At 72.8% G+C, this 55,922-nt stretch carries 51 protein-coding genes (2 of these 51 cut by a window edge); 27 read left to right on the top strand and 24 right to left on the bottom strand.

What is annotated here, in order from left to right; translation table 11 throughout:
- The 3 genes from ACSYGO_RS24900 to ACSYGO_RS24890 all read right to left on the bottom strand — a co-directional run.
- On the bottom strand, positions 1 to 26 hold the 5' portion of the coding sequence (locus tag ACSYGO_RS24900) for a SigE family RNA polymerase sigma factor (RefSeq protein WP_426676966.1). Its footprint begins 481 nt before the window's first position; 26 of the gene's 507 nt are visible here — the first part of the coding sequence; the start codon lies at positions 24 to 26; its stop codon lies off the left edge, out of view.
- 278 nt (positions 27 to 304) lie between these two features.
- On the bottom strand, positions 305 to 760 hold the full coding sequence (locus ACSYGO_RS24895; RefSeq protein ID WP_426676967.1) for a (2Fe-2S)-binding protein: 456 nt from the start codon (positions 758 to 760) through the stop codon (positions 305 to 307).
- A 10-nt stretch (positions 761 to 770) separates the two neighbouring features.
- Positions 771 to 2,888 (bottom strand): xanthine dehydrogenase family protein molybdopterin-binding subunit, encoded by a 2,118-nt coding sequence (locus ACSYGO_RS24890; RefSeq protein WP_460389758.1) that lies wholly within the window; start codon positions 2,886 to 2,888, stop codon positions 771 to 773.
- Positions 2,889 to 3,103: 215 nt separating this feature from the next.
- On the opposite strand from ACSYGO_RS24890, the gene ACSYGO_RS24885 reads away from it, so the two are divergent.
- Entirely contained in the window at positions 3,104 to 3,499 is a 396-nt protein-coding gene (locus ACSYGO_RS24885) for a TOBE domain-containing protein (RefSeq protein WP_345639938.1), read from the top strand.
- Between the two features lie 43 nt (positions 3,500 to 3,542).
- On the opposite strand, the gene ACSYGO_RS24880 is transcribed toward ACSYGO_RS24885, so the two are convergent.
- On the bottom strand, positions 3,543 to 4,019 hold the full coding sequence (locus tag ACSYGO_RS24880) for a molybdopterin-dependent oxidoreductase (protein ID WP_432172915.1): 477 nt from the start codon (positions 4,017 to 4,019) through the stop codon (positions 3,543 to 3,545).
- 170 nt (positions 4,020 to 4,189) lie between these two features.
- Between ACSYGO_RS24880 and modA the strand changes: the two genes are divergently transcribed.
- Genes modA through ACSYGO_RS24865 form a run of 3 tightly spaced genes read left to right on the top strand, consistent with a single transcriptional unit; the run spans position 4,190 to position 7,136 of the window.
- The gene (modA, locus tag ACSYGO_RS24875) at positions 4,190 to 5,026 is read left to right on the top strand and encodes a molybdate ABC transporter substrate-binding protein (RefSeq protein WP_432186295.1); all 837 of its coding nucleotides are present in this window, start codon (positions 4,190 to 4,192) and stop codon (positions 5,024 to 5,026) included.
- Positions 5,023 to 5,901, top strand: a complete 879-nt coding sequence (locus ACSYGO_RS24870) for an ABC transporter permease (protein ID WP_432172914.1) — start codon at positions 5,023 to 5,025, stop codon at positions 5,899 to 5,901. Before modA ends, ACSYGO_RS24870 begins: the two co-directional genes overlap by 4 nt.
- Before the next feature lie 26 nt (positions 5,902 to 5,927).
- Complete coding sequence (locus ACSYGO_RS24865; RefSeq protein ID WP_460387687.1) at positions 5,928 to 7,136, top strand: ABC transporter ATP-binding protein; 1,209 nt, start codon at positions 5,928 to 5,930, stop codon at positions 7,134 to 7,136.
- A gap of 83 nt (positions 7,137 to 7,219) precedes the next feature.
- Here ACSYGO_RS24865 and ACSYGO_RS24860 read toward each other — a convergent pair whose 3' ends face one another.
- The gene (locus ACSYGO_RS24860) at positions 7,220 to 8,155 is read right to left on the bottom strand and encodes an FkbM family methyltransferase (RefSeq protein WP_432172912.1); all 936 of its coding nucleotides are present in this window, start codon (positions 8,153 to 8,155) and stop codon (positions 7,220 to 7,222) included.
- A 214-nt stretch (positions 8,156 to 8,369) separates the two neighbouring features.
- Here ACSYGO_RS24860 and ACSYGO_RS24855 point away from each other — a divergent pair, with 214 nt between their 5' ends.
- Both ACSYGO_RS24855 and ACSYGO_RS24850 read left to right on the top strand, forming a co-directional pair.
- Complete coding sequence (locus tag ACSYGO_RS24855; protein ID WP_426676973.1) at positions 8,370 to 8,789, top strand: ATP-binding protein; 420 nt, start codon at positions 8,370 to 8,372, stop codon at positions 8,787 to 8,789.
- Between the two features lie 109 nt (positions 8,790 to 8,898).
- Positions 8,899 to 9,729, top strand: a complete 831-nt coding sequence (locus tag ACSYGO_RS24850; protein ID WP_426676974.1) for a hypothetical protein — start codon at positions 8,899 to 8,901, stop codon at positions 9,727 to 9,729.
- A gap of 235 nt (positions 9,730 to 9,964) precedes the next feature.
- Here the strand turns inward: ACSYGO_RS24850 and ACSYGO_RS24845 are convergent, their stop codons facing one another.
- From ACSYGO_RS24845 to ACSYGO_RS24820, 6 genes are all read right to left on the bottom strand, one after another.
- Positions 9,965 to 11,803: an alkyl/aryl-sulfatase gene (locus ACSYGO_RS24845; RefSeq protein WP_426676975.1), complete on the bottom strand. Its 1,839-nt coding sequence runs from the start codon at positions 11,801 to 11,803 to the stop codon at positions 9,965 to 9,967.
- A gap of 61 nt (positions 11,804 to 11,864) precedes the next feature.
- Positions 11,865 to 12,086: a hypothetical protein gene (locus tag ACSYGO_RS24840; protein ID WP_095935547.1), complete on the bottom strand. Its 222-nt coding sequence runs from the start codon at positions 12,084 to 12,086 to the stop codon at positions 11,865 to 11,867.
- Positions 12,087 to 12,455: 369 nt separating this feature from the next.
- Positions 12,456 to 13,202 carry a hypothetical protein gene (locus ACSYGO_RS24835; protein WP_432186290.1) on the bottom strand — a complete coding sequence of 249 codons (747 nt, stop codon included), beginning with the start codon at positions 13,200 to 13,202 and terminating at the stop codon, positions 12,456 to 12,458.
- A complete protein-coding gene (locus ACSYGO_RS24830) occupies positions 13,199 to 13,750 on the bottom strand; it encodes a SigE family RNA polymerase sigma factor (RefSeq protein WP_359489193.1) in 552 nt (183 codons plus the stop codon). The genes ACSYGO_RS24835 and ACSYGO_RS24830 overlap by 4 nt, the downstream gene beginning before the upstream one ends.
- A 92-nt stretch (positions 13,751 to 13,842) precedes the next feature.
- Positions 13,843 to 14,451 carry a hypothetical protein gene (locus ACSYGO_RS24825; protein ID WP_460387683.1) on the bottom strand — a complete coding sequence of 203 codons (609 nt, stop codon included), beginning with the start codon at positions 14,449 to 14,451 and terminating at the stop codon, positions 13,843 to 13,845.
- A gap of 128 nt (positions 14,452 to 14,579) precedes the next feature.
- On the bottom strand, positions 14,580 to 15,530 hold the full coding sequence (locus ACSYGO_RS24820; RefSeq protein ID WP_432186289.1) for a L,D-transpeptidase: 951 nt from the start codon (positions 15,528 to 15,530) through the stop codon (positions 14,580 to 14,582).
- 111 nt (positions 15,531 to 15,641) lie between these two features.
- On the opposite strand from ACSYGO_RS24820, the gene ACSYGO_RS24815 reads away from it, so the two are divergent.
- Positions 15,642 to 16,154: a SigE family RNA polymerase sigma factor gene (locus tag ACSYGO_RS24815; protein WP_028799287.1), complete on the top strand. Its 513-nt coding sequence runs from the start codon at positions 15,642 to 15,644 to the stop codon at positions 16,152 to 16,154.
- The gene (locus ACSYGO_RS24810) at positions 16,144 to 16,851 is read left to right on the top strand and encodes a L,D-transpeptidase (RefSeq protein ID WP_460387681.1); all 708 of its coding nucleotides are present in this window, start codon (positions 16,144 to 16,146) and stop codon (positions 16,849 to 16,851) included. Before ACSYGO_RS24815 ends, ACSYGO_RS24810 begins: the two co-directional genes overlap by 11 nt.
- 132 nt (positions 16,852 to 16,983) lie before the next feature.
- Here ACSYGO_RS24810 and ACSYGO_RS24805 read toward each other — a convergent pair whose 3' ends face one another.
- Positions 16,984 to 17,802 (bottom strand): alpha/beta fold hydrolase, encoded by an 819-nt coding sequence (locus ACSYGO_RS24805; protein WP_460387679.1) that lies wholly within the window; start codon positions 17,800 to 17,802, stop codon positions 16,984 to 16,986.
- 340 nt (positions 17,803 to 18,142) lie between these two features.
- Here ACSYGO_RS24805 and ACSYGO_RS24800 point away from each other — a divergent pair, with 340 nt between their 5' ends.
- The gene (locus tag ACSYGO_RS24800) at positions 18,143 to 18,544 is read left to right on the top strand and encodes a MarR family winged helix-turn-helix transcriptional regulator (protein ID WP_426677216.1); all 402 of its coding nucleotides are present in this window, start codon (positions 18,143 to 18,145) and stop codon (positions 18,542 to 18,544) included.
- A gap of 11 nt (positions 18,545 to 18,555) precedes the next feature.
- Entirely contained in the window at positions 18,556 to 18,834 is a 279-nt protein-coding gene (locus ACSYGO_RS24795) for a ribosomal protein L7/L12 (protein WP_359489181.1), read from the top strand.
- 126 nt (positions 18,835 to 18,960) lie between these two features.
- On the opposite strand, the gene ACSYGO_RS24790 is transcribed toward ACSYGO_RS24795, so the two are convergent.
- Positions 18,961 to 20,304 carry a helix-turn-helix domain-containing protein gene (locus ACSYGO_RS24790; protein WP_426676981.1) on the bottom strand — a complete coding sequence of 448 codons (1,344 nt, stop codon included), beginning with the start codon at positions 20,302 to 20,304 and terminating at the stop codon, positions 18,961 to 18,963.
- A gap of 151 nt (positions 20,305 to 20,455) precedes the next feature.
- Between ACSYGO_RS24790 and ACSYGO_RS24785 the strand changes: the two genes are divergently transcribed.
- Complete coding sequence (locus tag ACSYGO_RS24785) at positions 20,456 to 20,617, top strand: hypothetical protein (protein WP_460387677.1); 162 nt, start codon at positions 20,456 to 20,458, stop codon at positions 20,615 to 20,617.
- Positions 20,618 to 20,861: 244 nt separating this feature from the next.
- A complete protein-coding gene (locus ACSYGO_RS24780; RefSeq protein WP_460387676.1) occupies positions 20,862 to 22,106 on the top strand; it encodes an amidohydrolase in 1,245 nt (414 codons plus the stop codon).
- Positions 22,107 to 22,114: 8 nt separating this feature from the next.
- Here ACSYGO_RS24780 and ACSYGO_RS24775 read toward each other — a convergent pair whose 3' ends face one another.
- From ACSYGO_RS24775 to ACSYGO_RS24765, 3 genes are all read right to left on the bottom strand, one after another.
- The gene (locus ACSYGO_RS24775) at positions 22,115 to 23,353 is read right to left on the bottom strand and encodes a hypothetical protein (RefSeq protein ID WP_426676984.1); all 1,239 of its coding nucleotides are present in this window, start codon (positions 23,351 to 23,353) and stop codon (positions 22,115 to 22,117) included.
- A 128-nt stretch (positions 23,354 to 23,481) separates the two neighbouring features.
- Entirely contained in the window at positions 23,482 to 24,558 is a 1,077-nt protein-coding gene (locus ACSYGO_RS24770) for a PP2C family protein-serine/threonine phosphatase (RefSeq protein WP_426677217.1), read from the bottom strand.
- 85 nt (positions 24,559 to 24,643) lie between these two features.
- Positions 24,644 to 25,285 (bottom strand): NAD(P)-dependent oxidoreductase, encoded by a 642-nt coding sequence (locus tag ACSYGO_RS24765; protein ID WP_426676985.1) that lies wholly within the window; start codon positions 25,283 to 25,285, stop codon positions 24,644 to 24,646.
- A 138-nt stretch (positions 25,286 to 25,423) separates the two neighbouring features.
- On the opposite strand from ACSYGO_RS24765, the gene ACSYGO_RS24760 reads away from it, so the two are divergent.
- Positions 25,424 to 25,861 (top strand): hypothetical protein, encoded by a 438-nt coding sequence (locus ACSYGO_RS24760; RefSeq protein WP_426676986.1) that lies wholly within the window; start codon positions 25,424 to 25,426, stop codon positions 25,859 to 25,861.
- Positions 25,862 to 26,406: 545 nt separating this feature from the next.
- The gene (locus ACSYGO_RS24755) at positions 26,407 to 27,306 is read left to right on the top strand and encodes a hypothetical protein (RefSeq protein WP_426676987.1); all 900 of its coding nucleotides are present in this window, start codon (positions 26,407 to 26,409) and stop codon (positions 27,304 to 27,306) included.
- On the opposite strand, the gene ACSYGO_RS24750 is transcribed toward ACSYGO_RS24755, so the two are convergent.
- Entirely contained in the window at positions 27,221 to 28,552 is a 1,332-nt protein-coding gene (locus ACSYGO_RS24750; RefSeq protein ID WP_460387673.1) for an aminotransferase-like domain-containing protein, read from the bottom strand. The two genes, ACSYGO_RS24755 and ACSYGO_RS24750, sit on opposite strands and share 86 nt — an antisense overlap.
- 74 nt (positions 28,553 to 28,626) lie before the next feature.
- Between ACSYGO_RS24750 and ACSYGO_RS24745 the strand changes: the two genes are divergently transcribed.
- The 4 genes from ACSYGO_RS24745 (at position 28,627) to ACSYGO_RS24730 (ending at position 33,208) form a co-directional block, all read left to right on the top strand.
- Positions 28,627 to 29,424 carry an alpha/beta fold hydrolase gene (locus tag ACSYGO_RS24745; protein WP_426676989.1) on the top strand — a complete coding sequence of 266 codons (798 nt, stop codon included), beginning with the start codon at positions 28,627 to 28,629 and terminating at the stop codon, positions 29,422 to 29,424.
- Positions 29,425 to 29,638: 214 nt separating this feature from the next.
- Positions 29,639 to 30,088: a DUF7144 family membrane protein gene (locus tag ACSYGO_RS24740; protein ID WP_460387671.1), complete on the top strand. Its 450-nt coding sequence runs from the start codon at positions 29,639 to 29,641 to the stop codon at positions 30,086 to 30,088.
- An 86-nt stretch (positions 30,089 to 30,174) separates the two neighbouring features.
- A complete protein-coding gene (locus ACSYGO_RS24735; RefSeq protein ID WP_426676991.1) occupies positions 30,175 to 31,182 on the top strand; it encodes an endonuclease/exonuclease/phosphatase family protein in 1,008 nt (335 codons plus the stop codon).
- Positions 31,183 to 31,273: 91 nt separating this feature from the next.
- The gene (locus tag ACSYGO_RS24730) at positions 31,274 to 33,208 is read left to right on the top strand and encodes an FUSC family protein (protein ID WP_460387669.1); all 1,935 of its coding nucleotides are present in this window, start codon (positions 31,274 to 31,276) and stop codon (positions 33,206 to 33,208) included.
- A gap of 122 nt (positions 33,209 to 33,330) precedes the next feature.
- Here the strand turns inward: ACSYGO_RS24730 and snpA are convergent, their stop codons facing one another.
- Positions 33,331 to 34,017, bottom strand: a complete 687-nt coding sequence (gene snpA / locus ACSYGO_RS24725; RefSeq protein ID WP_426676993.1) for a snapalysin — start codon at positions 34,015 to 34,017, stop codon at positions 33,331 to 33,333.
- 186 nt (positions 34,018 to 34,203) lie between these two features.
- Here snpA and ACSYGO_RS24720 point away from each other — a divergent pair, with 186 nt between their 5' ends.
- Positions 34,204 to 35,142, top strand: a complete 939-nt coding sequence (locus tag ACSYGO_RS24720; protein ID WP_426676994.1) for a LysR family transcriptional regulator — start codon at positions 34,204 to 34,206, stop codon at positions 35,140 to 35,142.
- A 160-nt stretch (positions 35,143 to 35,302) separates the two neighbouring features.
- On the opposite strand, the gene ACSYGO_RS24715 is transcribed toward ACSYGO_RS24720, so the two are convergent.
- Entirely contained in the window at positions 35,303 to 37,366 is a 2,064-nt protein-coding gene (locus tag ACSYGO_RS24715; protein ID WP_432186276.1) for a PhoX family protein, read from the bottom strand.
- A 231-nt stretch (positions 37,367 to 37,597) separates the two neighbouring features.
- On the opposite strand from ACSYGO_RS24715, the gene ACSYGO_RS24710 reads away from it, so the two are divergent.
- The 5 genes from ACSYGO_RS24710 (at position 37,598) to ACSYGO_RS24690 (ending at position 45,650) form a co-directional block, all read left to right on the top strand.
- Complete coding sequence (locus tag ACSYGO_RS24710) at positions 37,598 to 39,172, top strand: VWA domain-containing protein (RefSeq protein WP_460387666.1); 1,575 nt, start codon at positions 37,598 to 37,600, stop codon at positions 39,170 to 39,172.
- Positions 39,173 to 39,343: 171 nt separating this feature from the next.
- Positions 39,344 to 41,059, top strand: a complete 1,716-nt coding sequence (gene metG, locus ACSYGO_RS24705) for a methionine--tRNA ligase (RefSeq protein WP_426676997.1) — start codon at positions 39,344 to 39,346, stop codon at positions 41,057 to 41,059.
- Between the two features lie 199 nt (positions 41,060 to 41,258).
- Positions 41,259 to 41,624: a PH domain-containing protein gene (locus ACSYGO_RS24700; RefSeq protein ID WP_426676998.1), complete on the top strand. Its 366-nt coding sequence runs from the start codon at positions 41,259 to 41,261 to the stop codon at positions 41,622 to 41,624.
- A gap of 134 nt (positions 41,625 to 41,758) precedes the next feature.
- Positions 41,759 to 44,971 (top strand): FG-GAP repeat domain-containing protein, encoded by a 3,213-nt coding sequence (locus ACSYGO_RS24695; protein WP_460387664.1) that lies wholly within the window; start codon positions 41,759 to 41,761, stop codon positions 44,969 to 44,971.
- 202 nt (positions 44,972 to 45,173) lie between these two features.
- Positions 45,174 to 45,650 carry a hypothetical protein gene (locus ACSYGO_RS24690; RefSeq protein ID WP_426677000.1) on the top strand — a complete coding sequence of 159 codons (477 nt, stop codon included), beginning with the start codon at positions 45,174 to 45,176 and terminating at the stop codon, positions 45,648 to 45,650.
- A 67-nt stretch (positions 45,651 to 45,717) separates the two neighbouring features.
- Here the strand turns inward: ACSYGO_RS24690 and ACSYGO_RS24685 are convergent, their stop codons facing one another.
- Both ACSYGO_RS24685 and aspS read right to left on the bottom strand, forming a co-directional pair.
- Positions 45,718 to 46,671: an intradiol ring-cleavage dioxygenase gene (locus ACSYGO_RS24685; RefSeq protein ID WP_435228747.1), complete on the bottom strand. Its 954-nt coding sequence runs from the start codon at positions 46,669 to 46,671 to the stop codon at positions 45,718 to 45,720.
- A gap of 115 nt (positions 46,672 to 46,786) precedes the next feature.
- The gene (gene aspS / locus ACSYGO_RS24680) at positions 46,787 to 48,550 is read right to left on the bottom strand and encodes an aspartate--tRNA ligase (RefSeq protein WP_432172894.1); all 1,764 of its coding nucleotides are present in this window, start codon (positions 48,548 to 48,550) and stop codon (positions 46,787 to 46,789) included.
- 154 nt (positions 48,551 to 48,704) lie between these two features.
- Between aspS and ACSYGO_RS24675 the strand changes: the two genes are divergently transcribed.
- Positions 48,705 to 50,894: a SpoIIE family protein phosphatase gene (locus ACSYGO_RS24675; protein WP_426677003.1), complete on the top strand. Its 2,190-nt coding sequence runs from the start codon at positions 48,705 to 48,707 to the stop codon at positions 50,892 to 50,894.
- Between the two features lie 19 nt (positions 50,895 to 50,913).
- On the opposite strand, the gene ACSYGO_RS24670 is transcribed toward ACSYGO_RS24675, so the two are convergent.
- The 3 genes from ACSYGO_RS24670 to ACSYGO_RS24660 form a co-directional block, all read right to left on the bottom strand.
- On the bottom strand, positions 50,914 to 51,969 hold the full coding sequence (locus ACSYGO_RS24670) for an AI-2E family transporter (RefSeq protein ID WP_426677004.1): 1,056 nt from the start codon (positions 51,967 to 51,969) through the stop codon (positions 50,914 to 50,916).
- 167 nt (positions 51,970 to 52,136) lie between these two features.
- Positions 52,137 to 53,105 carry a pirin family protein gene (locus ACSYGO_RS24665; protein ID WP_345640026.1) on the bottom strand — a complete coding sequence of 323 codons (969 nt, stop codon included), beginning with the start codon at positions 53,103 to 53,105 and terminating at the stop codon, positions 52,137 to 52,139.
- A 134-nt stretch (positions 53,106 to 53,239) separates the two neighbouring features.
- Positions 53,240 to 53,731, bottom strand: a complete 492-nt coding sequence (locus ACSYGO_RS24660) for an SseB family protein (protein WP_028799312.1) — start codon at positions 53,729 to 53,731, stop codon at positions 53,240 to 53,242.
- A 142-nt stretch (positions 53,732 to 53,873) separates the two neighbouring features.
- Between ACSYGO_RS24660 and ACSYGO_RS24655 the strand changes: the two genes are divergently transcribed.
- Both ACSYGO_RS24655 and ACSYGO_RS24650 read left to right on the top strand, forming a co-directional pair.
- Positions 53,874 to 55,700, top strand: a complete 1,827-nt coding sequence (locus tag ACSYGO_RS24655) for an acyl-CoA dehydrogenase (protein WP_426677005.1) — start codon at positions 53,874 to 53,876, stop codon at positions 55,698 to 55,700.
- Positions 55,701 to 55,834: 134 nt separating this feature from the next.
- Positions 55,835 to 55,922: the 5' end (the start) of a M18 family aminopeptidase gene (locus tag ACSYGO_RS24650; protein ID WP_426677006.1), read on the top strand. It continues 1,208 nt past the right edge of the window; the window shows 88 of its 1,296 coding nt (coding positions 1-88); the start codon lies at positions 55,835 to 55,837; its stop codon lies off the right edge, out of view.

Below are 55,922 nucleotides of genomic sequence, written 5' to 3'. Positions count from 1 at the left end.
AACCCGTCGGCCCGGGCCTGCTCCATCCGCATCGTCCCCCGCTCTCGCCAGCTCCCCCGCCAGGGATCCAGCTCCCTGCACCAGGGATAAAGACACTGGCCCCCGCCCCGCGATGCACTCCTTCGCTGTGATCCGGGTCACGCGGGTGACGGGGCGGGCGGGGCGCCGGGGCCCGGCGCACCTCAATGGGGGTGCGGGCACGGCGTGTCGGGGTGCGCGCGGGCCACCGAGCGGCGGCGCGCGGGCCGCGGAACAGGAGTGCGCGGGCCGCGATCCAGGGGTGTGCGGGCCGCGAACCCGGACGCTAGGAAGCCGGGCCGACGCTCTTGATCGCCTCGCGGATCCGGCAGTACGTGCCGCAGCGGCAGACGTTCTCGATCCGGTCGATGTCGGCGTCCGTCGGGCTGGACGTCCGCTTCAGCAGGGCCACCGCGGCCATGATCTGCCCGGGCTGGCAGAAGCCGCACTGCGCGACGTCGTGGTCGATCCAGGCCTGCTGGACCGGGTGGAGCGTCTCGCCGTCGGCCAGCCCCTCGATCGTGGTGACCTCGCGGCCCCGGCAGTCCGCGACCGGGACGACACAGGGCTGGATCTCCGCGCCGTCGAGGTGGCTGGTGCAGGCGCGGCAGACCCCGACCCCGCAGCCGTACTTGGGCCCGGTGACGTGCAGCAGGTCGCGCAGGACCCACAGCAGCGGCATGTCGGCCGGCGCGTCGACGGTGACCGGCTTCCCGTTGAGGACGAAGGAGTAGGAGGGCATCGGCACCGTCTCAGAAGGTGAGGGGGAAGCGGCGGGGGCGGGTGCCCGTCGCGCGGGCGTAGGCGTTGGCCACGGCACCCGCCGCGGCCGGGACGCCCAGTTCACCGGCGCCGCCGGGGGCGCCGGTGGAGGGCATGATGTGCGCCTCGAAGCGCAGCGGGGCGTGCCGCTGGCGGGCGTAGTGGAAGTCGGCGAAGCTGCCCTCGCGGACGGCGCCCCGGTCGATGTGCAGTCCGGCCCGCAGCACCGTGGAGATCCCGTCGACGGCGGTGCCCATGAGCTGGGCCTCGAGTCCGCGCGGGTTGACGGCCGTTCCGACGTCGGCGGCCATCACCACGTGGGTCACCCGCGGTTCGTCCGGGTCGGTGGCGTCGATCTCCACCAGGCAGGCCACGCAGGAGCCGTACTCCTCGTGCACGGCCACGCCCTGGGCCCTGCCCCGGGGCAGGGCGCGGCCCCAGTGGCCGGCGCTCGCGACCTTGTCGAGGACGGCCCGGACCGCCTTGTTCCGCAGCGTCGTGCGCCGGAACGCGACCGCGTCCTCGCCCAGGCTCGCGGCGATCTCGTCGACGACGATCTCCTCCGCGGTGCGCATCGTCCCGGAGTCCACCGACCGCCAGGCGCCCAGCGGCATCGCGAGTTCGACGGAGCCGGATTCCCCTTTGACGCGGCCGAAGTTGTACAGGCCGCTGTCGCTGGGCAGCGGGCCGGCCTCCGGCGTCCGCCCGCGGGAGGCGGCGCGCACCGCGCCGGACCGCCCGGCCCGCACCGCGAAGCCGGACTCCTCGAACACCTCGCTCACCGACGCCGTCATGTGGGTGAACGCGACCACCCGGCCGCCGGCGTGACTGGCCCGGATGCGGTGGTGGCTGGCCGGGCGCATCCGGCCGTGCCGGATGTCGTCGTTGCGGCTCCACATCAGCTTCACCGGCCGGCCGGCGGCCTTGGAGACGAGGGCCGCCTCCACGGCGGCGTCGTAGTTCAGGCGCCGTCCGAACGAGCCGCCGCCCCGCATCACATGGACCCTGACCTTCGGTCCCGGAAGCCCGAGCGCGGAGGCGATCGTGTCGCGCGCGTCCGTCGGCGTCTGCGAGGAGAACCAGATCTCGGCGCGGTCCGCGCGCACGTCCGCGACCGCGGTCAGCACCTCCATCGGGGCGTGGGAGACGAAGGCGAACTCGAACTCGCCCGTCACCTGGCGGGTGCCGAGCAGTGGCGTGCCGAGCGGGGGGACGGCCGCGCGGAGCCGGGCGCGGACGGCGTCGTCGGACAGGGCGGCGAGCGGGCCCGGCGCCCAGGTGATGCGCAGTGCGTCCCTGGCCCGGAACGCGTGGTGGAAGGTGTCGGCCACGACGGCGACACCGCCCGCGGCCCGGACGACCGCGTGGACGCCCGGCATCGCGCGGGCCGCCCGGCTGTCGACGGAGACGAGCTTCCCGCCGAGGGTCGGCGGCCGGGCCACCACGGTCGGCTTCGCCCCGGCCACCGTGAGGTCCCCGGCGTACGTCGCCTTCCCGGTGACGATGTCCCGCGCGTCGACACGGGTGGTCGGCCGCCCGATCACCCGGTGCCGGGACGCCGGTTTCGGCTCGGCGGGCACGGCGGGCCGGTGGATCGCCGCGGCGGCCGCCGTCAGGGACCCGAAGGTGGCGGTGCGTCCGTCGGGGGCGACGACCATGGTGTCCCGGGTGCGCAGCAGGCGCGGCGCGAGGTGCCACCGCCGGGCGGCGGCCGTCACCAGCTTGGCGCGGGCGGTGGCGGCCAGGGCGCGGGCGGGGTCGTACAGCGACGAGACGGAGTTCGAGCCGCCGGTGTACTGGTTGCCTTCCTTGCGGGCGTCGGCGAGCGGGATGTCGACGTCGGCGAGCCGGGCGTCCAGCTCCTCGGCGATCATCATGGCGACGGCGGTGGTGATGCCCTGGCCGACCTCGACGCGCGGCAGCCGTACGACGACCCTGTTGGCCGCGGTGACCTCCAGGACGAGCATCTCCTCGTCGGTGCCGGTCACCAGCACGTCGGACGGGCCGCCCGTGCCCGCTCCGGAGGGTTCGGCGCCCTCCGCCGAGGACGCGTCGCAGCCGAGCGGCGCCGCGACGGTCAAGGTGGACGCCGCCAGCGAGTAGACCATGAACTTCCGGCGGGACAGCGGACGGGCCAACTGACGCTCCTTCTGAGGGCATCCGGTTCCGCGCGACGCAAGGTCCACGACCGGGATGCGCACGACGGGCACGCGTACGACTGGTAGGAGGCGCGAGCCGGGCCAGAGGTTGCGTCCGGCGGCCACCGGGTCGGACGGGGCCCGGTGCGCGTCCGACCGTGGGAGCGGCGGATATGTTGGCGCGCATGCAGTCCTACACCATCGGCCAGGCAGCCCGGCTCCTCGGCGTCAGCCCCGACACCGCCCGGCGATGGGCGGACGCCGGGCGCGTGCCCACGCACCGGGACGAGGGCGGGCGGCGGCTCATCGACGGGCGCGACCTGGCGGCCTTCTCGGTCGAACTCGCGCAGACCGGCGGGGAGGACGGGACCGCCTCCCACACCTCGGTCCGCAACGCCTTCCCGGGGATCGTCACCGCCGTCAAACTCGGCGACGTCGCGGCCCAGGTCGAGATCCAGGCGGGCCCGCACCGGCTGGTCTCCCTGCTGACCCGGGAGGCCGTGGAGGAACTCGGCCTGGAGGTCGGCGTGGAGGCCACCGCGCGGGTCAAGTCGACCAACGTGCACATCGACCGCACCTGAGGTGCCGCCGTCCCCCGCAGCGACGGGGGACGGGAGCCGGGCGCTACGCCCAGGACGGGTAACGCCCGTCCACACGGATCGCGTTGATGCCGCTGATGTGCCGCGCGCCGCAGCGGTCCTGGGGCAGCACCAGCTGCGGACCGGCCCGGTCGAGCGGGGTGTCGTCGATGCCGACCGCGAGCAGCACGGGGGCGTGCGCGAAGTCGGGGTCTATCTCGGCCCACGTGAGCAGGGCGTGATGGCCGTCCGTCCCGGTCACCGCGATGAGGAAGCGCAGCCGGTCCTTGCGGCGGGCCGGGTCGAAGCCGGGCCCGGCGTCCCGCAGCACGTCATGCAGCAGCGGGCCCGCGAAACGGTGGTGCTGCACACCGCTGGTGGCGCACTCGAAGCTGACGCCGACCCGGTGCTGCGGCCAGGCCAGCAGGTCGGGCACCGTCAGCCGGACGGGCCGGGCGAGATCTCCGGTCAGCGAGAGCTCCGCCAGTGGGGGAGCGGGTGGCTGGGTCGCGGACTGGCTCACGGGCACCACCTCCCGGAGGACCGTACCCGGCAGGAGGACCCGTACAAACGCACATGCGTACATCCCATCGCCGATCACATTGCTCATGCGATGCGACAGGAGACTTCCGACTGGTATCTGCGTAAGTATGATCTGCGTATGCCTGCCTGAAGCCACGAGGGAGTAGAACCGTGACGACCCGATCCGCGCGCCGGACCCACCGCACCCGACCCCTGCAGGTCGCAGCCGCCGGTGCCGCCGCGCTGCTGGCCCTGAGCGCCTGCTCCTCCTCCGACGACTCCGGCTCGGACTCCACGAAGTCCGGCTCGTCCGCGTCGTCCTCCCCGAAGCTCTCCGGCACGGTCACCGTCTTCGCCGCCGCCTCCCTCAAGGAGAGCTTCACGACCCTCGGCAAGGAGTTCGAGAAGGAGCACCCGGGCACGAAGGTGACCTTCAGCTTCGGCGGCAGCGACACGCTCGCCGCGAGCATCACGGGCGGCGCCCCGGCGGACGTCTTCGCCGCCGCGAGCCCGAAGACCATGGCGATCGTGACGGACAAGGGCGACGCGGTCGGCACCCCGTCCACCTTCGTGCGCAACCAGCTGGAGATCGCCACCCTGCCCGGCAACCCGGACAAGGTCGCCTCCCTGAAGGACCTCACCAAGTCCGGCCTCAAGGTGGTCCTGTGCGACAAGACGGTGCCGTGCGGCGCCGCCGCGCAGAAGGCGCTGGACGCCAGCAGCCTCGAGCTCACCCCGGTCTCGTACGAGCAGGACGTCAAGAGCGCCCTGACGAAGGTCGAGCTGAAGGAGGCCGACGCGGCCGTCGTCTACAAGACCGATGTGAAGGCGGCGGGTGACAAGGTGGAGGGCGTGGAGTTCCCCGAGTCGGCCAAGGCCATCAACGACTACCCGATCACCCTGCTCAAGGACGCGCCCAACGCGGCCGCGGCCAAGGCGTTCATCGAGCTCGTGCAGTCCGCCGAGGGCCAGAAGGTGCTGACCGCCGCCGGGTTCCTCCAGCCGTGACGCAGCTGGGCAAGGCCGATGCCGCGGCCGACGTGCTCGCGGGTGGCGGCACCCGCGGGGACGGGCCGCGGCGGCGCGCCGGGACCGGCCCGCGGCGCGGTGCCCCGCTCCCCCTGCTGCTGCCCGCCCTCGTCGGCCTCGCCTTCCTGCTGCTCCCGCTGGTCGCCCTGCTCGTCAGGGCGCCCTGGGGCAGCCTGCCGGAGCAGCTGACCAGTCCGGAGGTCTGGCAGGCGCTCCAGCTGTCGCTGATCACCGCCACCGCGGCCACCGCGGTGAGCCTGGTCCTCGGGGTGCCGCTGGCCTGGCTGCTGGCCCGCACGGACTTCCCGGGGCGCGGGTTCGTCCGGGCGCTGGTGACCCTGCCGCTCGTGCTGCCCCCCGTGGTGGGCGGTGTGGCCCTGTTGCTGGCCCTCGGACGCAACGGCGTCGTCGGGCAGTGGCTGGAGTCGGCCTTCGGCATCACGCTGCCCTTCACCACGGCCGGTGTGGTCGTCGCGGAGGCGTTCGTGGCGATGCCGTTCCTCGTCATCAGCGTGGAGGGCACGCTGCGGGCGGCCGATCCCCGTTACGAGGAGGCCGCCATGACGCTGGGGGCCTCCCGTTTCACGGCCTTCCGCCGGGTCACGCTGCCGCTGATCGCGCCCGGGATCGCGGCGGGCTCCGTACTGGCCTGGGCCCGCGCACTCGGCGAGTTCGGCGCGACGATCACCTTCGCGGGCAACTTCCCCGGCCGTACGCAGACCATGCCGCTGGCCGTGTACCTGGCGCTGCAGAGCGATCCGGCCGCCGCGATCGCGCTGAGCCTGGTCCTGCTCGCGGTGTCCATCGCGGTCCTCGCCGGACTCCGGGACCGCTGGATGACGGCGGCGTCATGACGGACCGTACGACGGATGATGGCGCCATGACGGACACACCGCCTGCCGCGGACGACGAGGGCACCGGCCCCGGCAAGGGGTACGACGCCGGCACCGGCAAGGGGTACGGCACCGGCTCCGGCAAGGCGTACGCCCCGGGCTCCGGCTCCGGCTCCGGCTCCGGCTCCGGCCCGGAGTACGCCCCCGGCACCGGCAAGGGCCTCGACGCCCGGCTCGTCGTGCACCGCGGGTCCTTCCACCTCGACGTGGCGCTCACCGCCGCCCCCGGCGACGTCGTCGCGCTCCTCGGGCCGAACGGCGCCGGCAAGACCACGGCACTGCGCGCGCTGGCCGGACTCACCCCGCTGTCCGACGGGGGACGACTGCGGCTCGACGGTGCCGCGCTGGACCGTACGCCGACCGAATCGCGCCCGGTGGGCGTCGTCTTCCAGGACTACCTGCTCTTCCCGCACCTGTCCGCGCTCGACAACGTGGCCTTCGGGCCCCGCTGTCAGGGCGTGCCGAAGGCGGAGGCGCGGGCCCAGGCCGCCGCCTGGCTGGACCGCATGGGCCTGGCCGACCACGCCGGCGCCAAGCCGCGCCGCCTGTCCGGCGGTCAGGCCCAGCGCGTCGCCCTGGCCCGCGCGCTGGCCACCCGCCCACGGCTGCTCCTGCTGGACGAGCCGCTCGCCGCGCTCGACGCCCGTACGCGGCTGGAGGTGCGCGCCCAGCTCCGGCGCCACCTGGCCGACTTCGAGGCCGTCGCCGTCCTGGTCACCCACGACCCGCTGGACGCGATGGTGCTGGCCGACCGGCTCGTCGTCGTCGAGCACGGCCGGGTGGTCCAGGAGGGGACACCGTCCGACATCGCCCGTCATCCGCGCACCGACTACATCGCCGAGCTGGTCGGTCTCAATCTCTACCGCGGGCAGGCCGAGGGCCACACCGTGCGGCTCGACGCGGGCCCGGAGATCACCACGACCGAGGACCTCGGCGGACCGGTGTTCGTGGCGTTCCCGCCGAGCGCCGTCACCCTGCACCGCGACCGCCCCACCGGCTCCAGCGCCCGCAATCTGTGGCAGTGCCGTGTCGGCGGGCTGGAGACGCACGGCGACCAGATCCGCGCGGACCTCACCGGCGAACTCCCGCTCGCCGCCGACCTGACGACGGTCGCCGCCGCGGAACTCGACCTCCGCCCCGGTGCGCCGGTCTGGGCGACGGTGAAGGCCGCGCAGACGCACGCGTATCCGGCGTAGTCACCGGGACACGCCCCGGACGCAGGAGTCGACCGTCCTCACCCATGCAGGGCGCCAGAGGGTTTCGTTCGGATCAGGTCGGATCAGGCCGCGGCGTCCGGTACCGCCGCCGCGCGCACCATCACGCAGTCGAACTCCACCACGCGCCCGGTGGCCGCCTCCCGGGACACCGGGTACATGCCGGTGATCTCGAAGCCGCTGCCCTCGTACACGGCGATCGCCTCGCCCATGCGCGGACTGCCCTCGTACAGCCGCAGCGTCGCGACCTCGGACTGCATCCCGACGAACTCGCCGGCACGGTCGCCCGCGCCCGCGAACACCTCCAGGTCGTACCCCTGGGTGTCCATCTTCAGATAGGGACGGGGGTCGCCGAGTCCCGCGAGCGCCTTGTCCATCATGCCGTCGAGACGACGGATCTCGATCTCCTCGGTACGGGTCCTCGCGAACCGCTTGTAGCGGTCCTTGCCGTAATCGCTGGGCGGGAGGAGGGAGTTCATCGTGTTCCAGCCGACATGGATGGACCGGGTGGCGTCCTCGCGCCCCAGGCCGACCTGGTACACCCACCAGTCGGGGTCCTCCTCGGCGGCCTCGCTCAGCTTGGCGAAGGCCTCCGCCGTCGGTTCGAAGGAGACGATCCGGCCGGTGTAGCCGAGGCGGCGCAACTGCCGTCCGTACTGGCCCGCGTTGGCGCCCACGTCGAAGACGCAGTTCACCTCGTAGCGGTCGAGGAGCGCGGTGACGTGCTGGCCGCACAGGTAGGACGCGGCCGCCAGCTGGAACCGGCGCTCGTCGGCCGCCGCCCGCGTCTCGTCGAGGACGAGGCGCGCCCCGCTGTCGCCGAGCGGCACGCTCTTCCACCCCTCGGCCCTGCCGCGCAGCACCAGATCGGCTCCCCGGCCCATCGGCACGCGGGTGCGTTCACCGCGCCGGTACAGCACCGCGGCGCCCGAACCGAGATCCAGCACCCGCACCCCTATCCGGGGGAGCAGACCTAGCAGCTTTCTCTGAAGGGTCGGCATGCGCCACACCTTTCCAGACATGCGCGACTCATACCGGTGGTTCGCCGAGGAGGCACTTGGCGGGTTTGTGACGTACGACGCCGGTTGCGGATCTCCGGGGATGGGCATCACCCGGAGGCAGGACCGGCCGCGCACCGTGTCGCGCGGGTCCCGGCCGGCGGGGATGGAGCCGCCGGGTGCTCGTCGTCCTGGGAGGGGAAGAGAGGTGTCCGTCATGCGTGCGCACCAGCGCACCGTCCGACCGACCGCCCGCGTGGAGTACGCACTGCCGCGTGCGGCCGTCTCGGCGGGCAGGGCCCGCAGGCTGACGTCGGCGTTCCTCACCGTGCCCCGGCCACCGATGGCGCCGCCGACCGCCGACCAGGTCGACGACGCCACGCTCATCGCCTCGGAGCTCGTCGCCAACGCCGTACGGCACGGCCGCACCGGCTGCCGGCTGCGTCTGCAGCTGGGCTACGGGCACGTGACCGTCGAGGTCCACGACGACAGCCCCGGCCGGCCGCGCGTCGGCGTGCTCGACACCGAGTCGGAGAGCGGGCGCGGGCTCGCCATGGTCCAGCAGCTCGCCCACAGCCTGGAGGTCGTCAGCACCGGCTTCGGCGGCAAGACGGTCAGGGCCGTACTCGCGGTCTGACCGCGGCCGCTCCGGCGGCTCACCCGGACGGCCCGGTGCGCTGGTGGGAGTGCCTGGCCGGTGGTGGCGTGGAGGGGACACACACCGCGTCCTCCGGAGGCCTCCCGCCATGAACCGTCCGACCCGTCGCACCGCCTCCGCCCGCCACCGCTCCTCCCGCGTCCTCGGCTCCGCCCTGGCAGCGGGCCTGCTGCTGGCGACCGCCGCGTGTTCGAGCGACGACTCCGGCGGCACGGGCGCCTCCGCCTCCCCGAGCGGCAAGGAGTCTCCGGGCGCCTCGCCCTCCGCGCGCACGCTCAGCCAGTCGGAGGCACAGGCCGCTCTGATCACCAACAGCGACCTGGGGTCGCAGTGGACCACGTCGAAGGGCGCCGCGGCCTGGCGGGACACGCTGCTCAAGAGCAAGGTCGACCAGCAGTCGTTCGTCACGAACAAGGGCAACGCCGCCGACTGCCAGAAGCTGCTCGACGGCCTGTACGCGGAGAACCTGCTCGGCGCTCCGACGGGCGCCCACGCGAACACCGGCTTCGACGACAGCGACAACGACGGGCAGATGCGCTACCAGGTGGCCTCCTACGGGCAGTCGGAGGTGGACGCGAACCTGAAGTGGCTGGGCACCCTGCCGGACAAGTGCGACCAGTTCACGGCGGTCGACGCCAAGGGCGGCAAGCAGACCGTCCAGGTCATCGAGATGTCCCTGCCCGGTGTCGCCGACGCCCGTCAGGGCCTCCAGATCACGATGAACGGCTCGATGGAGGGCGAACCGACCACCCTGACCCTGGACTACGCCGCCGTCCGCGTCGGCGACAGCGCGCTGTCCCTGACCAACGGCGGCCTCCAGGGCGCCGAGAGCAACTCCACGACCCAGGCCGTCCAGGCGGGCGCGTCCCGCCTGAGCGACGTCCTCGCCGGCAAGTCCCCCGCCCCCACCCAGGGCTGACACCGCCCCGCACGAGGACGTGGGGCCGGCCCGATCCCCCGATCGGGCCGGCCCCACGACGGCCGCCGCACGGCCGCGTCCGCGCCGGACTACCGCTGTTGCAGCGCATCCGGCGCCAGCGCCGACCGGGGCACCTCGGATCGCCCTCTCACGGCAGGAAGTCGGCCCGTCAGGGGAGTCAGGGGGAACCGCCCGCGTCCAGGGGTGTGTTCGGGCCGTGTCCGAGGGCCGGTTCCTACGGTGTGACGATCGGGAAGGCCCTGTCGGGGTCCGAGGTGTAGGAGAGCAGGCGGGTCAGGAGCTCCGGGTCGCCGTCCGTCTCGATGCCCGCCAGGCCCTCGCCCGCGAGGACGCCGATCAGTTCGGGGCGGGTGAGGATCAGGGTGAGGCCGGCGTGCGGTTTCGGGGTGTGGTGGACCGGCATGTCACGGTGCGTCAGGGCGCCGTGGTGCAGGTTGACCCGGTGGCGGCGCTGCTCGTCGATGACGACGAGGTCGAGGGTCATGTGGTCGTTCCAGGCCCGTGGGCCGTCGATGCGGACGGCGAGCGAGTCGAGGAGCATGCTCACGGTCAGCGCGGACGCCATCTCGGTGCCCGAGGTGTCGACCTCGTTGGCGGCCGGGCCCTCCCGCAGCTCCAGGGCGCCCGTCAGGTAGATGTTGCGCCAGGGCCCGTTCTCGGCGCCGTGCCCGAGGCGCTCGTAGACGGTGGCGAGCTCCTCCTTGGCGGCCGTGTTCTCCGGGTCGGCGAAGACGGCATGGAGCAGCAGGGTGGCGGCGAAGCGCAGGTCGCCCGCTTCGGCGTACGTACGGGCCTTGGCCAGCGTCTGCTCCGGGCCGCCCGCCACGTCGACGTAGCGCCGGGCGAGTTCGACGGGCGGGTGCTCCCACAGGTGGGCGGGGTTGCCGTCGTACCAGCCCATGTAGCGCTGGTAGACGGCTTTGACGTTGTGGCTGACGGAGCCGTAGTAGCCGCGGGCGTGCCAGGCGGTCTCCAGGGCGGGCGGCAGGCGCAGTTCCTCGGCGATCTCGGTGCCGGTGAGGCCTTCGTTGAGGAGGCGGAGCGTCTGGTCGTGCAGGTAGGCGTACAGGTCGCGCTGCTCGCCGAGGAACCTGACGACGTTGTCCCGTCCCCAGGTCGGCCAGTGGTGGGAGGCGAAGCCGACGTCGTAGGTGTCGCCGAAGACGTCGATCGCCTCGTCGAGGTAGCGGGCCCAGACGCGGGCGTCGCGGACCGGGGCGCCGCGCAGGGTGACCACGTTGTGCAGGGTGTGGCAGGCGTTCTCGGCCATGCACAGGGCGCGCTGCTCGGACAGCAGGAAGTTCATCTCGGCGGGCGCCTCGGTGCCGGGCGTCGGCTGGAAGACGATCCGTACGCCGTCGACGACCTCGGTCTGGCCGGTGCGGGTGATGTCCACGGTCGGCGCGACCAGGCCGACGGTGCCGGTGGAGGTGGTGGTGCCGAGGCCGGTACCGATCTGTCCCCGCGGTCCCGTCGGCAGCCACGACCCGTACACGAAGGTGGCGCGCCGCAGCATCGCGTTGCCGGCGTAGACGTTCTCGCTGACCGCGTGCTCCAGGAAGTGCTCGGGGGCGAGCACGGGCACCCCGTCCTCGGTGCCGTGCGGCAGCACCCCGCGGGCGCCTCCGAAGTGGTCGACGTGCGAGTGGGTGTAGATCAGTCCCGTGACGGGCCGCTGCCCGCGGTGCTCCCGGTACAGCGCCAGGGCCGCCGCGGCGCACTCGGCGGAGATCAGCGGGTCGACGACGATCACGCCCCGGCTGCCCTCGACGAGGGTCATGTTCGACAGGTCGAGGCCGCGGACCTGGTAGACGCCCTCGGTCACCTCGTACAGGCCCTGCCGGGCGCACAGCCGGGCCTGCCGCCACAGGCTGGGGTGCGCCGTGTCCGGGCAGTCGTCCTCCAGGAACGCGTAGGCGTCCGCGTCGTGCACGACCCCGCCGTCGGCGTCCCGCACGACGCCCGGCACGAGCGCCGCGATGAATCCCCGGTCGGCGTTCTCGAAGTCGGTGAGGTCGTCGAAGGGCAGATCGTCACGCGCCGGGGCAGTCATGCGTCCAGCGTGGGTCCCGGCCTGGTGGGCGGCTAGCGGTGTGGGCCGTTCGTGGGGCGGGTCAGAGCCGGTCCATCCGGCCGTACGGGCTGAGGACGCGAACCCGCTGGGCACCGAAGTCGACGAGCATCGCGATGCCCTCTTCGGCGCCGACGATCGTGCCCAGGCCGTACTGGTCGTGGGAGACGCGGTCTCCGAGGCTGAATTCCTTGGCCACGGGGACGACCGGGGCGGCGAAGGGGCTGGTGGGCAGGTGGCGCCTGGGCGCGGAGGATTTCGTCATCGTGCTTCCAGTATGGCCGTGCCGCACGGCGACGGAAGAGCCGTGAAGGTCTCGATCGCGCGAACCTTCCGGTCACGGCACCGGGCCACGGCCCCCCGCCGGGGCGGCCGGCACGGGGGTGCGGGCCACCCCCGGGGACGACTGTTCCAGCAGGTCACGCACCTGTGTGGTGCCGCGTACGGCGAGGTCGCCGGCCCCGGCGGGCAACCGGGCCGTACGGGGCGCGTGCCCGTGGCGGGAGAGGCCCCGGGCGATGGGCGCGGCCGGCGTCGTACCTGGTCCGCCCCGGGGTGCGGGTCCCGGCGCCGCCGGTGAAGGCGGCCGGGAGAACGCCGGAGGCGGCGGCCGTGCGCCTGGTGTCCGGGGCGCTCACGGGGTGAAGTCCTGGGTCGCGACGACCCGGCCCGCCGAGTCGTGGACCGTGACCCGCTCGGTGACCCCGGTCATGGTGCCGTCGGGCGTGGCGGACTTCGGTACCTTCACCCGCGCGTACCAGACGCCCCAGCCGGGCTTGCCCGCGAGGACGAGGGCGGTGCCGTCGACGTCGCCCGCGGACGTGGTGACCGTGACGCGGGCCGGTTCTCCCGGGCCGTGGAAGATGCCGGAGAGGAAGTAGCCGTCGCCCTGTCCCGACTCCTGGAGGCTGATGCCGGGGTCGCTCAGGTCGAGGTTGCCGTCACTGACGCTGCGGAACTGGGGACCGGGCGCGTCCGGTTCCGTCCAGTGCTTGCCGTCCTCGGTGAGCCAGATCTTGGTGCCGGGCGCGACCGTCACGCGCTCGCCGGGCGCCACCACGCGCACCTTCCCGGCGGGCGCCGAGGGCGAGGGGCTCGCCGTGCCGGCCGTCGGGGAGGGCGGGCGCACGCTGCTGCTGGGACCGGCCGGCTCGCCGGCCGCACCCGTGTGGAGGACCACCACGGCCAGCGGAACCAGCAGCACACCGCAGGCCGCCGCGAGCACGGCGGTCCCCCGCCGCCGTCTGCGCCGCCGGCCCTCGCGTTCGATGGCGGCCAGCGGAACCATGGAAGGGGTGACGTCGTAGGCGGCTTCGGCGAACACCTCGCGCAGCCGCTCGGCCTCGGCCGGCGGGGGCGGTGAACGGAACGGGTGGTTCATGGGCGGGCTCCGGAAACGGGGTGTCGGCCGTCGAACAGGGGGTGGGCCCGCAGGGCCTCCAGGCCACGCCGGGCATGGGTCTTGACGGTGCCGACCGAGCAGCCGAGGAGCTGGGCCGTCTCGGCCTCGCCGAGGTCCTCCCAGTAGCGCAGCACCATCACGGCGCGCTGCCGCGCCGACAGGGCCGCGAGCGCCTCGTCCAGGGCCGCTCGCTGGGCGACGGCCTCCGCGTGGCCGGGCTCGCTCTCGTCCACCCGCTCGGGCAGGAACGGCATCAGCAGCTGCACGACACGTCTCTTGCGCACCCGGCTGAGGTTGTTGTTGACCAGTGAGCGGCGCACGTAGAAGTCGACGTCGTCGCGGGGGATGCGCCGCCAGCGCGCGTACACCTTGGCCAGCGTGGTCTGGACGAGATCCTCGGCCTCGTGAAAGTCGCCGGTGAGCATGTGCGCGGTGCGGACCAGGCGGGGCCAGGCCGCGGTCGCGTACGCGGCGAAGTCGCCGTCGTCGGCGGAGTCCTGGGAGGCGTCGGTGGGGGTGAGCGGCACGGCCGGCGGTCCCTCGGTGTCGGGTAGGTGGAGGTGGAGGCGGTGCGGGGGAGCCGAGACCTGAACAACCCGGCTCTCCCGCACCACCGGGCTCACTTCAGCTGGGCGTAGATCCGGCCCTTGGTGTCGCGGACGGTGACGTTGCCGAGGAAGTCGGGGTCGCCCTTGCCGTCGGCCGGGGTCCGGGCGGTGGCGTACCAGACGCCCCAGCCGGGCTTGCCCGCGAGCTCCAGCAGCTTGCCGTGCACGGTGCCGGCCTTGGTCTCGACGGTGACGCGGGACGCGGTGCCCTTGCCGCCGTAGTAGAGACCGGAGAGGAAGTAGCGGCCCTCGGCATCGCCTTCGGCCTGCATCGACACACCCGGCCGGGTCAGGTCGACGTTGCCGTCGACGACACTGCGGAACTGCGGCTCGGGGTCGCCGGCCGTCGTCCAGTGCTTGCCCTCCGCCGTGAGCCAGATCTCCGCGCCGCCGTCCACGGCGACGTGCTCGCCGGGGGCGACGATCCGGGCGGTGGGCACCTTCCTGGCGGCGGCCTCGGCGACCGGCCGGACGGCGGTGGCGCGTTCGGTCCGCGCCGCGGAGTGGGTGGAGGTGCCGGACGCCGCCTTCCCCTGCGAGACGGCGTACGACACCGTGGGCGCCCCGACCAGCGCGACGGCCACGGCGGTCGCGGCCAGGTACTTCTGCATCCGTGTCATGGACGGACTCTCCTTGCGATATGAGGAACGTGCGGCGGTGAAACGGTGCGGAGGGCGCCTCTCCACTCCTCCAAACTCCGTCGGCCCGTACGCCGGATGACACCCGGCGGGAAATTTCCCGCGCGTTCTCAGGACAGCGCGCTGCCCGCCTTCCACTGCTCCCAGCCGAGGTTCCAGTCGCCGTAGCCGTTGCCCACGGCCACCGTGTCCTTGGAGCCGACGACCTTGACGACGTCGCCGGGGATGACCTCGTCGTAGAACCTCTTCGCGGTGCCGTCGGTGGCGAGTCCGACGCAGCCGTGGGTGACGTTCTGGTGCCCGGCGTAGGTGTTGGCCTTCGGGTTCTGGTGGAGATAGGTGCCCGAGGCGGTGAGGTGCACGGCGTAGTAGTAGTAACCCGCGTACGCGTCGCCGTAGCCGACGGTCTGCGAGTTCATGAAGACCTTCGTCGCCTTGTCGGAGACGACCATGGTGCCGTTCCAGGTCTCCATGCCCGGTGCGCCCGCCGTGACGGGAACCTTTCGCGTCGTACCGGCCTTCTCAACCGTCATGGAGTGTGTGCGGACATCGACCGTGGCGACGAGGGAGCGGCCCACCGTGAAATGCCGAGTGATCCCGGCGCCGGCCCGGACGGTGACCTCCGTGCCGGGCTTCCAGTACGCGCGCGGCCGGAAGTCGACGCGCTGCCCGTCGAGCAGATTGCGGTCCTTGACCCAGCTCCACGACCCCTCGACGTCGGCGGTGACCTTCAACTGCCGTTCCACGTCAGCCCGTTCGGCGGTCGGTACGGCGCGGTCGAAGGTCACCGATATGGGCATGCCGACACCGACGGTCTGCCTGTCGGCGATGTTGACGTGCGCGCCCGGCAGCGACTTCAGCGGCTTCGGCGTGGCCTTGTGCCCCTTCTGCCGCTCCGGGTTGACGGTCGTGGTGGCCTCCGGCGCGGCGCCCGTCCCCGTGCCTCCGCTCCCGTCGGCCACGGCCCGCCCCGAGCAGCCGGCCAGCGCGAGCGCGCACACGGCCAGCGCCGCCGCCCCCCAGGCGCGGCCCGGCCGGCGCCCCCTGACTCCGGTGGTCATCGTGATCCCCCTGTGGTGTGTTTCGATGTGCCACGTACGGGACCTGTACGCACGGCAGGGACGGCCGGGTTGCATCGGGCCGCGGAAATTCCGGAAACTCCGGCGGGGGGCATGACCGAGGAAGAGTTCGACGCGTTCTACGCGACCGCGTTCCCCCGGCTGACCGGCCAGCTCTACGCGTTCACCGGGGACCACGGTGAGGCGCAGGACGTCGTCCAGGAGGCGTTCGTCCGCGCCTGGGACCGGCGGCGGGAGTTCCTCGCCGACGGGGCGCCCGAGGCGTGGATACGGACGGTGGCGATGCGGCTCGCGGTGAGCCGCTGGCGCCGGGCGCGCCGCTGGCTCGAACTCGTGCGGCGCACTCCGCCGCCCGAGCACACCCCGGGACCCGATCCGGAGCGCACCGCTCTGGTCGCCGCGCTGCGCACCCTGCCGGAGGCGCAGCGGATGGCCCTGGTCCTGCACCATCTGTGCGACATGAGTGTGGAGCAGGTAGCCTCCGAAACCGGGGCTCCCGTGGGCACGGTCAAGGCCCGTCTGTCCCGCGGCCGGGCGGCACTGGCCCAGGTGCTCTCGGCGGACTCGACGGACGAGGAGGAGAGGGAGGACGACCGTGTCCGATGAACTCACCTCGAACCTGCGCGAGTTGGCCGCCGAGGGCGAGACCCTCCCGGTGCTGACGGGCGCGGAGATCCGTGGCCGGGCGGTACGCCGCCGACGCCGCCGGCGTACGGTCGTGGCGACCGCCTGCGTCTCCGCCGCGGCGGCGCTCGCCCTGCTCGTCGCGGTCGACCTGGGCGGCGGCACGGACCAGCGGCCCGCCCCCGCCGCGAGCCCCACCGGCACCCCCAGCCTCCCGGCGGCGCCCGACGCCACGGTCGACCTGTCCCGGCGGCAGATCGAGGTCGCGGGCCGCGTCCTGCCGGTCACCTCCGGCACCGAGTTCCGGCCCACGGCGACGGGCCGGATGACGGTCACCGCCAAGAGCGCGGCCAAGGTGATGCCCGGCACCACGGTCGGCCTCGAGTCGGACTACGACCTCAAGCTGTCCTGGGTGATCGAGCTGTCCTCCTCGGGTGGCTCGGCGAACTACATCGCCGCCATCGCCTACGACGAGAAGGCGCCCGGCAACTACGACCGCACGACGGGCTGGATCGGCCTGCGCTCGACCGACGCGGCGTGGCTGTACAAGCAGGTGAAGCTGGGTGCGGTGATCGACATCAAGGGGTCGGCTCCCAGGTCCACCGCCGACGGGTCCACGGCAGGTCAGGACGCGAACGCGGGCACGGGAACGGGAACGGGCGCCGGCTCGGGCGGTTAGGCCCTCGGGGCGGCGGGCGGCGGGCGGCCGCGGTCCGGGCTGCCGGCGGGCCGATGGCCGCCGGGCGGTCGGAGGCCGCGCGGGCGGTCGGAGGCCGCGCGGGCGGCTGGTGACGGAAGCCGTGAGGCGGCGCTAGTCGGTCTTCGCGCGGTCGCCGGAAAGGGCGTCGAGATACGCGTCCAGCGCGGCGAACGTGGCGGCGGGCCGTTCGAGGTGCGGCAGGTGCCCGGCTTCGGGCACGGCCTCGAACCGCGCGTGGGGAAGGGCCGCGGCGAGGGCCCGCCCGTAGGCGGGCGTGACGATGCGGTCGCTCTCGCCCCACAGCACCAGGGCCGGGGTCCGCACCCGGCCGAGCCGGTTCAGCAGCTTCGGGTCGTGCATGTACGGGTCACCGGCCAGCAACCGCACGGTCTCCATGTCGGCCCGCCGGGCCGCGATCCGCTCGGCGGTGAGCGTGGCGGGGTCGACGGCCTGGCGTGTGGGGTCGTGGAACGCGTACGCGGCGAGCTCGCCCGGGGTGAGGGCGAAGATGTCGCGGACCGGCTCCCCCGGGACGGCCACGCCGACGGAGTTGATCAGGACCAGGGAGCCGATGACCTCGCCGTCGTCGCGGAAGGCCATCTCGGCGGCCGCCCAGCCGCCGATCGAGGACCCGACGACCAGCACGTCACGGTGCCCCTCGTCGCGGAGCCAGTGCAGATGGGCGAGGGCCAGGTCGTCGACTCCGGTGAACCAGTCGGGGCGTTCGGTTCCGTCCCAGCCGGGGTGGGTCGGCAGGAAGACCCGCATGTGCCGCTCAGTGGCCAGGTGCGCGGCGACGGCCGCGACGGTGGCGGGCCCGCTCCCGCCGTGCAGGACGAGCGCGACGCGGCCGTCGCGGGGGCCGGTCTCGGTGAGGGTGAGCGGGAGGTCGGGGCGCGGGAACACGGTCCGTGTCGTGGTGTCAGCCATACACCACAAGGTATCTACGCATGCTTATATAAGCAACCGTATTCGCTGCACTAGAATGCCGGACATGACCGCGCAGCCAGACGCATCCGCCGGCCGCACCGGCGGTCCCGCAGACCCGACGGACGCCCCGGAACCGGCGCAGACCTCAGGACCGACGCACACCTCAGGACCGACGGACACCTCAGGACCGACGGACACCCCTGGAGCGACGGACGCCTCGAGCCGGACGGACGCCCCGGATCCGTCGGACGCCCCGGTGACGTCCGACGCTCTCGGCGCGTCCGACGCCCCCGGCCCGGGGGGCGTCTCCGGCCCGGCGGGCGACGGCGGCCTCGAAGAGCTGGGCCGCGCGGTGAAGGAGGCGCAGTACCGACACCACCGCGCCCTGGACACCCGCCTCGCCGCGGCCGGCACGACCCTCGCCCAGTGGGACGCCCTGCGGGCGATCGCCCGTGCGCCCGGCGCCTCCGCGCACGAACTGGCCGTCGCCACCTTCCAGGGCGACCAGTCCTTCGGCACCTTGGCGAGCCGGCTCGCCGCGCAGGGCCTCGTCGAGCGCCGCCCCGGACGCGGCCGGCGCATCGAGCACCGCCTCACCGCGGACGGCGAGCGCGTCCTCGCCGCCGGGCGCACGATCACGCTGGACGTCCTCACCGCCTCCTTCGCCCCTCTCGACCAGGACGAACGGGCCACGCTGCTGGACCTGTTGCGCCGCGTCGGCCTGCGGGGCGACGGGTCCTAGGATCGGTGCCCATGGAAATAACGGGTCTCTTCGTCCTGGCCGCACTGATGATCGCGAGCTTCGCCGGACTGGAAAGCAAGCTGGGCCGCACCGACCGCAGAATCGCCCGCGTCGAGCGCAAGCTCGACCTGATCCTCGACCACCTCGGCCTGCACGCCGGTGATCCGGAGCTGCCGCAGGTCACCGCGCTGCTGCGGGAGGGCAAGAAGATCCAGGCCATCAAGGCCTACCGCGAGGCCACGGGCGCCGACCTCAAGGAGGCCAAGGACGCGGTCGAACGCATGGGGTGACCGGCCCGCCGGCCGGAGCGGCCCCGCTCTCCGGGTGCGCCCGCCCGAGCCGGGTCCCGGGCGCGCCCGCCCCGCGCGGTCCCGCTCCGAGAGCGCCTGCCCGGCGCGTGAGCCGTCGGCGGGAGGTCAGAGCGGGGGCTGCGCCGGGGCCGGGCCCAGGGTCGTCGTGCCCGGCGCGGTGCGATGGCCGAGGCCGGTGCGGTACGCGTCGAGCGCCGCCTCGATGCGGCCCGTGCGGCGCAGCAGGTCGCCGAGGAGCCGGCACAGGTCGGCCAGGTCCCCCGCCGCCCCGGCCCGCTCCAGCAGGCTCATCGCGCGCACATAGTGCTCCTCGGCCGCCTCGGTCTCCCGGGCGTCCTCCGCGATGATGCCGAGGAGCCGGTGGGCGGCGGCCGAGTGGATGGCTCCGCGCTCGGGACTGAGGTCGCCGAGCACCTCCCGCAGCAGGGCGGCGGCCTCCTCCGACTTGCCGCGCCGGTGCAGTACGTCGGCGAGCTCGACGGCGACCTGACTGGTGTAGAGGGCGGCCCGCTTGGCGGAGAGCATCGCCTGCGCCTCACGCAACTCGGCCTCGGCGCGCTCCAGTTCGCCGTTCTGCGCGTACAGGTACCCGCGCATCCAGTGACAGTTGGCCAGTTCGGTGCGGATCTGGAGCTGGCGGTAGAGCTCGGCCGCCTTGGCGAGGGACACGTCGGCCTCGGCGATGCGCCCTTCGGCGATCATCGTGCGGGCCACCGAGCGGTGCATCCGCGCCACCAGCGCCGGATCGCCGACCTGCGGCGCGAGGGCCAGCGCGAACTCGGCGGCCTGGGCGGCCCGGGCGTGCGCGCCCATGTCCATGTAGGGCGCGATGACGCCCGTGTAGAGCAGGAGCAGCGCGTCGGGGTCGTGCAGTCCGGTGCGGTTGAGCTCGTCGAGCGTGGACTCGAACAGGTAGCAGGCGTAGCGGAGTTCGCCCGCCAGGTAGTGGGAGACGGCCCGCCCGCGCACGGCGGGCACACGCTGCGGCAGCGGCGCGTCGCCCGTGCGGCGCTCGGACTCCTCGAAGCGCTCCCTTGCGGTGGCCAGATCGCCGGTCTCCAGGGCGCATTCGCCGAGGCCGAGCAGCGCGGCGGCCTGCTCGGCGGTGAGCCCGTGCGCGTCCGCCTCCGCGAGGAGCAGGGCGTACTGCTCCGCCGCGACCTCGGCCTCTCCGGTGGCGAGCGTGCGCTGCGCGTCGGTCAGCCGCAGCCGCAGATCCGTGGCGAGATGGGCGGGCCGCCCGGTCGTGAGCTCCTCGTAGGCAATGCCGAGCCGCTCGGCGATGTGCCGCAGCGCGGGTTCGGAGGCCCGCACCCGGCCTGCCTCCAGGGTGGAGATGTAGGCGGGCGTGTACGCGGGCTCCGCCAGCTGTTTCTGCGTCAGACCGCGCTCCGTACGCAGCTGTTGCACCCTGCGCCCGATGATCTCCGGGTCGTCGCGCTCCGCCATGGATTAAGCATGCCATTAAGTCGACTTACATTCGGGCGACTCCTGACTATTGTCCAACCTCCTGGCGGCTCTTGCTCTTTGACGCCCACAGCCCCTACGTTAAGCGACGGATTAAGCCTGCTTAATAAGCTGCTGTTGTTGCGAGGTCGCCGTGCTCCGACGTCTTTTCGCGCGCTACTCCAGAGGGTTCGGTGCGGCCGTCGTCGCCGTGGCCGCACTGGTCACGGCCGCGAACGCGGGCCCGGCGCGGGCGGCGGAACCGCCCCGCTCCACCCAGCACGTGCCGTCGACGGTGACACAGACCGGGCGCTGAGGTCCGGCCGGGTCCCGCCCCCCCTTGGGAACCCGGTCCGCCCAGGTGCCCGCCGCCCTGGGGCGGCACGTACGGCGGCCGTCGACGGAACTCCCCCTTCCGCCGGCGGCCGCCGGACGACCACCGCACCGCCCAGGTGACCGCCGCTCTCCCGCCGGTGACCGTCCGGCGACCGCCGCTCCGCCCCGGCCCGCTCTTGACGCACCGCCCTCGCACGTCCGCCCTCCGTGGCTACGCTGATCCCGTGACCTCTCCCGCCGCCCGCACCGCGCTGGACCTCACCGCCGACCTCCCGGTCCCGGACCTGGAGGACTTCTACCGGGACCTGCACCGCCATCCGGAACTGTCCCTGCGCGAGCACCGCACCGCGGACCGGCTCACCGGGCGGCTGCGCCGGGCCGGGTACGAGACCCACGACGGTGTCGGCGGCACGGGAGTCGTCGGTGTGCTGCGCAACGGCGAGGGCCCCACGGTCCTGCTCCGCGCCGACATGGACGCGCTCCCCGTCGCCGAGGAGACCGGCCTGCCGTACGCCTCGGCGACGGCCGGGGTCATGCACGCCTGCGGTCACGACCTGCACGTCACCTGGCTGGCCGGCGCCGCCGCCGCGCTCGCGGCCGGACGCGACACCTGGAGCGGCACGCTGGTGCTGGTCGGACAGCCCGCCGAGGAGACCGGGGAGGGCGCGGCCCGGATGCTCGCGGACGGCCTCTACGAGCGTGTGCCGCGACCGGACGTCCTGCTCGCCCAGCACGTCGCGCCGGGCCCCGCCGGCCTGTACGCGCACTCGCCGGGCCTGATCATGTCCGCCTCCACCGACATCGACATCGTGGTGCACGGGGTCGGCGGCCACGGCTCGCGCCCCGAGGCGACCGTCGACCCCGTGGTGACGGCGGCGTACCTCGTGACCCGGCTCCAGACCGTCGTGAGCCGGGAGGTCGCGGCGCGCGAGTCCGCGGTCCTGACGGTCGGGCGGATCGAGGCGGGCACCCGGCACAACATCATTCCGTCCGAGGCACGTCTGTCCCTCAACCTGCGCACCCAGTCGCAGGAGGTCCGCGAGCGGATGATCGCCGCCGTGCGCCGCGTCGCGCGGGGCGAGTGCGCGGCGGCGGGCTGCCCGCGCGAACCCGACGTCACCGTCGGCAGCAGCTTCCCGGTGACCGTCAACGACCCCGACACGGACCGCCGCGTCGCCGCCGTGCACGCCGAGGTCTTCGGCGCGGGGACGGTCCTCGACCCCGGGCCGGCGATGGGCAGCGAGGACTTCGACCGGCTCGCGGTGGGCGAACTCCCGTACTCCTACTGGTTCGTGACGAGCACCCCGGCCGACGTGTGGGACGCGGCTCCGGGCGGCGGCGACCTGATGGACCGGCTCGCCGCCGTGCCCGGCAACCACAGCCCGTTGTTCGCCCCCGACCTGTCGGTGGTCGCGCCGGGCGTGCGGACGCTGGTGTCGGGGGCGCTGGCGTCGCTGTCCGTCGCCTGACCCGCTCCTCAGGCCTGCGTCTGGAGCTGGCGGAGCTGCTGCCGTACGTGGTCCAGCGCCCCCTGCCGGCGGCCCGGCACCCGCCGTCTCAACTCGGCGAGCGCGGAACCCAGTTCACGGGCGGACACCGCGTCGCCGACGAGGCCCCACTGGTGGTGGGCCCGGTCCACGGCCGACTCCACCGCCGGGGAGTCGGGGGCCTGGCCCGCGCCCAGCCGGGCGTCGGCGACCGTCAGCCAGGTGCGGCAGCTGCGCTCCGGGTCCGCCGCGAACATCGCCAGGTCCGCGCGCACCTCCATCCAGTGCAGCACCTGCTCGGAGGCGGGCCCGTGCGTCCGCAGCGCCTCCTGCTCCCGCCGCCCGGCCAGCGCCTCGGCCTCGCCGTGCCGGCCGGCCCGGACGGCGGCGGTGATGGTCTCGTGGGGGTCGGGACCCGCCGGGGTCCCGGTGTGGGCGTCCCCCGGAACGGCGGCCGCGGCGGGCGGCACGGCCGGCCGGAAGCCGCCGGTCGGCGGGGCCGTGGGCGGCACGGCCGGCAGGGGCGGGGGCACGGCGGCCGCGGGCGCCGCCTCGGCGGCGCCGTACGCGCCGTGCCACGGCCGCGCCACCGCCTGCGGTGTCAGCACGATGTCGGGCGGCCCCGGCCGGGCCTCCTCGCCGGTCGCCCGGGTCAGCGCCTGCTGGTGCAGCGCGGCGAGGGGTGGCCGGTGACCGCTGCGCAGGACGGTGGCCGCCGCCCTCATGTACGCCGGAGCCGCCACGCTGCGGCGGGGCGGCGGCGGGGCGATCCGGCCGTACAGCGCGGTGGAGGGGCCCGCCGTCAGGGGGCGGGCGGCGAGGTGGTCCCAGGTCTCCGCGTCGGCGTGCAGGTCTACGAGGAGCGTGGTCGTGCCCGCGGGGCGCAGCCGGAGTTCCTCGGTGATCCAGTGCCAGGGGAAGGCGGTGTAGCGGACCGTCGCCGGGGTGGTGCGGGCGAGGGCGAGGTGCGGCAGGCGCTGGCGGCGGTCCAGTTGGAGCTGGCCGGTGAGGAAGACCGTCAGCGGGCCGGGCGAGGCCGCCGCCGCGCGCAGCCGGGTCAGGACGGCCTGCGGCTCCAGCGGGTCGGCCAGTTCCACGACGTTCGCCGTGTCGGTGCCCGACAGCACGGCGGGAGACACCGCGGCCAGGACGGGGAGCACGGACGCCGCGTCCACCAGACACCCCTTGCCCACCGGCGAGGCCGCGAGGAGCAGCACGGTTCCGGGCACAGATTCCCCTCCCCATCGATCACGTACGGCAGCACCGTAACCGCTGCGCGTGCAAAGCGGGGACGGCGGGAGGGCGAACGCACCGCCCGTGCGCGGGTTCCGCGACCGGCCGCGGCCGGTCGCGGGCGCTATCGGCGGCGCACGGCGAAGATCGTGGTGTCGTCGGCCAGCCGGCCGCCGCAGTGCCGCAGCGTGCCGTCGCGGACGAACCGGACCAGGCGGTGCGGGTCCGCGGTGCGCGGGTCCTCGGTCAGGGCCCGGGTCACGTGTTCGCGCAGCGGGAAGAAGGCGCCGCTCGCGTCGCGGGCCTCCGTCACCCCGTCGGTGACCAGCAGCAGCGTCTCGCCGCGCGCGAGCGGGACCTCGATCAGCGGCGGTGCGTCCTGTCCCAGCTCGCTCAGCCCGAGCGGCAGTCCGTCGCCCGGCGGCAGCTGACGCACGGCGTCCGCGGTGACCACCAGCGGTGGTTCGTGCCCGAAGTTGATGACCTCGACGCTGTCGGTGGCGTCCGGCGGGAATCCGATCAGGATTCCGGTCGCGAAGCGGTCGCCGTCGAGGCGGCCGAGCGCGGACGTGTAGTCGCCGTGCCGCCGCATCCGCACCTCCAGCCGGTCGGCGACCGTGCGCAGCAGGGGTTCGTGGTAGCCCGACTCCCGGAACGTGCCGAGCAGCGCGGCCGCCGCCTCCACCGCTCCGAGCCCCTTGCCCTGGACGTCGCCGAGCAGGACGCGCGTGCCGTGCAGCCCGGGCTGGATGTCGTAGAAGTCGCCGCCGACGCGGGCGTCGCTGTCCGCCGCGAGGTAGACGGCCGCGTGGTCCAGGCCGCCCCAGCCCGGCACGAGCGGGCGCAGCACCGTGCGCCGGGTGGTCTCGGCGACGTCCCGCATGTGCAGCATGCGCTGTTCGCCGCGGACCCGGACCGCGCAGGCGAGGACCGCGAGCATGCTGCCCAGGGCGACGAGGATGAAGTCGGGCAGGCCCGTCTGGTACTGGTGCGGCCAGGACGTGTCGACACCGATGTAGGTGGCCAGGGAGAGCACCGCGAGCGCCGCCGTGCCCCACACTCCGCAGATCGCCGCCGCGATGCCCGGCACCAGCACGATCCACGAGATGATCCGGAACTCGCCCGAGCTGTTCCAGTCGAACACGGCGATGCCGATGAGCAGGAGCAGCGGCGGCATCCAGGCGACGCTGCGTCCGTGCATGCGCAGCAGTGACTGCCGCTGGACGGCGTCGGGCAGCCCGGCGCTCGTCCGTGGTTGCTCCGCGGGGCTGCGGCCGGCCACCTGATCAGTACGCGACCGACATCCGGGCGCGCGGGTGGGCGTCCTTCTCCAGCTCGTCGACGACGGCGATCGCGTAGTCCTCCGCGCTGATCCGGCTGTTGCCGTGGTCGTCGGTGAGCAGCCGGTCGCCGCCGACACGGAAGGTGCCGGTGCGTTCACCGGGGGCGATCTCCGCGGCGGGGGAGACGTACGTCCAGTCGACGGCGTCGTCGTCCAGAGCGCGGTAGAAGTCGAGCACGTCGCGGTGGGCGAGGGCCTCGGTGAGGTAGGCCTCGGGGAAGCCGGGCTCGTCGACGATCGCCCGGCCCTCGGGGGACTCCAGGCTGCCGGCGCCGCCGACGATCACGAGCCGTCTGACTCCGGCCGCGCCGGCACCCTCCACCAGCGCCTTGTTGATCGCGAGGAAGGGCTCGCGGGCCTCCGATCCGTCCCGAGGCGGCACACAGGCGGAGACCACCGCGTCCGCGCCCGCCGCCAGCTCGGCCACCTTCGCCGGGTCCGAGGCGTCGGCGGCCGTCGCCGTGACCCCCGGGATCGGGGACTGTCCGGAGCGGCTCACGGCCACGACGCGGTGCCCGCGCGCGGACGCCTCGGCGGCGATACGGCTGCCGACCATCCCGGTGGCACCGAAAAGTACGAGCTTCATGCAGCTCAGCGAAGCACGCCGGCGGGAGGGCCGCATCCCGGCGAAATCGGGGGTCGCGAAGGCCGTCCTCCGACTTGCCAGGCACCGGGGCGAGGTGTGCTCTGGAAGGCAGGGGCGAGGAGAGAGAGGAGTGTTCCCATGGCTCAAGCGGCACCTGTGTCACCCGCCTCAGGGACACCAGGCACCCCCGACGTTTTCGGGGAGCGCACGCACGCGATCGCACGGTGGGCGGTGCCCGCCTCGCTCGGGCTCGTCTACGGCTACTGGGCCGCGGCCATCACCCGCTACGGCGGCCCGATCACCGGCTGGAACGTCCTGTTCGGGTTCGTGTGCGCCATCGTGTTCGCGGCGCTCCTCATGGGCGTGAGCAGGCTGGCACCGCTGATGAAACGGGAACTGCACGCCGTGGTGTGGGGCGCGTTCGCGGGCTGCGCGGTCGGTTTCCTCTTCAGCCTGAGCAACGCGTCGGTGCTGTCGTCCTCGCTGATGGGCCTGGTGGCCGGGGCCGGCGTGTTCCTCGGGGCCTTCTACCGCTACTACACGCACGAGGACGCGGCGGGACACCGCGTCGGATGACGGTGTGACGGTCCGTCCGACGAACGCACCGCCCACGCGTCCCGGCGACGCACGGCGCACGAGCGTCCCGACGACGCACGGCGCACGAGGCCCCGGCAGCAGCCGGGGCCTCGTGCGTCTCCCTCACTCACTCACCTACCCCCTGGGACCCCGGTCCCAGGAGCCCGTGGTGGAGCCGGAGATGGTCCCGTCCGGCTCCACGGTCCGAAGCGGCCGCCGTGCTGCCCGCCACGACGGTCGGGAGGCCGCCCGTGAACGGGGCCGCGGCAGACGGCGGCTGCGGCGGGAACCCGCAGGGCCCGGGTGTCGCGCATGCCGGCCTCCTGCTCCTCTCCCAGGAAACACCCGTTCGGGTGAGGCCTCCACCGGAGCGCCTGGGGCCTTGTCTCCCCTGGGCTTCACGAGGGTGTGGGCGGGCTCGCGCGGGGCGTATCGGCGAAGGCCGGGGCCGGGCGACCGGCGCGGAGCCTCCTTCGGCTTGTCATATACGCCCATTTGCAGGCAAACCGCTCGCGTGACGCGTCCGGGAGGACTTGCCTGGAGGAGTGTCCCAACGTGTCCGGAGCTCCCTGTCGGCCGTGCTGATCCTCCTCGCCTGTCTGCTCGCGCCGCTCGGCGCGCTGTCCACCTGGGCGATGTACGGACTCGGCGACCCCGGCCGGTACCGGGCCACGGTGGCACCGCTCGCCGCCGACAGCGACGTACGGGACGCGATCGCCGCCGGTGTCACGGACGGCATCCTGCGCGAGGTCCATGTACGGCCGCGGCTGCAGGGGCCGGTGAACCACTTCGTGCGGGACGCGGTGCTCTCGTTCACCGAGACCGAGGCGTACCGCACGGCGTGGGAGGCCGCGAGCATGGCCGTGCACGACGCCGTGATGCGGGCGCTGCGCGACGACCGCGCGGGGCCGGTGACCGTCGACCTCGCGCCCGTCACCGAGCAGGTCAAGCGCCGACTCGTCGACGACCACATGCCGTTGGCGAACCGCATCCCCGTCGAGCACACCGAGGTCACCGTGCTCGAAGCCGGGGATCTGGCCCACTTGCGAAAGGGGTTCCGCGTGCTCGAAGTCGCCGCGTTCTGGCTGCCGGTGGGCGCCGTCGCGTTCGCCCTCGCGGGCATCCTCGTGGCGGTGCGCCGCCGCCGGGCGCTCCTGGCGACCGGGCTCGGCACCGCGCTGGGCGCCGCGCTGCTCGGCGCGGCGATCGCCCTGGGCCGCCGGATGACCCTCGCCGACCTGCCGCCCGACGTGTCGCCGCTGGCCGCGGGCGCGGTGTACGACGCGCTCACGGAGACGCTCCGGCTGGTGTCCTGGCTGCTCCTCGCCCTCGGTCTCGCCGTCGCGCTGGCCGCGGGGCTCACGGGTGTGTACGCGCGATACCGGCGAGCGTCCGCAACGCCCCCGCAAGCTCCCGCGGAGCGGTCGAGGCGAGTCCGAGCCTGACGCAGTCCTCAGCCCGGGTACCGAGCACCGGGACCGTGAAGGCGGGCCCCGGGGTGAGCGCGATGCCCCGCTCCGCCGCCGCGGCGGCGAAGGTGTCCGCCCGCCACGGGGACGGCAGTTCCCACCAGAGGTAGTGCGCCTGCGGGTCGGCGCGCACGGCGAAGCCCGCGAGGTGTTCGGCCGCGAGCCGCTGACGGCTCGCCGCGTCCGCCCGCTTGGCGCGCACCAGGCGGTCCACCGTGCCGTCACCGATCCAGCGCACGGCCGCCTCCAGGGCGAACCGGCTCGCTGTCCACCCACCCGAGCGGAGGGCCGCGGCCACCTGCCCGACGCGCCCCCGCGGTGCGACGAGGAAGCCGGCCGTCAGGCCCGGGGCGACCCGCTTGGAGAGGCCGTCGACGACGTAGGTGCGCTCGGGGGCGTGGGCGGCGAGCGGGTCGGGGGAGCCGTCGTGCAGGAAGGACCAGATGCGGTCCTCGATCAGGGGGAGGTCCATGTCCCGTGCCGCCGCCGCGAGCTGACGGCGCCGCTCCCCGCCCGCCGTCACCGAGGTCGGGTTGTGCAGGGTCGGCTGGACGTACACGGCGGACAGCGGCGCGGAGCGGTGCGCGGTCGCGACCGCCTCCGGGCGCAGGCCTTCGTCGTCCATGGCCAGTGGGACCAGGACGATGCCGAGGCGCTCCGCGATCTCCTTGACCAGGGGGTAGGTCAGGTACTCGACGCCGATGCGGCCCCCGGGGCGCACCAGGGTGGCGAGGGCGGCGGCGATGGCCTGACGGGCGTTGCCGGCGAAGGCCAGCCGGTCCGGTGCCGGGCGCCAGCCCGGGGTGGCGAGGAGCGCCGCGGCGGCCTCGCGGACGGCGGCGGTGCCGGTGGCGGGGGCCGTGCGCAGTGCGTCGGTGAGCACGTCGGGGCGCAGCAGCGGGGCCAGTCCGTCGGCGAGGAGTTCCGACTGGCCCGGCGCGGAAGGGTAGTTGAGCTCCAGATTGACCCGGGCGGTGGTGGCGGGTTCGGCGAGCGCGCGGCCCGAGGGCGCGGGGGAGGCCCGTACGAAGGTGCCGCGTCCGACCTCGCCGACGACCAGTCCGCGCCGGACGAGTTCGGCATACACACGCCCGGCCGTCGACCCGGCGATCCCGCGCCGGCGGGCGAACGCCCGCTGCGGGGGCAGCCGTTCCCCGGGCTTGAGCCGACCGGCCGTGATGTCGGCGGCGATGCGGTCGGCGATGCGCCGGTAGTCCTCCATGCGGCCCCTCCACATTGCACCGAGAGCAAAGATCTTATTGCACCGAGGAGTTGGCCGCGCCTAGGGTCGTGACCATGGCACCCTTCCTCGCTTACGAGGACAAAGGGGGCGCCTCCTCGGCGGCGCCTCTCGTCCTGATCCACGGCCACCCCTTCGACCGCACCATGTGGGCCCCTCAGATCGCGGCCTTCTCCCCCTCCCGCCGGGTCGTCGCCCCGGATCTGCGCGGCTACGGCGCGTCCCCGTCGGAACCCGGATTTCCCGGAGATCCCGCCCTCACTCCCCTGTCCACGTTCGCCGAGGACATCGCGTCACTTCTGGACGAGCTGGGCATCGCCACGTTCGTCCTGGGCGGACTCTCCATGGGCGGGCAGATCGTCATGGAGTGCTACCGGACGTTCCCGGAGCGCGTCCGGGGGCTCGTCCTCGCGGACACCTTCCCCGCCGCGGAGACCCCCGAGGGCAGGAGGACCCGCAACGCGACGGCGGACCGGCTGCTGCGCGAGGGCATGCGCGGATACGCCGACGAGGTGCTGTACAAGATGGTCGCCCCGTACGCCGAGGCCGAGGTGGCCGCGCATGTGCACCGCATGATGGTGTCGACGCCGCCCGAGGGCGCGGCGGCGGCCCTGCGCGGCCGGGCCGAACGCCCCGACTACCGCGAACTGCTGACCCGCGTCACCGTCCCGGCGCTGGTCGTGGTGGGCGCCGACGACGAATTCACCCCCGTCTCCGACGCCGAGGCGATGCACGCGGCGCTCCCCGACTCCACGCTCCACGTGATCGGCTCGGCAGCGCACCTGCCGAACCTGGAGCGGCCCGAGGAGTTCAACGGCGCGCTCGCGGACTTCCTGGCACGGATCGACGACTGAACCGGGGGGCGAGGGGCCGGGCCGGTGCGGGGCCGTACCGGCGAGGCCGGGGACCTGTCCCCGCGGTGGGACCAGCCCGACGCCAGGCCTTCCCGACCGCGGGGACCGGCCCGGCACCGGACCCGAATCGTCACCCGTCCGGCCCATCGAGGCATGCGGCCCCCGTCCCCCGGGGCGAACCTGCGAGTGACGCTCCAGGCCCCGAGGAGACCCCATGTCCCAGAACACCGCGCCCCTCAGCCCCCAGCCCGCCCCGGGCACGGCCGGCCGACCCTCCCGTGGCTCGGGATGGCACTCGGGAGGCACCCTCTTCGCCGGCGTCCTGATGCTGGTCGGCGGCATCCTGGGCATCCTCATCGGCATCACGGGCGTCGCCAAGGACGACGTGTACGCCCGCATCGGCACCTACGTCTACGAGTTCAACCTGACCACCTGGGGCTGGATCCACCTCGTCATCGGCGTGATCGTCGCGATCACCGGCTGGGGCGTCCTGAAGGGCCACGAGTGGGCGCGCGCCGTCGGTATCGCCGTCGCCGCCCTCTACATGATCGAGTACTTCATGTTCCTGCCCTACGAGCCCGTCTGGTCCGTCATCGCCATCGGCATCGCGGTGTTCGTGATGTGGGCGCTGGCGACGGGAGGCGACTCGCCCAGGACCGCCTGAGCGGACCTTCCGGGCAACCCGGCACCGCGGCACCCCGTCTTTGAGGGAGGATTCGGGCACCCACGCGGACGAGGGAAGGCCGGGACGTGGACACTGCGACGGCTGAGTGGACGGACCCCCGGGCGCCCGGGGGCACGCGCCGGACCGGGCGCCGGGCCGCCGCCTGGGCGTCCGGGCTGCTGCTGGCCGCGGTGAGTGCCGTCGTCGGATGCCGGGCGGCGGACAGCGACGGGATCACGCCCGTGCCGCAGCTGCTGGCGTTCCTGCCCTGGCTGCTCGCCCCCACCGCCCTCGGACTCCTGCTCGCGCTGCTCGCGCGCTGGCGGGTCGGAATGGTGTGGGGCCTGGTCGTGCTGGGGGCCGTCGCCTGGTACGTCGAGCCGTACGGCAGGACGGGCGAGCCCGCCGGGACACCGCTGGCGGAGCTGCGGGTGATGACCTCCAACGTGCAGTTCGGGCGGGGCACCGACTCGCTCGTCGCCGCCGTACGGCGGCAGAAGCCCGACATCCTGTTCGTGGAGGAGTGCGAGCACGTGTGCTCCCGGGCCCTGCGGGACGCCTTCGGGAGCAGCGGAGGGGACTACCCGTACCGGCAGGCCGTCGAGGGGGCGGGGTCCGACGGCTCGGTCATCATGAGCCGGTTCCCGCTGAAGGCGGCGGACGGCGTGCGGGGCACCATGGGCATGCCCGGAGCGGTCGCCGACGTGCGCGGGCACGACGTACGGCTCCAGCTCGCCCACCCGATGCCTCCGCTGCCGGGCCAGCTCGGCGTCTGGCGGCGCGAGCTCGGCGAGCTGCGCGACTACGCGGCGGCCGGTGACGGTCCGACCGTCGTCGCCGGGGACTTCAACGCCTCCCAGGACCACGCCGCGTTCCGCCGCATCCTCGACACCGGGCTGCGCGACGGCGCCCGCCTCGCGGGAGACCCGCGCACCCCGAGCTGGCCCGCCAGGACCACGCCGACGCTCGGCGCGCAGATCGACCACGTGCTCGTCTCCGAGGACTTCTCGGCGAACGCGGCCGCCTTCCCCCGGATCACCGGCACCGACCACCGCGCCCTGGTCGTCGACCTCACCCTCCACCGGCACCGCTGAGCACCGCCCCGGCATCCGTGGCGCCGGAGGGTGGCCCCCACCAGCGAGAACGGGCCGGGAGGCGGACGAACCCGGCCTTCATAATGGGGACATGTCCCGCGAGTTCCCCATCGGCCTCACTCCTCCCGACTGGCTGGTCAGGAACCTCCGACCGCTGAAGGCGTCCGTCAACCGGGCCGCCGCCGCCCGCGCCTCCGTCGCGATCTCCCTGCCGCTGGCCGTCGGCATCGCCACGGGGCGACCGGACTACGGGGCCCTCGCCTCCATGGGCGCGCTGTCCGGGGTCATCGGCGACACCGCGGACGCGTACCGCATGCGCATCCTCAACATCGCCGTGCCGCAGCTCTTCGGCGCGGTCGGCGTCACGGTCGGCGCGCTCGTGTTCGGACACGGCTGGACCGCCGTCGTCGCCGTCACCGCGGTCGCGCTGGTCTCCGGGATGATCTCCACGATCGGCGCCGTGGCGTCCGTGTCCGGTCTGCTGCTCCTCCTCAACTGCGTGATCGGCGCCGGACTTCCGCTCCCCGGCCCGTGGTGGCTGGCACCCGTGCTGATGTCCGGCGGCGGGCTCCTCGTCCTCCTGCTGGCCCTGCTCGCCTGGCCGCTGCGGTCGGGCGTACCGGAGCGGGACGCCGTCGCGAGCACCTACCGGACGGTCGCGGACCTGCTCACCGCGAGCGGGACCGCCGCCTACGAGGACGCCCGCTTCGCCGTCACCCAGTCCCTCAACCAGTCCTACGACGTCGTCCTCGCCCGGCGCGCCTTCCACCACGGCCGCAGCCCCGACCTCGTCCGGCTGCTCGCCCAGCTGAACGCCGTCACCCCGATCATCGAGGCCGCCCCCGCCGCCCATCAGCAGGGCGAGCGGCTGCCCGCCGAGATCCCCGAGGCTGCGGGCCGCCTCGCCGACGCCGTCGCCGCCGGCCGCTCAGGCCCCCTGGAGCTCCGGCTCCCCGAGCCCACCAACGAGGCCGCCCGCGCCGTCGACCACGCCCTGCGTCACGCCGCCGACGTGGTGACGGACCAGGCTCCCGACCGGGCCCCCGCCGACGACCGTCTCGGCCGGCCCGCCGCCCTGCGCGTCCGGGCCGGCCGGGCCGGACGCGAGGTCGTCCTGTCCGCCGCGTCCTGGCGCTACGGCCTGCGCCTGGCCCTGTGCATCGGCCTCGGGCAGGTGCTCGTCTCGATCGTCCCGGTGCCGCGCTCCTACTGGGTCGCGCTCACCATCACCTTCGTCATGAAGCCCGACTTCGGGTCCGTCTTCTCCCGGGCGCTGCTGCGCGCGCTGGGCACGGTGGCCGGCCTCGTCGTCGCGGCCGCGGTCCTCACGGTGGTGCCGCGCGGCGGGTGGGACGTGGCCGTCATGATGCTCCTCGCGCCGCTCGTCCCGGCGCTGACCCCGCGCGGCTACGGCTACCAGACCGCCGCCATCACCCCGGTGATCCTGCTGCTGTCCGACACCCTCAACCACCAGGGCACGGGCCTCATCGTCCCGCGTCTGACGGACTCCCTCATCGGGTGCGCGATCGCACTCGTCGCCGGGTATCTGCTGTGGCCGGAGAGCTGGCACACCCGGGTCGGCGACCGGCTCGCCGACGCGGTGACCGACACGGCCACGTACGTGGAGCGCGCCTTCGGCGGCGATCCCGATCCCGCCGACCGCGCCCGCCGGCGGCGCCGCCTGTACCGCGACCTGTCCGCCATCCGTACGGAGTTCCAGCGCGCCCTGACCGAACCGCCGCCCACCGGGCGCCGTGCCGCCGCGTGGTGGCCGCTCGTCGTCGCCGTCGAACGGATCGTCGACGCGACGACCGCGGCGCGCGTCCGGGTCAGACAGGGCGCGGCGGAGCCGTCCGCCGCCGAGATCTCCCACGTCGTGCTCCAGCTGCGCGAGCTGTCGGCGGGGCTGCGGGAGACCGAGGTGCTCGTCGCCGTCCGCACGGACCTGACCGGCCCCCCGGACAGCGTGCTCGAACCGCTGCGCCAGGAGGTCGCGGCGGCGCGGGCGATCGCCTCGCCCCACTGACGGGGCGCGGTCCGCCACGGCGGGGGCGGGCCCGGGCGGAAACAGCAGCGCGGGCCGCCCGTGCAGGGGGCGGCCCGCACCCGTGGGGGGTGGGTCTGGTCTGCTGATGCGGGTCAGTACATCTAGCGGGCGTTCGCCTTGCTCAGCGCCTTGTCCAGCGCCTTGGCGAACCCGTTCGCCCAGAGCTGGTCCACGCGGGCGCGCTCGTTGGCGTCGGGGTTCGAGTTGGTGCAGGACGTGCCGGGACCGCCGCCCGACATCAGCTCGCTGCACGGGCCCTCGTAGTGGTCGGGCAGACCGAGGACGTGGCCCGTCTCGTGCGCGGTCACGCGCGTGGAGTCGTACTCCTGGTTCTGCGCGTAGTCGAGGAACACGAAGCCGCCGCCGTGGCCGTCGGTGGAGGCGTACGAGCCGCGGGAGTCGTTGCCCTCGCGGTACGAGAAGTCGGCGTTCGAGCCCGACTGGAGTTTCACGTTCGCCACCGCGCCGTTCCATATCTGGGCGCTGCGGGCTATCTGCGCGCTGAACGTCGGGGCGCCGGAGGCGTCGTAGACGACGGTGACGGCCGCGGCGCCCGGGTGCGCGGCACGCTTCTCGGCCACCGACTTGACGACCGCCTCGAAGAACGCCTGGTTGGCCTTGGCCTCCTCGGACGAACCCGCGTACGCGGACGCCGTGTGAACGGCGTGCGCGGAGGCGGTGTCCGGGGCGGCGGGGACGCTCGCCGAGGCGAGCTGCGGGGAGACGGCGGACGCGGTCACCAGACCGATTCCGACAGCGGTCGCCCGGGCGAATGCGGACATGCGCATTGATGACTCCTTGTGTGGGGGGTGAAGTCGTCATCGGCGAGTGTCGATGCCCGTGAGGCGGCTGTGATGATGGCAAGTGGCGATAGTCCGGAGCTATCGGCCCGCACTCGATCACCCAACTCGCCCATTTCAGAGCGGTTTTGTGCGTCTGGTGAAAGCTTTGATTCCGCTTTAGGCTCCGACGGCATGGAGCTTGAGGTCAGGCACCTCCGCGCACTGTGCGCCATCGCCGACACCGGCAGCCTGCACCGCGCCGCCCGCCAACTCGGCGTCGCCCAGCCCTCGTTGAGCACACAGCTGCGGCGCATCGAGCAGGAGCTCGGCGGCGCGCTGTTCCTGCGCGCACGCACCGGCTGCCGGCCCACCCCCCTCGGCCGGATCGTCCTGGGCCGCGCCCGTCCGCTGGTGGCCGAAATGCGCGCCCTGGTCGCCGAGGCGCGCGCCGCCGCCGCGGACGGCCCCCAGCTCCGGATCGGCTCCACCGCCAGCCGCGCGCTCGCGGGCTGGCTGCGCCGGCTGCGCGCCCGGCAGCAGGAGACGCTCCTGCAGATGGACGTCTCCCCGAACGCCCTGCTCCGCATGGTCGCGGACGGCCAGCTCGACGTCGCCTTCGTGCACGAGGTCGAGGGCTCCCCGCTGCGCGTCCCGGAGGGACTGCGGCTGCGCGTCCTGGTCGAGCGCGAGCCCCAGTTCGTCTCCCTGCCGACCGACCACCCGGCCGCCGCGCACCCCGTCGTGCAGCTGTCGGAACTGGCCGAGGACCGCTGGATGGTGGACCCGACGGTGGACGGCGAGTGGGACGCCGTGCACCGCATGCTGCGCACGGCCGGACTCAACCCCCGCGTCCTGCACGGCGACTACCACACGGCCGCGACCCTCGTCGCGACCGGCGAGGTCGTCACGGTCTGCCAGCCGACCTCCCAGTCCCGCCCCGAGACGGCCGTCCGCCCGCTCGCGGGCGACCCCCTCGGCGTACGGCTGCTGCTCGCGGCGCGCACGCAGGCGGACCTGGAGGCCGTCTGCCCCGAACTGGAGGAGGCGTACTGGGAGGCCGCGCGGCAGGCACCCGCCTACCGGGAATGGCTGGAAGCGACCGGGACGGAGCGGGCCGTCCCGACGCCCTGACGGACGGTCCCCGCAGACCCGGCCGCCGGCCCGACAGCCGATCTTCGCGGACCCGCCGCCGGCCCGACAGACGGCCTCCGCGGCCCCGCCGCCGACCGCACAGGCGACCGGCGGCGGCCCCGATGCACCCCCTGACCCCCGGATACACCGGGGCGCTCCCTCAGATCCCGATGTCGCAGCCGTCCGCGCGCCACACGGCCACGACCGCCGGGCGGACGATCTTCCCGGGCCCGTCGGGCCAGACGCTCGCCGGCTTCTCGACGGACGCGCCGTCGACCTCGCCCGGGTGCTGGACGGCGACCAGCACGCGCCGGTCCTGGACGAGCGGGCCGCAGGTCTCCGCGCCGGTCGGCACCGTCAGGAACTGCTTCAGCTCACCGCGCCGGTCGCCCCTGGTCGCCACCCCGAACAGGCCGTCGTGCGAGCCGAGCTGGTTGCCGTCGGTGGAGATCCACAGATTGCCGTGCGGGTCGAACGCCACGTTGTCCGGGCACGAGATCGGGCTGACCCGGTCCTTCGGGAAGCCCGCGAAGTACGTGGCGGGGTCCGCCGGGTCGCCCGCGACGAGGAACAGCGACCAGCCGAAACGCGTGCTCTCGGCGCGGCCCCGGGCCTCGGTCAGCTCCAGGATGTGGCCGTGCTTGTTGGCGTTGCGCGGGTTGGCCTCGTCGGCGGGCGCGGAGCCCGCCTTGCCGCGGTTGGTGTTGTTCGTCAGCGCGACGTACACCTTGCCGGTGTGCGGGGAGGGCTGGATGTCCTCGGGACGGTCCATCTTGGTGGCGCCGACCTTGTCACCGGCGAGCCGGGTGAAGACGAAGACCTCCTCGGCCGTCATCCCGTCGACGTGCGAGACGGCACCGCGCGCCGTCGCGGTCGCCAGCGGGATCCACTCGCCGCTGCCGTCGAACTCGCCGTCCGCGGGGAGCTTCCCGCTGCCGTCGATGTCGGCGGCCGGGGAGTCGCCGGTGAGCCGGGCGACGTACAGCGTGCCCTCGTCGAGGAGGGAGAGGTTGTGCTCGCGGTCGGCCCGGGAACCGCCCCTGCGCATCCGGTTGCTGCCGACGAACTTGTAGAAGTAGTCGAAGCGCTCGTCGTCACCGGTGTAGACGACGGGACGGCCGTCCTCCGTCAGCCGCACGGTCGCCGCCTCGTGCTTGAAGCGTCCGAGCGCGGTGTGCTTGCGGGGAGTGGAGGACGGGTCGTACGGGTCGAACTCCACGACGTAGCCGAACCGGTGCACCTCGTTCGGCTCCTGGGCGACGTCGAAGCGCTTGTCGAAACGCTCCCACTTGCGCTCGGTGGCGCCCGTGCCGATCCCGTACCGCTTGTCGGTGGCGCGGGAGCTGTTGGCGAAGTACTGGTTGAAGTTCTCCTCGCCGTGCAGCGTGGTGCCCCAGGGGGTGGTGCCGCCCGAGCAGTTGTTGAGCGTGCCGAGGACCTTGCGGCCGGTCGGGTCGGCGGAGGTCTTCAGCAGGTCCGAGCCGGCGGCCGGGCCGGTGAGCCGGAACTCGGTGGTCGCGGTGACCCGGCGGTTGAGGTGGTGCCGGGGGACGGCCGTCAGCCTGCCGGTGCGGTGGTCGCCCTCCACGACGACGGCGGACAGCCCGTGCGCGGCCCAGGCGATCTCGGCCTGCTCACGGGTGGGGTTCTCCGCGTCGTACCCGCGGAACATCAGGATCTCGTCGGTGTACTCGTGGTTGGCCACGAGGAGCTGACGGCCCCGCTCACCGGGCAGTGGCAGGAGGGCCAGGAAGTCGTTGTTGTAGCCGAACTGGCCGGCCTGGGCCGCGGCGGTCTGGTTCTCGGGGTCGAAGGCGGGAGCACCGCGCAGGATGGGCTCTCCCCAGCGGATGACGACGTTCTGCCGGTATCCGTCGGGGATCGTCACGGCGTCCGCGGTGTTGGGCGCGACCGGCGCGAAACGCAGCCCACGCGCCCCTTTTTCGCCCTTGTGCGCCGAAGCGTCCGGCGCCGCGGCGGCCTGCGGGGCTCCGGTACCGACGACGGCCGCGCCGGTCGCCGTGGCCACGGTGACGACGGCCGCGGCCCGCATCACCGAGCGGCGGCTGAGCGCCCCGGCGATCACGTCGCCGACGTACGCGTTGCCGCTGGTGTTGGGCACCTCGTGGAAGCAGGCGTCACCACAGCGGAACCGGCAGGTCATCGCGGACCGGCCACCCGGATGCGAGCCGGACGTTGCGATCAACGGCAGAGATCTGCGCACTTTACTCTCCCCATACGAGCCCTTGGTGTGAGCGTGACGCTAAGGGGGCGTGTGTGCAGGAACGCGGCGGCCGCATGAACGAAGAGTGAACCTGCGGGAGCCGCAGGGGTGTTGACACGGCGCTCCGGCGGCTGTCCGCCCCTGCCCAAGATCGCCAGTCGCGGCCGCTAACCTTACGTGTCCGTCCTGGCCAGGGATTGACGGGATCAACTCACGCGAAGGGTTGCGCACATGGGCATTCTCACTCTCCTGCGGAATGCGTTCGGCCGCTCACGCAAGGGTCGTGACGCCGACGCGGAGACCTCGCGAGAGGCCTCGGCTCCGGCCGTCCCGGCCCCCACCCAGGAGCCCGAGCCGGCACCCGCCCCCGCCCAGGAGGCCGCCGAGCCGAGGATTCCGGCCCCGGCCTCCGAGCCCGAGCCCTCCGTGGTGGACGACCTGGTCTCGGCGGCCTTCGACAACGTGACGGTCCCGAAGCAGTCCCAGCCGGAACCGTCCCCCGACCCGAAGCCGGTCGCCGAGGCGAAGCCTGCGGCGGAGCCGGAGCCCGAGCCGACGGCCGAGGTCGAGCCCGCGCCGGAGCCGGTGGCCGAGGCCGAGCCGACGGTCGAGGCCGAGCCGGAGCCCGAGCCGGTGGCCGAGGCGAAGCCTGCCGCGGAGCCCGAGCCGGTCGCCGAGGCCGAGCCGGTCGCCGAAGCGACGCCCGCCGTCGAGCCCGAGCCGGTGGCCGAGGCAGAGCCGACCGCCGAGGCGGAGGCCGAGGCTGGGCCGGAGGCCCAGGTCGAGGCGGAGGCCAAGGCTGAGCCGGAGTCGGCTCCGGAACCGGCGGCTGCGGCCGAGCCGGTCGCCGAAGCGACGCCGGAGCCCGTGGCCGCGGCCGCCGACGGCGAGAAGATCCCACAGGCCCGACCCGCACCCGAGCAGGATGCCCGCACGGGTGGTGCGGGTGGGAACGACGAGGCCGAAGGCGAAGCCGAGGCCGACCGGCCCGCAACGCCGGCCCCGTCCCCCACGGCCGAGGAGCAGCCCACCCCCGAGCCCCAGCCGACCCCCGCGGCCGAGACGGAGCCCACGGCAGCACCGGCACCCACAGCCGAGGCGGAGCCCACCGCCGAGACGGAGCCCGAGACGGAGCCCGCCGCCACGGCGACCCGCGTCAAGGCCGAGGCCCCGGCCCTCACCACGGCGTACAAGGAGGCAGGCACCGCCCTCGGGAAGCGGGACCTCACCGGCACCCGAGCCCGCGTCTACCTCGTCCTCGACCGCTCCGCGTCGATGCGCGCGTACTACAAGGACGGCTCCGCCCAGGCCCTCGGCGAGCAGGCCCTCGCCCTCGCCGCCCACCTGGACCCGGAGTCGACGGTCCACGTGGTGTTCTTCTCCACGGAGCTGGACGGCACCGGCGAACTGACGCTCGCCGAGCACGAGAACAAGGTCGACGAGCTGCACGCGGCGCTCGGCCGCATGGGCCGCACGAGCTACCACGCGGCGGTGCAGGAAGTGCTCTCCCAGCACGAGAAGCACGGCTCGGACGCCGGCTCCTCGCTCCCCGCCCTGGTGATCTTCCAGACGGACGGCGCTCCGGACGCGAAGACCCCGGCCACCCAGTCCCTCACCGAGGCCGCGAAGGACCACCCTTCGGTGTTCTTCTCCTTCGTGGCGTTCGGCGAGCACGACAACAAGGCCTTCGACTACCTCCGCAAGCTGAAGACCGGGAACACGGCCTTCTTCCACGCGGGCCCGGCGCCGCGCGAGCTGACGGACGCCGAGCTCTACGACGGCGTACTGGAGAACTGGCGGCCGTAGCGCCGTAGCGCTGCGCGACCCGCGACACCCGGCCGCCCGCTTCCCACCCCTCAAAACGGGAAGCGGGCGGCCCACCCATGTCGGCTACGATTTCAAGGTTCACAGAAGACGACCCGCCGACCCGAAAAGCGACGGACGTCACTCCGCGTAGCGACTTGGGAGCAGCCCGCGATGGCTCGACACCTCATCACCAGCGCCCTTCCGTACATCAACGGGATCAAGCACCTGGGCAACATGGTGGGGTCCATGCTCCCGGCGGACGTGTACTCCCGGTACCTCCGCCAGCGCGGTCACGACGTCCTGTACATCTGCGCGACGGACGAGCACGGCACCCCGGCCGAGCTGGCCGCGAAGGAGCAGGGCCTGCCGGTCGACGAGTTCTGCGCGCAGGCGCACGACGCGCAGAAGGCGGTGTACGACGGCTTCGAGCTGGCCTTCGACTACTTCGGCCGCAGCTCCAGCGCGGAGAACCGCGACATCACCCAGCACTTCGCCCGCCGCCTGAACGAGAACGGCTTCATCGAGGAGCGCGCGATCCGCCAGGTGTACTCGCCGGCGGACGGCCGCTTCCTGCCGGACCGCTATGTGGAGGGCACCTGCCCGCACTGCGGCTACGACAAGGCGCGTGGCGACCAGTGCGAGAACTGCACTCGTGTCCTGGACCCGACCGACCTGATCAACCCGCGCTCGGCGATCTCCGGTTCGACGGACCTGGAGGTCCGGGAGACGAAGCACCTCTTCCTCCTCCAGTCCAAGCTCCAGCACGAGGTCGAGGAGTGGGTGTCCCGTCACGAGGCCGACTGGCCGCAGCTGGCCTCCTCCATCGCCCGCAAGTGGCTGAACGAGGGCCTGCACGACCGGGCGATCACCCGTGACCTGGACTGGGGCGTGCCGGTCCCGGCCGACACCTGGCCGGAGCTCGCGGCGGAGGGCAAGGTCTTCTACGTCTGGTTCGACGCCCCGATCGAGTACATCGGTGCGACGAAGGAGTGGGCGGACCAGGACCCGGAGAACCGCGACTGGAAGTCGTGGTGGTACGACGTGGACACCGCCGTGCGCTACACGGAGTTCATGGCGAAGGACAACGTGCCCTTCCACACCGTGATGTTCCCGGCCACCGAGCTGGGCGTGCGCGAGCCGTGGAAGAAGGTCGACTACGTCAAGGCGTTCAACTGGCTGACGTACTACGGCGGGAAGTTCTCCACGTCGCAGAAGCGGGGCGTCTTCACCGACCAGGCCCTGGAGATCCTGCCCGCCGACTACTGGCGCTACTTCCTGATCGCCAACGCCCCGGAGTCGGACGACTCGTCGTTCACCTGGGAGCACTTCACGGCCACGGTCAACAAGGACCTCGCCGACACCCTCGGCAACTTCGTCAACCGCGTGCTGTCCTTCTCGAAGAAGCGCTTCGGCGAGGAGGTCCCGGCGGGCGCCGCGGCCGGTGCGGCGGAGGCGAAGCTCGGCGAGGAGATCGCGGGCCTGCTGGCCGAGTACGAGGCCCAGATGGAGGCCCTCCAGTTCCGCAAGGCGGCGGCCGCGCTGCGCGCCCTGTGGTCGGCCGGCAACTCCTACCTGGAGGAGAAGGCCCCCTGGCTGGAGATCAAGACCGACCCGGAGGGCGCGGCACTGACCCTGCGCACGGCGATGAACCTGATCCACCTGTACTCGGTGGTCTCCGAGCCCTTCATCCCGGCGTCCTCCAAGGCCATGCGCACGGCGTTCGCCCTCCAGGACGACACGGCGGCGTGGGTGACGCGGGACGAGGCGAAGTCCCTGGACTCGGTGCCCGCGGGCACCCCGTTCACCGTCCCGCCGGTCCTCTTCGCCAAGCTCACGGACGAGGACCTGGAGACGTACAAGGAGCGCTTCGGCGGCGCCGCGGAGTAGGCAGCGGCGGCCGGTCGGCCCAGGCCCGGGAACGAGCAGTTCCCGGGCCTTCCGCGTTCCCGGGGAAGAACAAACGGAACTCCCTCCTCCTCTGTGCCTGCCTCTCCTCCGGGCGGTATACATTGCGAAGATCATGTGAAGCCATTGGCTCACTGGGACACGAGTGGACGAGTGAGTCCACTGAGTGGGGGGTTCATCCATGGCGCTCTTCGGAAACGCGCACACCGTCGACCCGGCAGCGGCACAGCAGGACTTCGCGCGCCTGCTCGGCCAGAACGAGCAGGTCCACGCCGCGTACCAGCTGATACGCGACACCATCCTGTTCACCGACCGCCGACTGCTCCTCGTCGACAAGCAGGGCATCACCGGCAAGAAGGTGGAGTACCACTCCATCCCGTACCGCAGCGTCACCCACTTCGCGGTGGAGACGGCCGGCACCTTCGATCTCGACGCCGAACTCAAGATCTGGGTCTCGGGCACCGCGGCGCCCATCGAGAAGACGTTCACCAAGGGCGTCGACATCTACGAGGTCCAGGCGATCCTCACCCAGTTCGTGGCGAAGTAGCACCGCCCGGCAGGCGGGCCGTCCCGGTCCGCCTGCGCCTGTACGGCGCCTCCCCGCGAGGACCCCGTCGGCCCTTGCTAGCATCCGCACACTTGTGCGAGGGCGGGGGCCCTCGCGGGGAGGGAACATTTCACGTGGGCAGACACGCCCCGAGACGGCGCGGCCCGGCCGCCCTCGTCTCCACACTCGCGGTCGCCTTGGCGGCCGGCACCATCACCCTGTTCGCCGGCACCCCGGACGGCGCCGGCAGCGCGCTGGCCGCCGCGGCGGCCGGATCGGCGGGGACGACGCAGATCCTGCTGGACGATCCGAGCAGCGACACCCCGCGCTCCGACCGGCTGCTCTCCGCGGGCAGGACCGGGTTCCTGCACCGTCAGGCCGGGGTCGCGGGCCTGCTGTGGACGAACTACGAGGACGGCACCACCGTCACCGTGCAGGGGCCGACCGGCGTCTACAAGCCGACCACCACCACCTGCTGGGACATCCAGGTGCGCTGCGCCTCGGGCATGTACGGGCAGGCCGCCGACACCGTCGCCCTGCCGCACGCCTCCTACGGAGACCCGGTGTCCCTGTGGAGCCCGGACGGCAGCGCCCTGCGGACCGTCGACCTCAGCCAGTCGGCCGACTACGTGGGCACCTACGGCGACACACTCGTCACGATCGAGTGGAACGGGGTCGTCGACGGCGAACAACTCGACGGCTACCGGCTGCACCTCGTGGACCTGGTCGACGGCAAGCAGCGCGACCGCGTGGTCGACGGCTACCCGGCCGAGGGTTCCTGGAACGTGAGCTCCTCGCGCACCGGCGACGAGGACGGCTTCCTCCTGGCCTACGCGATCCACGACGAGAACGGCGACGTCGAGTCGTACACCGTCGGCTACCTCGACTTCGCGACAGCGCAGCTCACACCCGTCTTCACCGGCCTGGACGCCTCCCCGGAGCTCGTGCTCACCGACGACCGCGTCGGCTGGTACACGGAGGCCGCCGGACTGCACCTCAAGCCGCGCGGCGACCTCCTCGCCGAGGAGACCGTCCCGGTGACGGGCGAGGAGATCGCCGGCTCCCCCGTCCCCGTTGTCGTCGGCGACTGGCTGGTCCTCGGCGTGTCCGGAGGCGGCGTCACGGCCGTGTCCCTGACCGACGGCACCGAGAAGACCCTGCTGACCCGGTCCTACGGGAACCCGCTGGCCACCCCCGAGGGCGACGCCCTCGTCACCGGTGGCACCGGCGCGGCGGACTGGTGGGTCCAGCGCGTCGGCCTCTCCACCGACGGCACCCCGCGCCTGGAGAAGGTGCGCAAGGTGGTGCCGTACGAGAACGCCAAGACGGGCCTGGCGCTCAGCCGCGGCAGCCTGCGCGTGGCGGAGGACAGCACGAGCAGCACCCTGGACACCACGACCGTGCGCACGCTCACGACGAACGGCAGCACCGAACTGACCGCGTCCGCCCCGAAGACCGGCGACTCGGTGGGCCCCGTGTGCCCGTACGCGAACACCACGTGCTCGGCGATGTGGGGCAACAGCGGTACGGCCCCCGAGGACGTCTACCTCGACACCTTCTACGACGGCGACGAGGGCGGCAGCGGGCTGGAGAACGCCGACCGGCTGGTCGCCATCGGCGACGAATGGTCCAACGACACGCTGGAGTTCGGCACCACGGGCGGCTCCGTCGTCGACGTCTCCGACGGTTACGCCGTCTACAACTCCGGTGGCTCGGCCCCGATGCAGTACATCGGCGAGTTCGGCTACGGCCAGCAGCTGAAGCGCTCGGTCCGGGCCGCCGCCCTGAACGGCTCGACGCTGTGGAGCGCCACCTCCACCACCGGCAAGCTCACCTCCTACAGCCTGGCCGAGGAGAAGACCCTCTCCACGGTCGCCGTCCCGGGCCTCGGCTGTGTGCCGAGCGAACTCCAGGCGGCGGGCCGCTGGGTGTACTGGTCGTGCCAGTCGGCCTCGGCCGGTGTGTACGACACCAAGGCCGGTACGTCGAAGGCCGTGCAGCCCGGCGACGTGCTGCTCGGCGACGGGTTCACCGTGCGGCACGACCACGCCACCGGGCAGCTCGTGCTGACCGAGGCGTCCACCGGAGCCACCCGCGTGATCACCTCCGACGTCCCGGGCACCGGTCCGGCCACGGACCGCCGTTACCGGTGGACCGTCGACGAGTACACGGGCCTGGTCGCCTGGACCGACTCGTTCCAGCAGACGCACGTCGCCACCACCGGCATCACGCCGTCCGCGACGACCGCCTTCCGCAGCGAGGCCGGCAGCTACGTCGAGCCGGGCGCGTCCACCGCCTGGACCGGCGAATGGCAGCTGTCCCGCCCGGTCACCTCCTGGTCGCTGACCTTCACCTCGGTGCAGAGCGGTGCGACCGGCAGGGCCACCCGTACGCTCACCGGCGGCGCGGTCCCCGCCCAGCTGTCCGCGAACTGGAACGGCAAGACCTCCGGCGGCACCCACTTCCCCAACGGGGAGTTCACCTGGACGCTGAAGGCCACCGGACTGGGCACATCGGCCCCCGTCACGGTGACGTCCGGCGAGGGCTTCCTCCTCAGGGGAGCCGCGGTACGCCACGACTTCGGCAGCCTCGACGGCCCGGACGGCAGGGGTGACCTGCTCACCCTCAACTCCTCCGGCGGTCTGACCGTCCAGCAGGGCACGGGAACAGGCAAGTTCGGCGAGAAGACCACCGGCACCGGATGGGCCACCTCCATCAAGGCGGTCCCCTTCGGCGACATGAACGGCGACCGCTGCAACGACGTCCTCGTACGGCTGAGCAGCGGGGCCCTGCGCCTGTACAAGCCGGGCTGCAACGCCGCCGTCAAGCCGACGACGTCGTACACGACGCTCGCCACCAGCGGCTGGACGCAGTACGACGTCCTGACCTCGCCCGGCGACATGACCGGCGACGGCCGCCCGGACCTGATCGCACGCACCGCGTCCACCGGAACCGTCTACCTGTACAAGGGGACGAGCACGGGCGGCCTGTCCGCGCGCGTGAAGCTCTACGACAACTGGAAGGGCTACAAGAAGATCGTCGGCGCCGGCGACCTCGACGGCGACGGCATCGGCGACCTGCTCGCCCAGGACACCTCCAACACCCTCTACCGCTACCACGGCAAGGGGGACGGCACGTTCGCCGCGCGCGTGAAGCTGTTCAGCGACTGGGGCGGCTCCTACAACGCCGTCGTCGGCGTCGGCGACATCACCGACGACGGCAAGGCCGATCTGGTCTCCCGCGACAGCGGTGGAAACCTGTACCGCAACAGCGGTGACGGCAAGGGATCCTTCGGCTCCCGCACGAAGATCGCGACCGGGTGGAGTGGCTACAAGTTCCTCTCCTGACGGGCGCACACATCGGCCGGGGCGCCCGGGACTTCATGTACCGGGCGCTCTTGTCGTCGCCACTCGTCCCCCACCCGCCGAACCGGTGACGGGACACCCGGGCGCCGGTGGCGGCCCGGAGTGAAGGTGCGCCGTCCGCTGCTCCGGATCCGGAGTGGACCCCGGCGCTGGCATGTCCGCGCTCACCCGTATGGTTTCCGCCATGGCAGTCCCCGAGGTCATCCCGATCGCCTACGAGCCGAAGCACCGCACCGAGACCATCGGCCGGTACGCGGACGGTCAGTTCCTGGCATCGATCACGTACGCCTTCCCTGAAGGCTTCCGTCCCGACGACGGCTGGGAAGAGCACAAACGCCTCTACACGGTGCTCCACACCTTCGACGTCGAGGGCCGTTACCGCGACTCGGAGATCTGGTGCGCCGGCACCTGGGCCGAGCAGCAGCGCAATCCCGACGGCGACGACTCGGTCCTCGCGCAGGCACGGATCCACCTGGCGAAGCTGCTGCGCAGCCTGCCCCGCCGCTCCTACACGGACATCGCCGTCCGCCCCTTCCAACTCACGGTCGACGGGGTGCTCTTCGGCCTGCTGAGCGGATCGGACGAGGACGGCGACTGGGCCGAGCTCTACCCGGACCGGCTCGGCTTCGGCGAGCCGTGGGACGGCACCTACGACACCTGAGCGGCCGGGGTGAGGGCCGCCCGGGGCACCGCGCGGCCCCGGACGGCCCCGAGTTCCGCGGACGGTGCTACGAGGCCGACGCCGACGCGCTCGGCCGGGTGTCCGTGCTGTCGTGGGTCTCGTCCGGGGCGACGCCCATCGTCAGGTGCGCGTGGACGCCCTTGGCGATGTTCTTCCTGCTGTAGTCGAGGTGGAGGAGACCGCCCGCGTGCCCGTTCTGGGGGTAGATCGTGTCCTCGGTGAGGGTCGTGCGCGTGGTGGTGTTCGTCGAGTACGGGGACACCTCGGCCGCGGCCAGGACCGACTTCTCGTCGAAGAAGAGCTGGCCGGTGTGACAGGTGTGGCCGCCCTCGTAGCCCGCGTCGGTCCAGGTGCCGTCCACGTGGACCTTCACGTGGATGTGGACGCAGCGGCCCTGGTACCAGCCCGGGAACACGGTCTTGAAGACGACGTAGCCGTGCTTGTCGGTCTTCCAGGTGCCGCGCAGATAGCGCTCGTCGTCGGTGGGTTCGGAGTGGCCGCCGCCACCGGAGGGACCGCCGGACGGGGGCTCGCCGGTCGGGGTGCCGGTGGGCGTGCCCGAAGGTGCGTCGGTGGGGGCACCCGTCGGCGCGCCGCCGCCTCCGCCGCTGCCCATCGACTCGTAGCCGGAGTAGACGCCCAGCGCGGTGCAGTGCCAGATGTCGACCGCCGCGTTCCTGACGGGCTTGCAGGTCTCGGCGTCGATCACCTTGAGCTTGAGGGTCATGGGGATGCCCTCCTGGTCCTCGGTGATGTCCTGGCGGATCTTGTCCGCGTCGATGTAGTACGGCCCCTCGGTGGTCTCCGAGGTCAGCGTGTAGCAGGTCTCGGCGCTCGACGAGGCGGCCGCGGCGGAGGTGCCGGAGGCCGTCTCGCCGGCGAACGCGTTCACGGCGATGCCGCCGCCCACGCCGACGGCCGCCACGGCCGCTCCACCTGCGACGACGACCTTGCGTCGCGTCATGTTCCGTTTGTGCGCGGGCCCTTGGGTCTCAGTCATGGACCGGACCGTAGGGTTCCCACCTGTCAGCAGCATGGGCGGGAACTGTGGTTCTGCAAGGCCACGCAGAATGGCCCGGAACCGATGTCGGTTCCGGGCCGTTCGGGGCTGGGGCCTACTTCGGCTGCGGCTTCCGCACGGAGAGGTGCAGCTCGCGCAGACGGGTCTCGTCGAGCTCCGTGGGCGCGCCCATCATCAGGTCCTGCGCGTTGCCGTTGAGCGGGAACGCGATGGTCTCGCGGATGTTCGGCTCGTCCGCGAGGAGCATGACGATGCGGTCCACGCCCGGCGCGATGCCGCCGTGCGGCGGGGCGCCGAAGCGGAAGGCACGGAGCATGCCCGCGAACTGCTCCTCGACGGTCTCACGGTCGTAGCCCGCGATCTCGAAGGCCTTGAGCATGATGTCGGGCTCGTGGTTCCGGATCGCGCCGGAGGACAGCTCCACGCCGTTGCAGACGATGTCGTACTGCCAGCCGAGGATGTCCAGCGGGTCCTGGGTCTCCAGGGCCTCCAGACCGCCCTGCGGCATCGAGAACGGGTTGTGCGAGAAGTCGATCCTGCCGGTGTCCTCGTCCTTCTCGTACATCGGGAAGTCGACGATCCAGCAGAACCGGAAGACGTCCTCCTCGAAGTGCCCGGCCCGCTTGGCGGCCTCGACGCGCACCGCGCCCATGATCTTCGAGACCTCGTCGAACTCGCCGGCGCCGAAGAACACCGCGTGGCCGGCCGCCAGGGACAGGCGCTTGGTCAGCTCGGCGACGTTCTCCTCGGTGAGGAACTTCGCGATCGGACCCGTCAGCGAGCCGTCCTCGGCGACACGGACCCAGGCCAGGCCCTTCGCGCCCAGGGTGACGGCGAAGTCACCGAGCTGGTCGAAGAACTTGCGGGGCTGCGCGGAGACGTCCGGCACCGGCAGGGCACGCACGTGCTTGCCCGCGAACGCCTTGAACTCCGAGCCCTCGAAGATGTCGGTGATGTCGACGAGCTCCAGCTGGGCGCGCAGGTCCGGCTTGTCGGAGCCGTACTTCAGCATCGCCTCGCGGAACGGGATGCGCGGGAACGGGGACGTCACATGACGGCCGTTGCCGAACTCCTCGAACAGCTCGGTCATCAGCTTCTCGATCGGCTGGAAGACGTCCTCCTGCTCGACGAACGACATCTCGACGTCGAGCTGGTAGAACTCGCCCGGCGAGCGGTCCGCGCGGGCGTCCTCGTCGCGGAAACAGGGCGCGATCTGGAAGTAGCGGTCGAAGCCGGAGATCATCAGCAGCTGCTTGAACTGCTGCGGGGCCTGCGGCAGGGCGTAGAACTTGCCCGGGTTGAGACGGGAGGGCACCACGAAGTCGCGCGCGCCCTCGGGGGAGGTGGCGCTGAGGATCGGGGTCGCCATCTCGTTGAAGCCGAGCGCCGTCATCTTGTGACGGATCGCCGAGATCACGGCCGTACGCAGCAGGATGTTGCGGTGCATGCGCTCGCGGCGCAGGTCGAGGAAGCGGTACTCCAGGCGCCGCTCCTCGTTGACGCCGTCCTCGGCGTTGATCGTGAAGGGCAGCGGCTGGGCGGCGCCGAGCAGCTCGACCTCGCCGACCTCGACCTCGATCTCGCCGGTGGGCAGGTCGGGGTTCACGTTCTCCGCGCCGCGCGAGACGACCTTGCCGTCGATGCGGACGGTGGACTCCTTGGAGACCTTGTCCAGGGCCTCGTAGGCGGGCGTACCGGGGCGGGCGACGAGCTGCGTGATGCCGTAGTGGTCGCGCAGATCGATGAAGAGGATGCCGCCCAGGTCTCGGCGATTGTGCAGCCAGCCGCTCAACCGGACGTCGCTCTCGACGTCAGAGGCGCGGAGCTCGCCGCAGGTGTGGGACCTGTACCGATGCATCGTCGTTCATCCAGTCTTCGCGGATCGGGGTCTGTTTCACGTGAAACGTCCTGGGCCGGGGCCCGGACCCCCCAAGGGTACCGGGCACCCCGAGATCGCCACTCCCCAATACTCTCGGTGGCAGGCAGCGATCACCTCTTCTTACAGTGGGGCCATGCGCACTGGTGAGCCCCTGCCCGGCGTGGGGGAAGTCCTCGCCGCCCTCGCGACCGGCCTGTGGCGCTGGGACAGCGCCGCCGGTCTGGTCACCTTCGACGCAGAGGCCGCCCGGCTGATCGGCCTGCCCGCGGAGCCGGCGACACTCACCGAGGCGGGCGCGCGCTCCCATTTCCACCCCGTCGACTGGAACGAGATCGACGGGGTCGTCCAGCTCGCCGTCGCCGAGGGCACCCTGGCCGAGGCCCGGATGCGGATCATGGACGGGCACGGCCGGGTGCTCCGCACCGTCCGCAGCCGCTCCAAGCCGATCGTGGACCCGCAGACCGGCGAGTTCGAGCTCATCGGCACCCTCCAGGAGGTCTCCGAGCAGCCGCCGGGCGCCGCCGCGCGCACCCCGGTCACCGGCGACTGGCGCCGCTCGCGGGAGGCGTTCCTGCTGGACGCGGGCCGCGCGCTGGCCGAGGCCCGGTCGACGGCCGAGGTGCTGCGGGTCGCGGCCGGCCTGTCCATGCCCGGGTTCTCCCCCGACGGGCTGGCCGTCTTCGGCGCCGAGGGCGACCGGCTGACCGTCATCGGCCACCACGGACACCAGCCGGGGGCCGAGAGCCCCTTCTCGCGCATGGCGCTGGCCACCGACTACCCGGCCGCGGAGGTCGTCCGTACGGGCCGTGCCGTCTACCTGTCCTCGCCCGACGACTACCGGGACCGCTATCCGGTCTCCTGGCCGCTCGCCAAGCACTTCGGACGGCACTCCTGGGCGTTTTTGCCGCTGACCGTCGCGGGCCGCACCATGGGGGCGTGGATGGCGGCCTTCACGTACCCCGTCAGCTTCACGCCCGACGAGCGTTCGGTCCTCACGACCGTCGCCCGCATGCTCGCGCAGGCCCTCTCGCGCGCCGGGGCCGCCGAGACCGAGCGGGCACTCACCGACGGCCTGCAACGCTCGATGATGCCCACGCTGGGCCCCCGGATACCGGGCATGACCATCGCCGCGCGCTACGTCCCCACCGGCGGCGGCCTCCAGGTCGGCGGCGACTGGTACGACATGATCCCGCTGCCCGGGGGGAGCGCCCGCACGAAGTCCGGCGGAGGCCGCTTCGCGCTGGTCATCGGCGACGTCCAGGGCCACGACGTCCGCGCGGCGGGCCTGATGGGCCAGCTGCGCATCGCGCTGCGCGCGTACGCCGCCGAGGGCCACCGCCCCGACGCGGTGCTCTCCCGGGCCTCACGCTTCCTGTACGGGGTCACCGACTCGGTGACCTACGGGTCGAGCGGCGGCGCGGACGACGGGGATCCCGACGACACCCGCTTCGCGACCTGCCTCTACGTCGAGGTCGACCCGGCGACCGGGACGCTCGACATCGCCCGCGCCGGGCACCCGGACCCCGCGATACGCATGGCCGACGGAACGGTGCTGATGCGGCCGACCGCGGGCGGGCTGCCGCTGGGCGTCGACCCGGACGCCGACTACCCCACGACCCGGCTCGTCCTGGAACCGGGCGAGACCATGCTGATCTGCACCGACGGGCTCATCGAGACCGGCGGTCACGACCTCGACACCGGCTGGCGCCGTATCCGCCGGGCCCTGGAGGCCCACGACGGCGACATGGAGTCCCTGGCCGACGCGCTCGTCCAGGTCGTGCACGGGCCCTCCTCGCACCACACCACCGGGCCGCTCGCCGACCGGCGGGAGGACGACATCGCCGTCGTGCTGCTGTGCCGGCAGGCACCGGGCTGCGGCTGCGGCGACACCGTGACGCTCGCACCGCCGCCGGTGCGCCGCACGATGCTGACCGTGGCGCAGGCCGAGCCCGAGGCGATCGCGGGGGCCCGCCAGCAGCTGCGGGAGCTGCTCCACGACTGGGCCTCCGAGGATCAGTTCGACGGGGCGGTCCTGCTCGTCTCGGAACTGATCACGAACGTCCTGGTGCACACCGACACCGACGCGCTGATCGTCGCCGAGGTGACGGGCGGCCCGGACGGACGGCGTCTGCGGGTGGAGGTCTCCGACGCGAGCGACGACCTGCCGCACCGGCGCCACCCCGGGGAGCTGGCGTCCTCGGGGCGGGGGCTGGTGTTCGTGGAGCTCCTCGCGGACGCCTGGGGCGTGGATCCCAGGGGCGAGGGGAAGAGCATCTGGTTCGAGTTCCACGAGGCCGGCGCACGGGTCGCCGAGGACGGCTGAGGCCCGGGCGCGGCGCGGCTCAGGGCACCTCGGGGGCCTCGGACGTCTCGGACCCGTAGCGCGTGCGGAGTTCGTGCAGTACCCCGAAGCCGGCCGCCGTCAGGGGCACGGCGAGCAGCATGCCGAGGATTCCCGCGACGGACGCGCCCGCCGTGATCGCCAGCATCACCACCGCGGGATGCATCTGCACGGTGCGGCTCTGGATCATCGGCTGGAGCACGTGCCCCTCCAGGACCTGCACGGCGAGGACGACGCCGAGGGCCCACAGCGCGATGACGAACCCCCGGTCGGCGAGCGCGACCAGCACCGCCACCGCTCCGGAGATGAACGCGCCGAGGTAGGGGATGTACGCCCCCACCAGCACGAGCGCGCCGAGTCCCACCGCGCCCGGCACCCGCAGGATCAGCAGTCCGACGGTGATGCACACGGCGTCGATGAGCGCGATGAGAGTGGTCCCGCGCATGAACCCCTCGACGGCCTGGAAGGCACGGCGGGCCATGGCCTCGACGACGTCGGCGGTGCCCCGCGGCGCGAGCGACCTGAGCGTTCCGGCCACCCGGTGCGAGTCCCGCAGGAAGAAGAAGACGAGCAGCAGGGCGAGGACGGCCACGGCGATGGTCTCGCCGACGACACTGACTCCGCTGATGACGTTGGACGCGGCCGTGCCGCCGAACTTGGTCAGCAGTTCCTTGGAGTTGGACGCGAGGTCCTCCAGCGAGGTCCCGGCCGCGCCGAAGTGCTCGGCGAGGGACTTCCCGGCCTGCTTCAGCGAGGCGACGATCTGGTCGCCCGTGTCGATGAGCGCCGCGACGACGATGTAGACGGCGCCGCCGACGATCAGAACCACCGCGACACAGGTGAGTCCGGCGGCCAGCGACCGGTTGACCCGCATCCGCAGCAGCCGCCGGTACAGCGGGCCGAGCAGCGCGGTGCCCAGCAGGGCGAGCAGCACCGGGGTGACCGCCGTACGGAACTCCCCGCACAGCAGGATCCCGACCCACCCGACGCCGGCGACGAGCAGGATCACGGCACACCAGGCGGCCAGCCTCCTGGCGCCTTCGGGGAGTAGCTGCACGGTGCCAGCCGATCACGCACCGGCCACGGCGTCGCCCCGGGACGTCCGAAAGGGGGAGGGCGGCAAGGGCTCGTCGCCCTTGCCGCCCTCGCGTCGCCCGCCGCCGCTCCCGCCGTCCCGGAGCACGTCCCGGACATCCCGCCGGGAGCGCGCCCGGACGTCGCGGCCTACAGCGTGCCGGACATCCCGTGCACCGCCGGGATGGTGCCCAGGCGGCCCTTCTGGAAGTCCTCGAAGGCCTGCTGGAGCTCCTCGCGGGTGTTCATCACGAACGGGCCGTAGTGCGCCATGGGCTCACGGATCGGCTGCCCGCCGAGGAGGACGACCTCCAGGTCCGGCGTGTGGGCGTCCTGCTTCTCGTCGGCGCGCACGGTCAGCGAGCCGCCGGCGCCGAACACCGCGGTCTGGCCCATGTGGACCGGGCGGCGCTCCGTGCCGACCGAGCCCCGTCCGGCGAGGACGTAGGCGAGACCGTTGAAGTCCTCGCGCCACGGGAGCGTGATCTCCGCGCCGGGCGCCAGGGTCGCGTGGACCATGGTGATCGGCGTGTGCGTGATGCCCGGACCCTGGTGACCGTCGAGCTCACCGGCGATGACGCGCAGCAGCGCGCCGCCGTCGGGGGTGCTCAGCAGCTGGACCGTGCCACCGCGGATGTCCTGGTAGCGCGGCGCCATCATCTTGTCCTTGGCCGGGAGGTTCACCCACAGCTGGAGGCCGTGGAAGAGGCCGCCGGACATGACGAGGGACTCCGGCGGGGCCTCGATGTGCAGGAGGCCCGAGCCGGCGGTCATCCACTGGGTGTCGCCGTTGGTGATGGTGCCGCCGCCACCGTTGGAGTCCTGGTGGTCGAAGATCCCGTCGATGATGTAGGTCACGGTCTCGAAGCCGCGGTGGGGGTGCCAGGGGGTGCCCTTGGGCTCGCCCGGCGCGTACTCCACCTCGCCCATCTGGTCCATCATGATGAACGGGTCGAGGTGGCGGTAGTTGATCCCGGCGAACGCGCGGCGAACCGGGAAGCCCTCACCCTCGAAGCCACTGGGCGCGGTCGTCACGGCCAGCACGGGACGGGACACGGCGTCGGCCGGCGCGGCCACACGGGGCAGGGTCAGCGGGTTCTCGACGGTCACTGCAGGCATGGTCGGTACCTCCTTGTGGTCCGAGGTTAGTTGATTGTTGAACTTTCTGCCACCCCTAACGAACGACGCCCGGAGGGCATTCCCTCCGGGCGTCCGCGTGGCGGCTCCTCGCGGAGCCGGTCCTGCCGTCGTGCCTATCCATACATCCGGCGCATCGCGAAATCGACCATCTGCTCGACGGCCTTGGCGTCGAAGACCATGCGGTGCTCACCCTCCATGTCGAGCACGAAGCCGTAGCCGGTGGGGAGGAGGTCGATCACCTCGGCGCCGGTGATCACGAAGTACTTGGACTCCTTGCCGGCATAGCGGCGCAGTTCCTTGAGGGAGGTGAACATGGGGATGACCGGCTGCTGGGTGTTGTGCAGCGCCAGGAATCCGGGGTTGTCGCCGCGCGGGCAGTACACCTTCGACGTCGCGAAGACCTGCTGGAAGTCCTCCGCGGCCATCGAGCCCGTGGTGAAGGCACGGACGGCGTCCGCGAGCGACGGCGGGGACGGCTCCGGGTAGAGCGGCGGCTGCTGGCCGTACCCGCCGGGCATCTGGCCGCCCGGCATCTGGCCGGGGATGTTCCCCTGGGGCTGGGCATACCCCTGCTGGGCTCCCGCGTTCTGGTCATAGCCGTACATGCGTCAAAGAGTAGTGGGCCACATATGGACCATCAGGGGTTGATTCTTATTACTGACGGGTAGCATCATCGTAGCTACTTGTTGGTACGTGAACTAGCTGCGAGGAGTCAGTGCCTCGCCGATCCCTTACGGAGCCGTCGCCATGGGGCACTACAAGTCGAATCTCCGCGACATCGAGTTCAACCTCTTCGAGGTGCTCGGGCGCGACAAGCTGTACGGCACCGGCCCGTTCGGGGAGATGGACACCGACACCGCCAAGAGCATCCTCGAGGAGCTGACCCGCCTCTCGGAGAACGAGCTGGCCGAGTCCTTCGCCGACGCCGACCGCAACCCGCCGGTCTTCGACCCGGAGACCAACACCGCGCCGGTGCCCGCGTCCTTCAAGAAGAGCTACAAGGCCTTCATGGACTCCGAGTACTGGCGTCTGGGCCTGCCCGAGGAGATCGGCGGCACCACCGCCCCGCCGTCCCTCATCTGGGCCTACGCGGAGCTGATCCTCGGCGCCAACCCGGCCGTGTGGATGTACTCCTCCGGCCCGGCCTTCGCCCGCATCCTCTTCGAGGAGGGCACCGAGGAGCAGAAGAAGTGGGCCCAGATCGCGGTCGACAAGACCTGGGGCTCCACGATGGTGCTCACCGAGCCCGACGCCGGTTCGGACGTCGGCGCCGGCCGCACCAAGGCGATCCAGCAGGAGGACGGCTCCTGGCACATCGAGGGCGTGAAGCGCTTCATCACGTCCGGTGAGCACGACATGGAGGAGAACATCCTCCACTACGTCCTCGCCCGCCCCGAGGGCGCCGGCCCCGGCACCAAGGGCCTGTCCCTCTTCCTCGTCCCGAAGTACCTCTTCGACTTCGAGACCGGCGAGCTGGGCGAGCGCAACGGCGCGTACGCGACGAACGTCGAGCACAAGATGGGCCTCAAGGCCTCCAACACGTGCGAGATGACCTTCGGCGACCGCCACCCCGCCAAGGGCTGGCTGATCGGCGAGAAGCACGACGGCATCCGCCAGATGTTCCGCATCATCGAGTTCGCCCGCATGATGGTCGGCACGAAGGCGATCTCCACCCTCTCCACCGGCTACCTGAACGCCCTGGAGTACGCCAAGGAGCGCGTCCAGGGCCAGGACCTCGCCAACTTCATGGACAAGGCCGCCCCCAAGGTCACCATCACGCACCACCCGGACGTGCGCCGCTCGCTGATGACGCAGAAGGCGTACGCGGAGGGCATGCGCGCCCTGGTGCTGCACACGGCGGCCGTCCAGGACGAGATCATGCTCAAGGAGACCGCGGGCGAGGACACCGCCGCCCTGGAGGCCATGAACGACCTGCTCCTGCCGATCGTCAAGGGCTACGGCTCCGAGAAGGGCTACGAGCAGCTCGCCCAGTCGCTGCAGACCTTCGGCGGCTCCGGCTTCCTGCAGGAGTACCCGATCGAGCAGTACATCCGCGACGCCAAGATCGACACCCTGTACGAGGGCACGACCGCGATCCAGGGCCAGGACTTCTTCTTCCGCAAGATCGTCCGCAACCAGGGCGCCGCGCTGAACTCGCTCGCCGAGGACATCAAGTCCTTCCTCGCGCTCGGCACCGGCGGCGAGAACCTCTCCGCCGCCCGTGAGCAGCTCGCCAAGGCGGCCGTCGAGCTGGAGGCCATCGTCGGCCTGATGCTGACCGACCTCGCGGCCACCGAGCAAGACGTCAAGAACATCTACAAGGTGGGCCTGAACACCTCCCGCCTGCTGCTCGCCTCCGGCGACGTCATCGTCGGCTACCTGCTGCTGCGCGGTGCCGCCGTCGCCGCCGAGAAGCTGGAGACCGCCTCCGCCAAGGACAAGCCCTTCTACACCGGCAAGATCGCGGCCGCGAAGTTCTTCGCCGCCAACGTCCTGCCCGGCGTCACCGGCGCGCGCAAGCTCGCCGAGGGCGTGGACCTGGACCTGATGGAGCTCGACGAGGCCGCGTTCTAGAGCCCGCGCGGAGCTGGGCGGACGCCCAACCAGAACCTGTCCTTCCGGTCAGGTGTCCGCCCTTCACATCCCCCTTACGAAGGCCCGTTCCCCATCGCCGGGAGCGGGCCGTCGTGCGTCGTTAAGGTGAACCCATGAGTACCCCCGCCCGCTTCGACCGCGGCCACACCGACGACCTCATGTCCTTCCTGGCAGCCAGCCCGACGCCGTACCACGCGGTGG

The organism is Streptomyces krungchingensis, assembly GCF_054729265.1.
This window is presented reverse-complemented; position numbering and strand designations above follow the sequence as displayed.

Excerpts from the sequence above, each read along its gene's own strand:
- ACSYGO_RS24895 (WP_426676967.1), bottom strand. The coding sequence starts at position 760 with ATGCCCTCCTACTCCTTCGTCCTCAACGGGAAGCCGGTCACCGTCGAC.
- ACSYGO_RS24890 (WP_460389758.1), bottom strand. The coding sequence starts at position 2,888 with ATGGTCTACTCGCTGGCGGCGTCCACCTTGACCGTCGCGGCGCCGCTC.
- ACSYGO_RS24885 (WP_345639938.1), top strand. The coding sequence starts at position 3,104 with ATGCAGTCCTACACCATCGGCCAGGCAGCCCGGCTCCTCGGCGTCAGC.
- ACSYGO_RS24865 (WP_460387687.1), top strand. The coding sequence starts at position 5,928 with ATGACGGACACACCGCCTGCCGCGGACGACGAGGGCACCGGCCCCGGC.
- ACSYGO_RS24860 (WP_432172912.1), bottom strand. The coding sequence starts at position 8,155 with ATGCCGACCCTTCAGAGAAAGCTGCTAGGTCTGCTCCCCCGGATAGGG.
- ACSYGO_RS24855 (WP_426676973.1), top strand. The coding sequence starts at position 8,370 with ATGCGTGCGCACCAGCGCACCGTCCGACCGACCGCCCGCGTGGAGTAC.
- ACSYGO_RS24850 (WP_426676974.1), top strand. The coding sequence starts at position 8,899 with ATGAACCGTCCGACCCGTCGCACCGCCTCCGCCCGCCACCGCTCCTCC.
- ACSYGO_RS24845 (WP_426676975.1), bottom strand. The coding sequence starts at position 11,803 with ATGACTGCCCCGGCGCGTGACGATCTGCCCTTCGACGACCTCACCGAC.
- ACSYGO_RS24840 (WP_095935547.1), bottom strand. The coding sequence starts at position 12,086 with ATGACGAAATCCTCCGCGCCCAGGCGCCACCTGCCCACCAGCCCCTTC.
- ACSYGO_RS24835 (WP_432186290.1), bottom strand. The coding sequence starts at position 13,202 with ATGAACCACCCGTTCCGTTCACCGCCCCCGCCGGCCGAGGCCGAGCGG.
- ACSYGO_RS24825 (WP_460387683.1), bottom strand. The coding sequence starts at position 14,451 with ATGACACGGATGCAGAAGTACCTGGCCGCGACCGCCGTGGCCGTCGCG.
- ACSYGO_RS24820 (WP_432186289.1), bottom strand. The coding sequence starts at position 15,530 with ATGACCACCGGAGTCAGGGGGCGCCGGCCGGGCCGCGCCTGGGGGGCG.
- ACSYGO_RS24815 (WP_028799287.1), top strand. The coding sequence starts at position 15,642 with ATGACCGAGGAAGAGTTCGACGCGTTCTACGCGACCGCGTTCCCCCGG.
- ACSYGO_RS24805 (WP_460387679.1), bottom strand. The coding sequence starts at position 17,802 with ATGGCTGACACCACGACACGGACCGTGTTCCCGCGCCCCGACCTCCCG.
- ACSYGO_RS24795 (WP_359489181.1), top strand. The coding sequence starts at position 18,556 with ATGGAAATAACGGGTCTCTTCGTCCTGGCCGCACTGATGATCGCGAGC.
- ACSYGO_RS24790 (WP_426676981.1), bottom strand. The coding sequence starts at position 20,304 with ATGGCGGAGCGCGACGACCCGGAGATCATCGGGCGCAGGGTGCAACAG.
- ACSYGO_RS24770 (WP_426677217.1), bottom strand. The coding sequence starts at position 24,558 with ATGCACGGACGCAGCGTCGCCTGGATGCCGCCGCTGCTCCTGCTCATC.
- ACSYGO_RS24765 (WP_426676985.1), bottom strand. The coding sequence starts at position 25,285 with ATGAAGCTCGTACTTTTCGGTGCCACCGGGATGGTCGGCAGCCGTATC.
- ACSYGO_RS24760 (WP_426676986.1), top strand. The coding sequence starts at position 25,424 with ATGGCTCAAGCGGCACCTGTGTCACCCGCCTCAGGGACACCAGGCACC.
- ACSYGO_RS24750 (WP_460387673.1), bottom strand. The coding sequence starts at position 28,552 with ATGGAGGACTACCGGCGCATCGCCGACCGCATCGCCGCCGACATCACG.
- ACSYGO_RS24745 (WP_426676989.1), top strand. The coding sequence starts at position 28,627 with ATGGCACCCTTCCTCGCTTACGAGGACAAAGGGGGCGCCTCCTCGGCG.
- ACSYGO_RS24740 (WP_460387671.1), top strand. The coding sequence starts at position 29,639 with ATGTCCCAGAACACCGCGCCCCTCAGCCCCCAGCCCGCCCCGGGCACG.
- ACSYGO_RS24730 (WP_460387669.1), top strand. The coding sequence starts at position 31,274 with ATGTCCCGCGAGTTCCCCATCGGCCTCACTCCTCCCGACTGGCTGGTC.
- snpA (WP_426676993.1), bottom strand. The coding sequence starts at position 34,017 with ATGCGCATGTCCGCATTCGCCCGGGCGACCGCTGTCGGAATCGGTCTG.
- ACSYGO_RS24720 (WP_426676994.1), top strand. The coding sequence starts at position 34,204 with ATGGAGCTTGAGGTCAGGCACCTCCGCGCACTGTGCGCCATCGCCGAC.
- ACSYGO_RS24710 (WP_460387666.1), top strand. The coding sequence starts at position 37,598 with ATGGGCATTCTCACTCTCCTGCGGAATGCGTTCGGCCGCTCACGCAAG.
- metG (WP_426676997.1), top strand. The coding sequence starts at position 39,344 with ATGGCTCGACACCTCATCACCAGCGCCCTTCCGTACATCAACGGGATC.
- ACSYGO_RS24700 (WP_426676998.1), top strand. The coding sequence starts at position 41,259 with ATGGCGCTCTTCGGAAACGCGCACACCGTCGACCCGGCAGCGGCACAG.
- ACSYGO_RS24690 (WP_426677000.1), top strand. The coding sequence starts at position 45,174 with ATGGCAGTCCCCGAGGTCATCCCGATCGCCTACGAGCCGAAGCACCGC.
- ACSYGO_RS24685 (WP_435228747.1), bottom strand. The coding sequence starts at position 46,671 with ATGACTGAGACCCAAGGGCCCGCGCACAAACGGAACATGACGCGACGC.
- aspS (WP_432172894.1), bottom strand. The coding sequence starts at position 48,550 with ATGCATCGGTACAGGTCCCACACCTGCGGCGAGCTCCGCGCCTCTGAC.
- ACSYGO_RS24675 (WP_426677003.1), top strand. The coding sequence starts at position 48,705 with ATGCGCACTGGTGAGCCCCTGCCCGGCGTGGGGGAAGTCCTCGCCGCC.
- ACSYGO_RS24665 (WP_345640026.1), bottom strand. The coding sequence starts at position 53,105 with ATGCCTGCAGTGACCGTCGAGAACCCGCTGACCCTGCCCCGTGTGGCC.
- ACSYGO_RS24660 (WP_028799312.1), bottom strand. The coding sequence starts at position 53,731 with ATGTACGGCTATGACCAGAACGCGGGAGCCCAGCAGGGGTATGCCCAG.
- ACSYGO_RS24655 (WP_426677005.1), top strand. The coding sequence starts at position 53,874 with ATGGGGCACTACAAGTCGAATCTCCGCGACATCGAGTTCAACCTCTTC.